This is a genomic window from Rodentibacter genomosp. 1 (assembly GCF_001999285.1).
Classification (GTDB): domain Bacteria; phylum Pseudomonadota; class Gammaproteobacteria; order Enterobacterales; family Pasteurellaceae; genus Rodentibacter.
Map to the genome: position 1 here is coordinate 57,456 of NZ_MLHN01000018.1, position 57,671 is coordinate 115,126.

Annotated in this window: 58 protein-coding genes and 1 pseudogene (2 of these 59 cut by a window edge); 28 read left to right on the forward strand and 31 right to left on the reverse strand. The window is 40.5% G+C overall.

All coding sequences use genetic code 11. The features are described from left to right. The 4 genes in view from nrfE to BKK54_RS09680 are tightly spaced (each overlapping or abutting the next) and all read left to right on the forward strand, a layout consistent with a single transcriptional unit that may run on beyond the window. Nucleotides 1-303: the end of a heme lyase NrfEFG subunit NrfE gene (nrfE, locus tag BKK54_RS09665; protein WP_077542927.1), read on the forward strand. The gene continues 1,602 nt to the left of window position 1, outside the view; only the last 303 of its 1,905 coding nucleotides appear in the window; its start codon lies beyond the left edge, outside the window; the stop codon is at nucleotides 301-303. Beyond that, nucleotides 303-833, forward strand: a complete 531-nt coding sequence (locus BKK54_RS09670; RefSeq protein WP_077542869.1) for a DsbE family thiol:disulfide interchange protein — start codon at nucleotides 303-305, stop codon at nucleotides 831-833. The genes nrfE and BKK54_RS09670 overlap by 1 nt, the downstream gene beginning before the upstream one ends. Next, complete coding sequence (gene nrfF, locus BKK54_RS09675) at nucleotides 830-1,885, forward strand: heme lyase NrfEFG subunit NrfF (protein WP_077542870.1); 1,056 nt, start codon at nucleotides 830-832, stop codon at nucleotides 1,883-1,885. The genes BKK54_RS09670 and nrfF overlap by 4 nt, the downstream gene beginning before the upstream one ends. Next, nucleotides 1,882-3,090 (forward strand): NAD(P)/FAD-dependent oxidoreductase, encoded by a 1,209-nt coding sequence (locus tag BKK54_RS09680; protein WP_077542871.1) that lies wholly within the window; start codon nucleotides 1,882-1,884, stop codon nucleotides 3,088-3,090. The genes nrfF and BKK54_RS09680 overlap by 4 nt, the downstream gene beginning before the upstream one ends. Before the next feature lie 163 nt (nucleotides 3,091-3,253). Here BKK54_RS09680 and era read toward each other — a convergent pair whose 3' ends face one another. From era to BKK54_RS09715, 7 genes are all read right to left on the reverse strand, one after another. Further along, on the reverse strand, nucleotides 3,254-4,162 hold the full coding sequence (gene era / locus BKK54_RS09685) for a GTPase Era (protein ID WP_077542872.1): 909 nt from the start codon (nucleotides 4,160-4,162) through the stop codon (nucleotides 3,254-3,256). Then, nucleotides 4,159-4,842, reverse strand: coding sequence for a ribonuclease III (rnc, locus tag BKK54_RS09690; RefSeq protein ID WP_077542928.1), 684 nt, complete (start codon nucleotides 4,840-4,842; stop codon nucleotides 4,159-4,161). The genes era and rnc overlap by 4 nt, the downstream gene beginning before the upstream one ends. Nucleotide 4,843: 1 nt before the next feature. Further along, a complete protein-coding gene (lepB, locus tag BKK54_RS09695; RefSeq protein ID WP_077542873.1) occupies nucleotides 4,844-5,893 on the reverse strand; it encodes a signal peptidase I in 1,050 nt (349 codons plus the stop codon). Between the two features lie 8 nt (nucleotides 5,894-5,901). Continuing rightward, nucleotides 5,902-7,698, reverse strand: coding sequence for a translation elongation factor 4 (lepA, locus tag BKK54_RS09700; RefSeq protein WP_077542874.1), 1,797 nt, complete (start codon nucleotides 7,696-7,698; stop codon nucleotides 5,902-5,904). 234 nt (nucleotides 7,699-7,932) lie between these two features. Beyond that, a complete protein-coding gene (locus tag BKK54_RS09705) occupies nucleotides 7,933-8,220 on the reverse strand; it encodes a hypothetical protein (protein WP_077542875.1) in 288 nt (95 codons plus the stop codon). Further along, nucleotides 8,220-8,453, reverse strand: a complete 234-nt coding sequence (locus BKK54_RS09710; protein ID WP_077542876.1) for a hypothetical protein — start codon at nucleotides 8,451-8,453, stop codon at nucleotides 8,220-8,222. The genes BKK54_RS09705 and BKK54_RS09710 overlap by 1 nt, the downstream gene beginning before the upstream one ends. Before the next feature lie 3 nt (nucleotides 8,454-8,456). Further along, nucleotides 8,457-8,957: a DUF805 domain-containing protein gene (locus BKK54_RS09715; RefSeq protein ID WP_077542877.1), complete on the reverse strand. Its 501-nt coding sequence runs from the start codon at nucleotides 8,955-8,957 to the stop codon at nucleotides 8,457-8,459. Nucleotides 8,958-9,087: 130 nt separating this feature from the next. On the opposite strand from BKK54_RS09715, the gene BKK54_RS09720 reads away from it, so the two are divergent. After that, on the forward strand, nucleotides 9,088-9,429 hold the full coding sequence (locus tag BKK54_RS09720) for a helix-turn-helix domain-containing protein (RefSeq protein ID WP_077542878.1): 342 nt from the start codon (nucleotides 9,088-9,090) through the stop codon (nucleotides 9,427-9,429). 48 nt (nucleotides 9,430-9,477) lie between these two features. Here the strand turns inward: BKK54_RS09720 and grcA are convergent, their stop codons facing one another. Then, on the reverse strand, nucleotides 9,478-9,861 hold the full coding sequence (gene grcA, locus BKK54_RS09725) for an autonomous glycyl radical cofactor GrcA (RefSeq protein WP_077542879.1): 384 nt from the start codon (nucleotides 9,859-9,861) through the stop codon (nucleotides 9,478-9,480). A gap of 266 nt (nucleotides 9,862-10,127) precedes the next feature. Between grcA and ung the strand changes: the two genes are divergently transcribed. Continuing rightward, nucleotides 10,128-10,787, forward strand: a complete 660-nt coding sequence (ung, locus tag BKK54_RS09730) for a uracil-DNA glycosylase (protein ID WP_077542880.1) — start codon at nucleotides 10,128-10,130, stop codon at nucleotides 10,785-10,787. A 46-nt stretch (nucleotides 10,788-10,833) separates the two neighbouring features. Here ung and tadA read toward each other — a convergent pair whose 3' ends face one another. The 6 genes and pseudogenes from tadA to ampD all read right to left on the reverse strand — a co-directional run bounded on the left by tadA (nucleotide 10,834) and on the right by ampD (nucleotide 15,484). Beyond that, nucleotides 10,834-11,337, reverse strand: coding sequence for a tRNA adenosine(34) deaminase TadA (gene tadA, locus BKK54_RS09735; protein WP_347876294.1), 504 nt, complete (start codon nucleotides 11,335-11,337; stop codon nucleotides 10,834-10,836). An 8-nt stretch (nucleotides 11,338-11,345) separates the two neighbouring features. Then, nucleotides 11,346-12,197: a thymidylate synthase gene (locus BKK54_RS09740; RefSeq protein ID WP_077542882.1), complete on the reverse strand. Its 852-nt coding sequence runs from the start codon at nucleotides 12,195-12,197 to the stop codon at nucleotides 11,346-11,348. 9 nt (nucleotides 12,198-12,206) lie between these two features. Continuing rightward, complete coding sequence (gene lgt, locus BKK54_RS09745) at nucleotides 12,207-13,010, reverse strand: prolipoprotein diacylglyceryl transferase (RefSeq protein WP_432213698.1); 804 nt, start codon at nucleotides 13,008-13,010, stop codon at nucleotides 12,207-12,209. 8 nt (nucleotides 13,011-13,018) lie between these two features. After that, complete coding sequence (locus BKK54_RS09750) at nucleotides 13,019-13,816, reverse strand: sulfite exporter TauE/SafE family protein (protein ID WP_077542884.1); 798 nt, start codon at nucleotides 13,814-13,816, stop codon at nucleotides 13,019-13,021. Between the two features lie 119 nt (nucleotides 13,817-13,935). After that, a pseudogene (gene rppH, locus BKK54_RS09755) lies at nucleotides 13,936-14,404 on the reverse strand (RNA pyrophosphohydrolase); the annotation flags it as partial. 510 nt (nucleotides 14,405-14,914) lie between these two features. Beyond that, a complete protein-coding gene (gene ampD, locus BKK54_RS09760; protein ID WP_077542886.1) occupies nucleotides 14,915-15,484 on the reverse strand; it encodes a 1,6-anhydro-N-acetylmuramyl-L-alanine amidase AmpD in 570 nt (189 codons plus the stop codon). A gap of 122 nt (nucleotides 15,485-15,606) precedes the next feature. On the opposite strand from ampD, the gene BKK54_RS09765 reads away from it, so the two are divergent. Genes BKK54_RS09765 through BKK54_RS09795 form a run of 7 tightly spaced genes read left to right on the forward strand, consistent with a single transcriptional unit; the run spans nucleotide 15,607 to nucleotide 20,435 of the window. Continuing rightward, nucleotides 15,607-16,044, forward strand: coding sequence for a prepilin-type N-terminal cleavage/methylation domain-containing protein (locus tag BKK54_RS09765; RefSeq protein WP_077542887.1), 438 nt, complete (start codon nucleotides 15,607-15,609; stop codon nucleotides 16,042-16,044). Then, a complete protein-coding gene (locus tag BKK54_RS09770) occupies nucleotides 16,041-17,432 on the forward strand; it encodes a GspE/PulE family protein (RefSeq protein ID WP_077542888.1) in 1,392 nt (463 codons plus the stop codon). Before BKK54_RS09765 ends, BKK54_RS09770 begins: the two co-directional genes overlap by 4 nt. 1 nt (nucleotide 17,433) lies before the next feature. Then, nucleotides 17,434-18,657: a type II secretion system F family protein gene (locus BKK54_RS09775; protein ID WP_077542889.1), complete on the forward strand. Its 1,224-nt coding sequence runs from the start codon at nucleotides 17,434-17,436 to the stop codon at nucleotides 18,655-18,657. Beyond that, nucleotides 18,654-19,343 (forward strand): prepilin peptidase, encoded by a 690-nt coding sequence (locus BKK54_RS09780; protein ID WP_077542890.1) that lies wholly within the window; start codon nucleotides 18,654-18,656, stop codon nucleotides 19,341-19,343. The genes BKK54_RS09775 and BKK54_RS09780 overlap by 4 nt, the downstream gene beginning before the upstream one ends. Nucleotides 19,344-19,352: 9 nt before the next feature. Next, nucleotides 19,353-19,973, forward strand: a complete 621-nt coding sequence (coaE, locus tag BKK54_RS09785) for a dephospho-CoA kinase (RefSeq protein ID WP_077542891.1) — start codon at nucleotides 19,353-19,355, stop codon at nucleotides 19,971-19,973. Continuing rightward, a complete protein-coding gene (gene yacG / locus BKK54_RS09790; RefSeq protein ID WP_077542892.1) occupies nucleotides 19,966-20,172 on the forward strand; it encodes a DNA gyrase inhibitor YacG in 207 nt (68 codons plus the stop codon). The genes coaE and yacG overlap by 8 nt, the downstream gene beginning before the upstream one ends. Beyond that, nucleotides 20,169-20,435 (forward strand): GNAT family N-acetyltransferase, encoded by a 267-nt coding sequence (locus BKK54_RS09795; protein ID WP_077542893.1) that lies wholly within the window; start codon nucleotides 20,169-20,171, stop codon nucleotides 20,433-20,435. The genes yacG and BKK54_RS09795 overlap by 4 nt, the downstream gene beginning before the upstream one ends. Before the next feature lie 25 nt (nucleotides 20,436-20,460). Here BKK54_RS09795 and pyrG read toward each other — a convergent pair whose 3' ends face one another. The 7 genes from pyrG to BKK54_RS09830 all read right to left on the reverse strand — a co-directional run bounded on the left by pyrG (nucleotide 20,461) and on the right by BKK54_RS09830 (nucleotide 29,192). Further along, entirely contained in the window at nucleotides 20,461-22,095 is a 1,635-nt protein-coding gene (gene pyrG, locus BKK54_RS09800; protein ID WP_077542894.1) for a glutamine hydrolyzing CTP synthase, read from the reverse strand. Between the two features lie 348 nt (nucleotides 22,096-22,443). After that, the gene (gene fucP / locus BKK54_RS09805; RefSeq protein WP_077542895.1) at nucleotides 22,444-23,733 is read right to left on the reverse strand and encodes an L-fucose:H+ symporter permease; all 1,290 of its coding nucleotides are present in this window, start codon (nucleotides 23,731-23,733) and stop codon (nucleotides 22,444-22,446) included. A gap of 43 nt (nucleotides 23,734-23,776) precedes the next feature. After that, complete coding sequence (fucA, locus tag BKK54_RS09810) at nucleotides 23,777-24,424, reverse strand: L-fuculose-phosphate aldolase (protein WP_077542896.1); 648 nt, start codon at nucleotides 24,422-24,424, stop codon at nucleotides 23,777-23,779. 20 nt (nucleotides 24,425-24,444) lie between these two features. Further along, the gene (fucU, locus tag BKK54_RS09815) at nucleotides 24,445-24,879 is read right to left on the reverse strand and encodes an L-fucose mutarotase (RefSeq protein ID WP_077542897.1); all 435 of its coding nucleotides are present in this window, start codon (nucleotides 24,877-24,879) and stop codon (nucleotides 24,445-24,447) included. A 31-nt stretch (nucleotides 24,880-24,910) separates the two neighbouring features. Further along, nucleotides 24,911-26,323: an L-fuculokinase gene (fucK, locus tag BKK54_RS09820; protein WP_077542898.1), complete on the reverse strand. Its 1,413-nt coding sequence runs from the start codon at nucleotides 26,321-26,323 to the stop codon at nucleotides 24,911-24,913. Nucleotides 26,324-26,444: 121 nt separating this feature from the next. Continuing rightward, a complete protein-coding gene (gene fucI / locus BKK54_RS09825) occupies nucleotides 26,445-28,214 on the reverse strand; it encodes an L-fucose isomerase (RefSeq protein WP_077542899.1) in 1,770 nt (589 codons plus the stop codon). A 228-nt stretch (nucleotides 28,215-28,442) separates the two neighbouring features. After that, entirely contained in the window at nucleotides 28,443-29,192 is a 750-nt protein-coding gene (locus tag BKK54_RS09830; RefSeq protein ID WP_077542929.1) for a DeoR/GlpR family DNA-binding transcription regulator, read from the reverse strand. Nucleotides 29,193-29,313: 121 nt separating this feature from the next. Here BKK54_RS09830 and glmU point away from each other — a divergent pair, with 121 nt between their 5' ends. Next, nucleotides 29,314-30,684 carry a bifunctional UDP-N-acetylglucosamine diphosphorylase/glucosamine-1-phosphate N-acetyltransferase GlmU gene (gene glmU, locus BKK54_RS09835; RefSeq protein WP_077542900.1) on the forward strand — a complete coding sequence of 457 codons (1,371 nt, stop codon included), beginning with the start codon at nucleotides 29,314-29,316 and terminating at the stop codon, nucleotides 30,682-30,684. Between the two features lie 32 nt (nucleotides 30,685-30,716). On the opposite strand, the gene accC is transcribed toward glmU, so the two are convergent. The 5 genes from accC to menB all read right to left on the reverse strand — a co-directional run bounded on the left by accC (nucleotide 30,717) and on the right by menB (nucleotide 35,301). After that, nucleotides 30,717-32,063 (reverse strand): acetyl-CoA carboxylase biotin carboxylase subunit, encoded by a 1,347-nt coding sequence (gene accC / locus BKK54_RS09840; protein WP_077542901.1) that lies wholly within the window; start codon nucleotides 32,061-32,063, stop codon nucleotides 30,717-30,719. A gap of 59 nt (nucleotides 32,064-32,122) precedes the next feature. Beyond that, a complete protein-coding gene (gene accB / locus BKK54_RS09845) occupies nucleotides 32,123-32,596 on the reverse strand; it encodes an acetyl-CoA carboxylase biotin carboxyl carrier protein (RefSeq protein WP_077542902.1) in 474 nt (157 codons plus the stop codon). A gap of 290 nt (nucleotides 32,597-32,886) precedes the next feature. Beyond that, nucleotides 32,887-33,339 (reverse strand): type II 3-dehydroquinate dehydratase, encoded by a 453-nt coding sequence (aroQ, locus tag BKK54_RS09850; protein ID WP_077542903.1) that lies wholly within the window; start codon nucleotides 33,337-33,339, stop codon nucleotides 32,887-32,889. Nucleotides 33,340-33,396: 57 nt separating this feature from the next. After that, nucleotides 33,397-34,389 carry an o-succinylbenzoate synthase gene (menC, locus tag BKK54_RS09855; RefSeq protein WP_077542904.1) on the reverse strand — a complete coding sequence of 331 codons (993 nt, stop codon included), beginning with the start codon at nucleotides 34,387-34,389 and terminating at the stop codon, nucleotides 33,397-33,399. Nucleotides 34,390-34,443: 54 nt separating this feature from the next. After that, a complete protein-coding gene (gene menB / locus BKK54_RS09860) occupies nucleotides 34,444-35,301 on the reverse strand; it encodes a 1,4-dihydroxy-2-naphthoyl-CoA synthase (protein ID WP_077542905.1) in 858 nt (285 codons plus the stop codon). A gap of 145 nt (nucleotides 35,302-35,446) precedes the next feature. Here menB and BKK54_RS09865 point away from each other — a divergent pair, with 145 nt between their 5' ends. From BKK54_RS09865 to BKK54_RS09875, 3 genes are all read left to right on the forward strand, one after another. Further along, nucleotides 35,447-36,010, forward strand: a complete 564-nt coding sequence (locus BKK54_RS09865) for a DUF5358 domain-containing protein (protein WP_077542906.1) — start codon at nucleotides 35,447-35,449, stop codon at nucleotides 36,008-36,010. Nucleotides 36,011-36,191: 181 nt separating this feature from the next. Then, complete coding sequence (locus BKK54_RS09870) at nucleotides 36,192-37,850, forward strand: phospho-sugar mutase (RefSeq protein ID WP_077542907.1); 1,659 nt, start codon at nucleotides 36,192-36,194, stop codon at nucleotides 37,848-37,850. A 106-nt stretch (nucleotides 37,851-37,956) separates the two neighbouring features. Further along, nucleotides 37,957-38,286, forward strand: coding sequence for a DMT family transporter (locus tag BKK54_RS09875; protein WP_077542908.1), 330 nt, complete (start codon nucleotides 37,957-37,959; stop codon nucleotides 38,284-38,286). A gap of 360 nt (nucleotides 38,287-38,646) precedes the next feature. Here BKK54_RS09875 and BKK54_RS09880 read toward each other — a convergent pair whose 3' ends face one another. Beyond that, nucleotides 38,647-39,699, reverse strand: a complete 1,053-nt coding sequence (locus BKK54_RS09880) for a TrmH family RNA methyltransferase (RefSeq protein ID WP_077542909.1) — start codon at nucleotides 39,697-39,699, stop codon at nucleotides 38,647-38,649. Between the two features lie 147 nt (nucleotides 39,700-39,846). Between BKK54_RS09880 and pssA the strand changes: the two genes are divergently transcribed. The 8 genes from pssA (at nucleotide 39,847) to BKK54_RS09920 (ending at nucleotide 50,373) form a co-directional block, all read left to right on the forward strand. Beyond that, a complete protein-coding gene (gene pssA, locus BKK54_RS09885) occupies nucleotides 39,847-41,214 on the forward strand; it encodes a CDP-diacylglycerol--serine O-phosphatidyltransferase (protein ID WP_077542910.1) in 1,368 nt (455 codons plus the stop codon). A gap of 90 nt (nucleotides 41,215-41,304) precedes the next feature. Beyond that, nucleotides 41,305-42,396 (forward strand): tRNA preQ1(34) S-adenosylmethionine ribosyltransferase-isomerase QueA, encoded by a 1,092-nt coding sequence (gene queA, locus BKK54_RS09890; RefSeq protein WP_077542930.1) that lies wholly within the window; start codon nucleotides 41,305-41,307, stop codon nucleotides 42,394-42,396. A gap of 122 nt (nucleotides 42,397-42,518) precedes the next feature. Then, nucleotides 42,519-43,658 carry a tRNA guanosine(34) transglycosylase Tgt gene (gene tgt, locus BKK54_RS09895; RefSeq protein ID WP_077542911.1) on the forward strand — a complete coding sequence of 380 codons (1,140 nt, stop codon included), beginning with the start codon at nucleotides 42,519-42,521 and terminating at the stop codon, nucleotides 43,656-43,658. A gap of 221 nt (nucleotides 43,659-43,879) precedes the next feature. Continuing rightward, nucleotides 43,880-44,887, forward strand: a complete 1,008-nt coding sequence (locus BKK54_RS09900) for a YeiH family putative sulfate export transporter (protein WP_077542931.1) — start codon at nucleotides 43,880-43,882, stop codon at nucleotides 44,885-44,887. A 342-nt stretch (nucleotides 44,888-45,229) separates the two neighbouring features. Further along, on the forward strand, nucleotides 45,230-45,523 hold the full coding sequence (gene yajC, locus BKK54_RS09905) for a preprotein translocase subunit YajC (RefSeq protein WP_077417880.1): 294 nt from the start codon (nucleotides 45,230-45,232) through the stop codon (nucleotides 45,521-45,523). A 24-nt stretch (nucleotides 45,524-45,547) separates the two neighbouring features. After that, nucleotides 45,548-47,398 carry a protein translocase subunit SecD gene (secD, locus tag BKK54_RS09910; RefSeq protein ID WP_077542912.1) on the forward strand — a complete coding sequence of 617 codons (1,851 nt, stop codon included), beginning with the start codon at nucleotides 45,548-45,550 and terminating at the stop codon, nucleotides 47,396-47,398. Between the two features lie 11 nt (nucleotides 47,399-47,409). Beyond that, nucleotides 47,410-48,384 carry a protein translocase subunit SecF gene (gene secF / locus BKK54_RS09915; RefSeq protein WP_077542913.1) on the forward strand — a complete coding sequence of 325 codons (975 nt, stop codon included), beginning with the start codon at nucleotides 47,410-47,412 and terminating at the stop codon, nucleotides 48,382-48,384. 168 nt (nucleotides 48,385-48,552) lie between these two features. Then, nucleotides 48,553-50,373 (forward strand): monovalent cation:proton antiporter-2 (CPA2) family protein, encoded by a 1,821-nt coding sequence (locus BKK54_RS09920; protein ID WP_077542914.1) that lies wholly within the window; start codon nucleotides 48,553-48,555, stop codon nucleotides 50,371-50,373. 196 nt (nucleotides 50,374-50,569) lie between these two features. On the opposite strand, the gene rdgB is transcribed toward BKK54_RS09920, so the two are convergent. Both rdgB and BKK54_RS09930 read right to left on the reverse strand, forming a co-directional pair. Continuing rightward, the gene (rdgB, locus tag BKK54_RS09925) at nucleotides 50,570-51,163 is read right to left on the reverse strand and encodes an RdgB/HAM1 family non-canonical purine NTP pyrophosphatase (RefSeq protein WP_077542915.1); all 594 of its coding nucleotides are present in this window, start codon (nucleotides 51,161-51,163) and stop codon (nucleotides 50,570-50,572) included. After that, the gene (locus tag BKK54_RS09930; protein ID WP_077542916.1) at nucleotides 51,163-51,909 is read right to left on the reverse strand and encodes a 3-deoxy-D-manno-octulosonic acid kinase; all 747 of its coding nucleotides are present in this window, start codon (nucleotides 51,907-51,909) and stop codon (nucleotides 51,163-51,165) included. Before BKK54_RS09930 ends, rdgB begins: the two co-directional genes overlap by 1 nt. A 77-nt stretch (nucleotides 51,910-51,986) precedes the next feature. On the opposite strand from BKK54_RS09930, the gene BKK54_RS09935 reads away from it, so the two are divergent. Continuing rightward, nucleotides 51,987-53,030 (forward strand): glycosyltransferase family 9 protein, encoded by a 1,044-nt coding sequence (locus tag BKK54_RS09935; protein WP_077542917.1) that lies wholly within the window; start codon nucleotides 51,987-51,989, stop codon nucleotides 53,028-53,030. Between the two features lie 50 nt (nucleotides 53,031-53,080). Here BKK54_RS09935 and BKK54_RS09940 read toward each other — a convergent pair whose 3' ends face one another. Further along, the gene (locus BKK54_RS09940) at nucleotides 53,081-53,425 is read right to left on the reverse strand and encodes a carboxymuconolactone decarboxylase family protein (protein ID WP_077542918.1); all 345 of its coding nucleotides are present in this window, start codon (nucleotides 53,423-53,425) and stop codon (nucleotides 53,081-53,083) included. A 116-nt stretch (nucleotides 53,426-53,541) separates the two neighbouring features. On the opposite strand from BKK54_RS09940, the gene BKK54_RS09945 reads away from it, so the two are divergent. Next, the gene (locus BKK54_RS09945) at nucleotides 53,542-54,429 is read left to right on the forward strand and encodes a cupin domain-containing protein (RefSeq protein WP_077542932.1); all 888 of its coding nucleotides are present in this window, start codon (nucleotides 53,542-53,544) and stop codon (nucleotides 54,427-54,429) included. A 93-nt stretch (nucleotides 54,430-54,522) separates the two neighbouring features. Next, the gene (locus tag BKK54_RS09950; protein WP_077542919.1) at nucleotides 54,523-56,373 is read left to right on the forward strand and encodes an ABC transporter ATP-binding protein; all 1,851 of its coding nucleotides are present in this window, start codon (nucleotides 54,523-54,525) and stop codon (nucleotides 56,371-56,373) included. 60 nt (nucleotides 56,374-56,433) lie between these two features. Here BKK54_RS09950 and BKK54_RS09955 read toward each other — a convergent pair whose 3' ends face one another. Continuing rightward, nucleotides 56,434-57,671, reverse strand: partial view of a DASS family sodium-coupled anion symporter gene (locus BKK54_RS09955; protein ID WP_077542920.1) — the 3' portion only. Its footprint extends 148 nt past the window's final position; the window shows 1,238 of its 1,386 coding nt (coding positions 149-1,386); its start codon lies beyond the right edge, outside the window — the gene reads right to left on this strand; its stop codon occupies nucleotides 56,434-56,436.

Genomic DNA, 57,671 nt, shown 5'->3' on the forward strand with positions numbered 1-57,671 from the left:
GGGCCAAATTTCACCACAGAAGTCGCATTTTTTGATGTCACAGAAAAAGGTGAAGCTTACGCTAATATCATACCTGAACGCCGTTATTATGACGTCCGCACCATGACGATGAGCGAAGTCGGTTTAAGTGGCGGATTTTGGGGTGATCTCTATATTGTGATGGGCGATGCTCTCGGAAAAGGGGAATTTACTTTCCGTCTGCATTACAAGCCGCTTATTCGTTGGCTTTGGGCAGGGGGAATTTTAATGGCATTAGGTGCCCTTTGTAGCACATTTGCTTTACGCCGAAAACAGGAAAGATAATGAAGAAAAAATGGCTCTTTTTTACACCGCTCTTGATGCTTTTAGGTGTATGTATCCTATTAATTGCCGGGTTGAACCAAGATCCGAAAAAGATTGCTTCTGCACTAATAGATAAACCCATACCGGAGTTTTATCAGGCAAATTTGCTTGATCCTTCGCAAACGATCAGTCCGAAAAATTTCCCCAAACAACCATTTTTATTGAATGTCTGGGGTAGTTGGTGTGGCTACTGCAAAGAAGAACATCCGCTATTAATGGATATCGCCAAAACCATTCCGATCATCGGCATTGATTATCGGGATAACCCACAAAACGGACGTGAAATGCTCAAAAGAATGGGCAATCCTTTCCTTTTGACTATTGATGACAGCCAAGGTGAGCTTGCCATGAAACTCGGCGTAGATGGTGCACCGGAAACCTATTTAGTCGATGCTCACGGTATTATTCGTTATCGTCATTCCGGGCTACTTGATCGAGAAACTTGGAAAAATGTTTTTATTCCCCAAATTCAACAATTAATGAAAAAATGAAAATCTTTTTAACCGCACTTTTATTCGCTTTTAGCTTGTTTTCACAAGCAGAAATGGTGGATACGTATCAATTTAACAGCTCGGCGGATCGCACCCGTGCCGTAGAGCTGGCAAAATCTTTGCGTTGCCCTCAGTGTCAAAATCAAAACTTGGTAGAATCCAATTCCCCCATTGCCTATGACCTACGCATTGAAGTTTATAATATGGTGAACGAAGGCAAAAGCAATCAGCAAATTATTGATACAATGACCGCACGTTTCGGTGATTTTGTGAATTATAAGCCGCCTTTTCAGTGGAATACCGCATTATTGTGGCTATTACCCATTGGGTTACTCATTTTAGCTGCCGGATTAGTTTGGCATTCTCACCAAAAAATACTTCAGCTCAAGGATAAGGCCTCCCTTTCCACATTCAACGATCTTGAGCCAAACGAGCCACTCACACATACTTCCCAAAAGAGCAATAGAAAAATCGCTCTCAGTATTTTTGCGTTACTCATTGCCATTCCACTTGGTTATTATTTATCTCTTGACCGCTTTTCACGCCTACAAGAAGGCGAGCAAGCGATGATTTCCCAACATAACAAGCAAATTGAAATGGCAGATTTCCACAAAAAAGAAGATGTAATTACGAAAATTCAGGATAAATTGCGGGCAGATCCGAATAATACCGAAGCTTGGATTCAACTGGGCGAGGCTTATGTACAAAACAACGAATTTGATCATGCTCTCATTGCCTACTCCAACGCAGAAAAATTATCGGGCAGCAAGCCGAACATTTTAGGCTTAAAAGCAACCGCACTTTATTATCAAGCGGGACAACAACTTACCTCAGAAGTCCAACAACTTTTGAACCAAGCTCTCACCCAAGATCCCAAAGAAATTTCCAGTCTCTCTTTGCTTGCGACGATTGAGCTTGAACAGCGTAATTATTCTCAAGCAAAAAATTATTTACAACAATTGCTAGATAGTGGTAATGCGGCGGTTGATCGCCGTATGGTAATTCAACGAATGAAAATGTTAGAATTTTTAGACAAAGGGCAAGCACAGTGAAGCATTATTTTGAAACGCTCATTATCGGTGCAGGTGCAGCCGGCTTATTTTGTGCCTCACAATTAGGAAAATTAGGCAAAGAAGTCGCTATACTGGATAACGGTAAAAAAATCGGACGAAAAATCTTAATGTCCGGCGGTGGTTTTTGCAATTTTACCAATCTTGATGTCACCCCGGCTCACTATCTCTCGCAAAATCCTCATTTTGTCAAATCAGCCCTTGCTCGTTATACCAACTGGGATTTTATTTCGCTCGTGGCTGAATATGGCATTGCCTATCACGAAAAAGAACTCGGGCAACTTTTTTGTGATGAAGGGGCGGAAAAAATCGTAGAGATGTTGGCAACGGAATGTAAAAAACACCAAGTAAAGATACACTTACGCAATGAAATATCGCAGATTGAACAGGTTGAGAATAATGAAACAGTACGCTTTCAGGTGATAGCAAATGCTATCCAATGGGAATGCAAAAACTTAATCATTGCCACGGGAGGGCTTTCAATGCCCGGACTTGGCGCGACCCCTTTAGGCTATCAGATTGCTGAACAATTTGGCATTCCTGTCATTCCACCACGCGCAAGCCTTGTCCCCTTCACTTATCGAGAAACTGACAAATTTTTGACCGCACTTTCAGGCATTAGCCTACCTGTAACCCTCACGGCAAAGAGTGGAAAATCCTTTCACAATCAGTTACTTTTCACCCATAGGGGGATTTCAGGCCCTGCAGTATTACAAATATCTAATTATTGGCAGCCTAATGAAAGCGTAGAAATTGATTTGTTACCAACACATAATTTGGAAGATGAAATCCACCAAATGAAACAAGACTCACCAAAACTGATGTTAAAAACCGTGCTGACACGTTTACTTCCCAAAAAATTAGTGGAACTTTGGATCGAACAAGGTTTTATTCAAGATGAAGTAATTGCTAACCTCAGTAAAGTGCGGCTAAAAAATCTATTAGATTTAGTTCATCATTGGCAATTTATACCTAATGGCACAGAGGGGTATCGCACAGCTGAAGTCACTATGGGTGGAGTGGACACACATCATATTTCTTCTAAAACCATGGAAAGTCAGCAAATAAAAGGCTTATATTTTATTGGAGAAGTATTAGATGTTACCGGCTGGCTTGGCGGTTACAATTTCCAATGGGCGTGGAGTTCGGCTTATGCTTGTGCCTCTGGAATAGGGGAAAAAATGTAGGGACACACTGCGTGTGTCCGGTATAAAATCAAAATCATCTCAATATGTTATAAACGGACACACACAGTGTGTCCCTACAAATAACGCCTAAATCATGTTTCAGTCACTGCGACATAATACCGGCTTTCTACATCATAAAACTGGCTGAAAATAAACCGCACTTTTATTCGTCCATATAGCCTAGGCTACGCAATGCACGTTCATCATCCGCCCAGCCGGATTTCACTTTCACCCATAATTCAAGATGAACTTTGTTATCAAATAGGCGCTCCATATCCGCACGGGCTTCCATACCGATGGTTTTGATTTTTTGTCCTCGTGCGCCAATCACCATTTTCTTTTGTCCTTCACGTTCCACCAAAATCAAACCATTGATTTCATAAGTGCCACGTTCATTCACTTTAAACTGTTCAATTTCAACGGTGACCGAATAAGGTAGTTCTTCTCCGGTAAAACGCATTAATTTCTCACGGATAATTTCCGATGCCATAAAACGTTGTGAACGATCTGTGACATAATCTTCAGGAAAATGGTGAACGCCTTCACGTAAAGCTGAACGTACAATTTTTTCCAGTTCGTGAACATTATTACCACGTTGTGCAGAAATCGGTACGATATGGGCAAAATCAAATTTACCGCTTAATTCAGTGATAAACGGCAATAAATCATCTTTATTTTTGATGTTATCTACCTTATTAATTGCCAATACTACCGGTGCTTTCGCGTTGCGAAGTTTGTTTAACACCATTTCATCATCAGCATTCCAATGGGTGCCGTCCACCACAAAAATAATAAGATCCACATCGCCGATAGCACTACTTGCCGCACGGTTCATTAAACGATTGATAGCACGTTTTTCTTCAATATGAAGCCCCGGGGTATCCACATAAATTTCTTGATAAGCCCCTTCTGTTTTGATCCCCACAATACGGTGACGGGTAGTTTGGGCTTTACGTGAGGTAATGGAGATTTTCTGCCCTAAAATTTTATTTAAGAGCGTTGATTTCCCGACATTCGGGCGACCTACAATGGCAATAAAGCCGCAATAGGTTTTGTCAGATTGTTCTGTCATTTGATGTCCAGTTCTTTTAAAATTTGTTCTGCTGCGGCCTGTTCTGCTTTACGGCGACTTGAGCCTTTCGCCACAAAAGTGCGGTCAATTTTAGCCACATTTTTCACTTTGCATTCAACGGTGAAAGTTTGGCAATGGGGTTCACCTTGAATGTTAATGACTTCATAACTTGGTAATGCCAGCCCTTTACCTTGTAAATATTCTTGTAGGCGGGTTTTGGCATCTTTTTGATTATCACCCGGTTTGATTTCTGCCAACAGAGTTTTATACCAAGTTTGGATCACTTGTGTTGTGAGAACAATGCCTTGATCCAACGACATGGCACCAATAATTGCTTCCACGCAGTCCGCAAGGATTGATTCACGGCGAAAACCACCACTTTTCAACTCACCGGAACCAAGCGACATATATTCCCCCAGTTCAAACTGACGGGCTAGCACTGCTAATGTTTTTTCTCTCACTAAAGTCGCACGCATACGGCTCAATTCACCTTCATTACAACGGGGAAATTGATGAAATAAGGCTTCTGCAATGGTGAAATTGAGGATGGAATCACCCAGAAACTCTAGGCGTTCATTGTGTTTTGTCGCAGCACTCCGATGGGTGAGTGCCAATTTTAAGAGCGAACTATCCTTAAATTGGTAACCGATTTTTCGCTCTAATCTCTCTAAATGATTCATCTTATTTAATTGCTGTAAAGAAACGTTCAAAACGCAAGCCTGTCGGCCATTCGTTTGGTTCTTTTTCCAGACTCATCCAAATATAAGTGGCTTTACCGACAATATTTTTTTCCGGTACAAATCCCCAAAAACGACTGTCATCACTGTGATCGCGATTATCACCCATGACAAAATACTGTCCTTCCGGCACGACCCACTCCGCCGTTGGATTACCTTCTTGTGGGAAAAATTCCGGCCCAGCATAACGGCGATATGGGCTGATCAACACGTTGTGTACCGCATCACCTTTTTCTGTCAATTCCAATTCATTCGGAAATGCCGGATTCGTTGGATTTTGGCTATATTCAAATGTTTTGGTTTCACAATTTACATCGCAAGGTTTGCCTTCTTTACCATACACAATCTTCAATGTTTTTTGATCCATATCGAAAATGACACGGTCTCCGCCTTGCCCGACAATACGCTTTATGTAATCGACACCGGACATATTATTTTTTGAGGTTAAGGCTAAATTTTCCGCATAGGCGGCTCGGGTAGCCCCTAATCCTGTGCGGAGTAAGGCTTGTTCCGGTGCTTTAAATACGATGACATCACCACGTTGTGGTTTCTCCCCTTCAATAATCGTATTTTGGAAAATCGGGTCTTTGACACCATAGGCATATTTATTCACCACGAGAAAATCGCCAACACGTAATGTGGATTCCATCGAGCCTGAAGGAATTTGGAAGGGTTCAAACAAAAAAGAACGCACAAGGAAAACAACGGCTAATACAGGAAACAGTGAAGACAAAAACTCCGCACCTTCCGAAATGGGTTCGATTTTGGCTTTTTCCTCATCACTCAGAGCTTGACCTGAACGTTGTTCCGCACGGAGGATTTGACGATAGCGTTTAGGCACAACAACAAAACGATGATAGCACCATAACACACCGGAAAGTACGGTCAAAATCAACAATAAAATGCTAAACGTATTGGGCAATTGGAAATAATCCAACGCCTTCCAAAGACCAAATCCTACGGCTAAAAAAATCACGAAAAATAAATTAGACATACTGTTCCTTATTTATCCTTACCCACATGTAAAATCGCCAAAAATGCCTCTTGCGGTACTTCTACATTACCCAGGGATTTCATTCGTTTTTTCCCTTCTTTTTGCTTCTGTAAAAGTTTTTTCTTACGGCTCACATCACCACCATAACATTTCGCCAACACGTTTTTACGTAATTGTTTCACCGTTGAGCGTGCAATAATGTGGTTACCAATAGCAGCTTGAATGGCAATATCAAATTGTTGACGAGGGATCAACTCACGCATTTTTTCCACTAATTCACGACCACGATACTGGGCGTTATCTTTATGCACAATTAAGGCTAAGGCATCCACTCGTTCACCATTGATCATAATATCGACACGCACCATATCCGCCGCTTGGAAACGTTTAAACCCATAATCCAGCGAGGCATAACCGCGAGAGGTGGATTTTAGACGATCGAAGAAATCCAGTACCACTTCACCCATTGGAATTTCATAAGTCAATGCAATTTGATTCCCGTGATAGACCATATTGGTTTGTACGCCACGTTTTTCCACACAGAGCGTAATCACATTTCCTAAGTATTCCTGCGGCACGAGCATATTACATTCTGCAATCGGTTCACGAATTTCGGAAATATTATTAAGCGGCGGTAGTTTAGCCGGACTATCCACATACACTACTTCGCCATTAGTCATTTCAACTTCATAAATTACTGTTGGTGCGGTGGTGATTAAATCAAGATCATACTCCCGTTCTAAGCGTTCTTGAATGATCTCCATATGGAGAAGTCCCAAGAAACCACAACGGAAACCGAAACCAAGTGCGGTTGAATTTTCCGGTTCATAGAATAATGAGGCATCATTGAGGCTTAATTTACCTAAGGCATCACGAAATGCCTCATAATCGTCCGAACTAACGGGGAACAAGCCCGCATAAACTTGTGGTTTAACTTTCTTAAAGCCCGGTAAAACATGGCTTGCCGGATGGTGTTGATGGGTTAAGGTATCGCCTACCGGTGCCCCTAAAATATCTTTAATCGCACAAACGACCCAGCCTACTTCACCACAGTTTAATACCGTGGTATCCTCTTGCTTTGGCGTGAAAATACCAAGGCGATCTACGTTATAAGCCTGCCCTGTAGACATCACTTTAATTTTATCGCCTTTGCGTAGCGTACCGTTTTTAATCCGCACAAGGGAAACCACGCCCAGATAATTATCGAACCAAGAATCAATGATTAAGGCTTGTAATGGTGCGTCAGGATCGCCTTCCGGTGCAGGAATTTTTGCCACAATTTCTTCTAACACATCTTCAATGCCCTGTCCGGTTTTCGCCGAGCAACGCACCGCATCCATCGCATCAATACCCACAATATCTTCGATTTCTTCTGCTACACGTTCAGGATCTGCCGCAGGCAAGTCAATTTTGTTTAAAATTGGTACGACTTCAAGATCCATTTCAATTGCCGTGTAACAATTTGCTAAAGTTTGTGCCTCAACACCTTGCCCCGCATCCACCACCAATAATGCCCCTTCACAAGCGGCGAGGGAACGTGATACTTCATAGGAAAAATCCACATGTCCCGGTGTATCAATAAAGTTTAATTGATAGGTTTCGCCATCTTTGGCTTTGTAATTTAAGGTGACACTTTGAGCCTTAATAGTGATGCCACGTTCACGTTCAAGATCCATTGAATCCAACACCTGTGCTTCCATTTCACGATCGGAAAGCCCGCCACAAGTTTGAATCAAACGGTCTGACAGCGTTGATTTACCATGGTCAATGTGAGCAATAATAGAAAAGTTACGAATATTCTTCATAAAAGATAATGTTCTCAAAAATCAACAAATTTAACTGGCGGATTGTACCTGAAAAGCGAAGGAATCGCTAGGAAAGAAAGGAAAGTGCGGTGGATTTTTCGCGATTTTTCTTGATGAATGCGGTCTATCTGGGGATAAAAATGAAATGAGCCAAATTTTAATTATTTGGCTCAACATACATTGCAAATGTAAAAATCAGATCGCTATTTTGGTGAAATATTTTTCAAACAAAACTTAACTAAGTTTGATAGCTTTCCCTTCAAAATCAACATATTCAATCGTTAGTTCTGTAAATTGACCTGAAACTAGTGCTTCTAACTCTTGCTTTATTGCCATTTCATATTGAGAATGATCGGCTAACTCAATAACTCTTGAAAAAAATAGATCTTTTTCATTTTGAGCTTCTAAGTATTTATAGCCATTCTCAACTAACTTATTTACAAAAGCCCCAATATCCACACCTTTATTTGGACGAATGATAATTTTAGTTTCTGTTATGTGAGATGATGTAAATCTACTCATTAGTTTCTTCTCCACTTATTTCTTTCCGGATCAACCTCAATAGACATAGGACAAAACCCTTTTACAACAATAGAAACTTTAAAACCACCTAAAGTTTCATAATAACAGCGAGTATAGAACACATCCCCCGTGTCTGACTCTCCAATATTAGTGGCATACTCCCAATCTGCTAGAGCTACGCTAGAAGCTACGACCCCAAATACTAAAAGCATTAATTTTCCTAACTTACGCATATGTTACTCCTGTTTTTGTGTGATGTTGTGTTTTTTCCAAAACGGAATAGGCTCTGCTCCAAATTGATTTTCTCCTTTTGTTCCTTTTATAAAAACAAGTGAAGTAAGACAAATGAGCGAAATGAATCCTAAAAGTAACGTATATTCGATTCTAGCAAAAGAGAGGAACACTACGATAATCTCAAGGAGAGCAATAGTTATCCCTAATCCACTATTTCCAAAAGATTTATCATAATCATGTATACGTCTTACAATATGCGAATATTTAAAAATTGTGACCAAAACAACTAAAACTAGCACAATAGCAGCGAAAAAAATAATCTCATACACACTAAAATTTTTTATAGTAGAAGGAGAATTCAATACTTGTAGAAAAACATAAGCTAATGTGTTGAACACGAAGAGTGAAATTATGAAAAAAAGTAAAAAAATCGCAAAGTGCAATCTTCCAATACGTCCTTTAAAGCCAAATAAAAAATTCCAAGTTTTTTTCAATTTATTCATTTTTAACCTCTAGAGCAGAAAATATAACATAAACGAATTTTCAATTGGCATTATATTCATTTATAAACCTTCTTACAAGCATAAAAATCACTATAAATATGCAGTTATTGAATATTTATAGTGTAAAGATATGGCAAAATTTGTTCCAAGCAAGATAGATCAATTAGTTGGTCAGCGAATCCAGAAAAAACGTAAGGAGCTTGGTCTTACCGCTGAAAAACTTTCTGAATATGTGGATATTTCTCAACCCCAACTTTCTCGCTATGAACGTGGTACAAACAAAATCAATTTGACACATCTCGTTGCGATTGCTGCTTTTTTAAAAACACCAATGAGCTATTTCTTTGCCGATTGTATGGATAACTTAGAATGGAATCAGGATGAATTAGATAGGACTTGGTTAGGATTAAGCCACTCTCAGAAAAGTATTGTGGTTCAGTTAGTAAAAGAGTTTAATAAAACATCAAGCTAAAAGAACAAAACCCCGATAAAATCGGGGCTTTTCTTATTTGATATAAAATTATAAACTTTCAGTGAAAGTACGGGTGATTACATCACGCTGTTGTTCAGGCGTTAAAGAGTTAAAACGTACGGCATAACCGGAAACACGGATGGTTAATTGTGGATATTTATCCGGATTGTTTACCGCATCTTCTAGAGTTTCACGACGTAGCACGTTTACGTTTAAATGTTGACCACCTTCAACTTTTACGGTTGGTGCGACATTTACCGGTAATTCACGATATTCGATTTGACCAAGTTCGCTCACTGCAACCACTTGGTCTTCGGAAAATTCACCTTTCGCACATAAGCAACGTGCTTCATTGGTTTCGCTGTCTAATAACCAGAATGAGTTAAGTAAATTGTCATTCGCTGCTTGAGTAATTTGAATACCTTTAATCATAATAGCCTCCTAATTGGCATCTGTATAATCATAAAAACTGTGCAAATTTTATCAAAAATTTTGAATACTTCAAATTCTTTTGATAAAGAACAAGTTATTTTTTATAGCTATTTTTAAAATTTTGATGTAAATCAAAATATCAATCAATCAATCCTCTAATATTATATTTTTATTAACAAAAATATTACATTTCAAATAAATCAATCCTACCTAGGCAATCATATTTCATTTATAATATTACCAATTAACTTTTAATAGGATTCATTATGAAAACTTGGACTGATGTTATCGGTAAAGAAAAAGAGCAACCCTATTTTCAGCACACATTAAAACAAGTTCACCTTGCTAGACAAAATGGAAAAACGATTTATCCACCGCAGGAAGATGTATTTAATGCCTTTAAATACACGGCATTTGAAGATGTCAAAGTGGTGATTTTAGGACAAGATCCTTATCACGGACCAAATCAAGCACATGGACTTGCCTTTTCAGTGAAACCTGACGTCCCCATTCCTCCTTCCTTATTAAATATCTACAAAGAATTAAGCCAAGATATCCCTGATTTTCAAATACCTGACAATGGCTATTTAGTGAAATGGGCGGAACAAGGTGTATTATTACTCAATACTGTTTTGACCGTTGAGCGTGGATACGCCCATTCGCACGCTAATTTAGGCTGGGAAACCTTTACTGACCGTGTCATCGCTGCACTCAATGAGCAGCGTGAAAATTTAGTTTTTTTACTTTGGGGAAGCCATGCGCAGAAAAAAGGCAGCATAATTGACCGCTCCCGCCATTGTGTTTTAACCGCTCCCCACCCTTCTCCTCTCTCTGCCCACCGTGGTTTTTTCGGATGTAAACATTTTTCCAAAACTAATCAATATTTAAGTGATAAAGGCATGACAGAGATCAATTGGCAACTTTAAATTTTGACTAACTAGAAATCCATCCTTGGCTGGAGACTATTTATTTTTAGTACAGATCTTTAGAGGAGTTTATTTTCTCTTGTTTCTTTTGCTGACGACGTTTTTTAAAAAAAGCGCTCAACTTTTCACTACATTCTTGTGCAAGTATGCCACCAGTGATTTCGACCTTATGGTTCATCTGATAATCATCAAAAAAGTGAAAACGGGAACCCACCGCACCGGTTTTATAATCAGACGCACCAAACACCAAACGCTGAATTCGGCTGTGTAAAATCGCACCGGCACACATGGTGCAGGGTTCGAGAGTAACATAAAGAGTGGTATTAAGTAGGCGATAGTTTTGTACTTTTTTTGCAGCATTACGTAATGCCACAATTTCAGCATGGGCAGTCGGGTCATTCTCGGTAATAGAAAAATTCCAACCTTCTCCAAGAATATTTCCCTCGCTATCGACAAGGACTGCACCAACAGGAATTTCACCCAAGCATTCGGCTTTATCCGCCAAACTCAGGGCATAGCGCATAAATTTCTCATCAAAATCTGACCGCACTTTCCCCCCTACACTGAGAAAGGATATTTAATCGGCTCATGAGATTGATAGCCACTCACCCTAAAATCGTCCATCGTGACCCAAGTTTCCAAATCTTCAAGAGTTTTGATATCAGGGTTAATTTCCAATTTCGGCAGTGGTAAAGGTTCGCGTTTTAATTGTACATCACGCATTAATTCCAGTTGATCTTCATAAATATGTGCATTAATAATTTTATGAAAGGCTTTGCCTGCTTTTTTTCCGGTAATTTGTGCCATTAACGCAAGAAAAGTAAAAACTTGAATCTGATTGAAATTTAATCCTAAAGGAACATCGCAAGAGCGTTGGTAACTAGTGAGATGCAAAGTCTCCCCCACAAGGGAGAAGGTATGCGTGTGCATACAAGGACGTAAACAGCCAAGATCAATTTCACCGGGGTTAAAAAAGGTCATGATTTCACCACGGTCATCAATGCCTTGAGTGAGATTGTTTACTATTTTACGAAGTTGATCCACCGTTTCGCCATTCGGTTTACGCCATGCTCTGCCTTGAACACCATAAACACGTCCCATATCGTCTGTGCCTTTACGATGTGGATTAGCAAGCCATGCGGTATTTTCATTGGCATTGGCATCCCAAGTTTTGGTGCCGAGTTTACGAAAATCTGCCGCATTATCATAACCACGAATATAGCCTAAAAACTCTGCAATGGCAGCCTTCCAATAGCTTTTTCTCGTGGTGATAAGGGGAAATTGGTTATTTGCTACATCATATTCCAAATCAGCGTTAATCACCGTTAAGCAACGCTTGCCCGTGCGCTCATTAGCAATCCATTCCCCTTCCTTAATAATACGGCGGCAAAGATCGAGATATTGTTTCATAAAAATTCCTTAATTTTTTACCGCACTTTTGCGTGTGTAAGCCCAACACATAATCAATGCGCCACCGATAATCATCGGTAAACACAAGGCTTGACCACGGGTCATAATGCCAAGGAAAGATTCCACTTCCGGCTCACGCACATATTCCACAATAAAGCGGAATACACCGTAACCCACTAAGAATAAACCGGCGACAGCCCCCATAGGACGTGTTTTTTTAATAAAAAGATTTAGCAATGTGAAGAGAACAAAACCTTCTAAAAATGCCTCATAAAGTTGCGAAGGATGACGAGGTAATAAAAGAGGATCGTTTGGAAAAATCATCGCCCAAGGTACATCGGTTTCACGCCCCCAAAGTTCAAGGTTAATAAAGTTGCCAATACGGCCTAATCCTAAACCAAAGGGAATTAATGGTGCCATAAAATCTGCTGTTTGCCAGAAATGACGTTTTTGTGAATAGGATGTCCAAATCATCGCAATAATTACACCAATTAATCCACCATGGAAAGACATTCCCCCTTCCCATACGCGGAATAAATAGGTCGGTTCCTGTAAGAATCGGTCAAAATTATAGAAAAATACGTCACCAATACGCCCTCCTAAAAATACCCCCATAAAACTATTAAAAAGTAGGGTATCCACTTGTTCAACCGTCCAACCGCTATTGGGTTGATTGGCACGCCGCACAGCAAGCCAGCGTGCAAAGACGAAACCAAGTAGATACATTAAACCATACCAGCGTAAACCGATATTGCTGTCACCAAAGGTAAAAATGCTCGGATCAAAATGGGGAAGGTGCAAATACTGATTCATAATTTTCCTTATTTGAGAAACATATTAATAGCAATCACAATTAATAATAATGCAAAACCTTTTTTTAGGGTTGATACAGGCAATTTCGCTGTGGCAGTTGCCCCTAATTTAGATGTAAAAAATGATGTTGCAGTAATACTAAAAACGGCAGGCAAATAAATATAACCGAGAGAATAGTCCGGCATGGCGGTATTTCCCCAGCCACTCACCATAAAACTCAACATACCAGATATACCAAGCAACATTCCACAAAAGGCTGAAGAACCGATTGCTTTTTTAATATCAATTCCACGTGAATTTAGAAATGGCACAATAAAACCGCCTCCCCCAATACCCGCAACACTGGATGCCATACCAATTAAAATTCCCCCAATAACGGATGATTTTGTGGTCAATGTTTTTGTCGCTTCAACAGGTTGAGGCTTAATGGAAACGATCATTTTCACGGCTAAATAAACAACAAGACAGGCAAATAGCTTTGCCGTAATATCACGATCTAACTTGCCAATAAATAAACCGGAGATAAAGACCGTCATCATAATCACAGGAGCTAAAATTTTTACGGCATCCCACACAATATTACCTAATTGATGATGGCGTTGTACAGAAGAAAACCCTGTAATCACAATCGTGGCAAAGGATGTCCCTAATGCGGTTGACATTAATAAGGGTTCTGGCACACCAACTATAGGTAACAAATAAACTAATGCAGGTACCACAATTAAACCGCCCCCAATGCCAAATAGCCCGGCGAGAAATCCGACAACACTGCCAACCAGCAAACTAATGATAATAAAAGTCAGCATAGCTTATCCCCTTTTATGGAATGGACGTTTTAGAGGTTTTGAATAATTCAACTTATGAGAGGAGGTGAATTTTAGATCCCGTTCCTGAAAATGTTCAGACGACCTATCTTTATCGTGAGAAAATAGAAAGGAAGAAAATTCTTTCATGGCCCGACGATAGACTTCTTTTTTAAAAGACACAACTTGGCGTACCGGATACCAAAAACTCACCCAACGCCAACCATCAAACTCTGGCGATTTTGTGGCTTTCATATTGATCTTTTTTTCATCAGAAACCAATTGTAATAAAAACCAACGCTGTTTTTGCCCTATACACATGGGTTTACTATCATAACGTAATAAACGTTTTGGCAATTTATAACGCAGCCAATGTTTTGAGACGTATAAAATGCGTACATCTTTCGGCTGCAATCCCACTTCTTCATACAATTCTCGATACATTGCTTGCTCGGCACTTTCGTTATCATTAATGCCACCTTGGGGAAATTGCCAAGAATTTTGCCCACAGCGTTTCGCCCAAAGAACTTGATTTTTTTGGTTACAAATCACAATCCCTACATTTGGACGATAGCCATCAAAATCGACCACTCTACGCTCTACCTTAAATTTTATGTATAAAAATAATCTGCGGATTGTTTCACAAATTGCCGTTTTTATCAACCGAAGGGGCGGAGATTTGAGACGGTTCGCGAACAAGGATCTGTGGATAAAGTTGTGACTAACCAAGGAATAATCCTTAATAAAATTGTGTAAAAACATATAAGGATCCTTTTTCTCCTTTATTTCATCAAATATTGATGATTTTTCACCCGACTTGATCTTTACCAAAAAGAAACCGCACTTTATTTCGACAAAGTGCGGTTAAAAAATCTTCATTATGAAAAGAACATCATAAAAAATGCTAAATCTCGATCAACCTTATGAGTTATTCAATATTTCTGTGGATAAAATTGTGGTTGGAAAAACCAATAATATTGGATAACTTCACCCACATTGACAATTAAAATCTCATAAAGATATTAAATCCTTATAATTCAATAAGTTAAATAAAAACCAGCGCAATAATTATTATATGTATCACATCACAAAATGGCGTGTCTATTTTTTAAGCGAAGATTTAACCTCCTTTAAATAACGATCCCAATCAAAATATTGACCGGGATCGATCTTCCTCCCCGGTGAAATATCTGAATGTCCAACAATACGTTCTTGAGTAATCTTTGGATAAGCCGCCATAATACATTTTGTCAGTGCTATCAACGCTTGATATTGCACTTCAGTAAAAGGCTGTTCATTACTCCCCTCAAGCTCAATACCAATGGAAAAATCATTACATCTTTCTCGCCCTTCAAAGCAGGAAACACCGGCATGCCATGCCCGATCATTAAAATTCACATATTGTGTAATCACGCCATGACGATCGATCAAACAGTGGGACGATACCCGCATTTGATGAATTTCCTCAAAATAGGGATGAAGTTTGGGATCTAACTTACCTTGAAAAAAATCGTCAATATATCCTCCCCCAAACTGTTCCGGCGGTAAGCTAATATAATGAATGACCAACAACGAAATATCATCTGAATCCAAACGTTCATCAAAATGAGGAGAAGATATTTGCCGGCAATCAGTCAGCCAACCTTGCTCAATACATTTCTGTTTTTTCATGATTTTTTCCTATTTTTACGATCAGGCTCGCACAAAAAGAGCGGTCAAATTTACAAAGTTTTTTTCCTTCCACACAATGCTCTAGCCAATATTGGCTTAACCTACATTTATAAGGAAAACCAATGAAAATCATCTCTCAATCTAAACTGAAAAAAGGATTCACACTCATTGAATTAATGATCGTGATTGCGATCATTGCCATTCTTGCAACTATCGCCATTCCTTCTTACCAGAATTATACCAAAAAGGCGGCAATGTCCGAATTACTGCAAGCCTCCGCACCTTTTAAATCTGACGTAGAACTTTGTGTTTATGGAACAGGAGCAACCAGCAATTGCAGTGGAGGCTCAAATGGTGTTGCCGCTAACATCACCACGGCAAAGGGCTACGTAAAAAGTATTAATACAAATGCCGGTGCCATTACTGTTATCGGTAACGGGACATTAGATGGGGTAGAATATACGCTCACAGCAAGTGGCGATAGTACCAGAGGCGTAACTTGGTCAACCACCTGTACAGGCGATGCAACTTTATTTCCAGCCGGATTTTGTTCAAGATGATGGACTATGCCTCTCTTCATGCGCATCGAGCAATGGCACAAAATGGCGAGATTTTTATCATCTCGCCCGATTTATGGGAACGTAATCAACAGCAACAATCCCTTTTCTTACGCTACTTTGCTCTTCCTCTAAAGGAAGATAACAACCGATTATGGCTTGGTGTTGATTCACTTTCCAATCTTTCTGCTTGTGAAACTATTGCCTTTATCAGTGGAAAATTGGTAGAACCCATTTTGCTTGATAGCGCCCAACTCAAGGATCTTTTACAAAAACTTGCCCCACAAACCATGCAAGTGGAAGAGCAAGTGACTTTCTATCATCAGGAACAAGAGAATCACGAAAAAAATGATGATGAACCTGTTATTCAGCTACTAAATCGAATTTTTGAATCAGCATTAGAAAAAAATGCGTCCGATATTCACTTAGAAACCTTACAGAATTATTTCCAAGTGCGATTTAGAATTGACGGTGTTTTACAACCTCAATCCCCACTTAGCAAAAATTTAGCGAATCGATTAATTTCCCGATTAAAACTTCTTGCGAAACTAGATATCAGTGAAACCCGCTTACCACAGGACGGACGCTTTCAATTTAAAACGACCTTTTCTGATATTCTTGACTTTCGCCTTTCAACACTACCAACACATTGGGGCGAAAAAGTAGTGCTTCGAGCACAGCAAAATAAACCGGTAGAATTAAGTTTTGCACAACTGGGAATGACGAAGTCACAACAACAGGCATTTCAGCAGGCACTCTGTCAGCCTCAAGGTTTGATTCTGGTTACAGGTCCAACAGGTAGTGGAAAAAGTATCTCGCTTTATACCGCACTTCAATGGCTCAACACGCCTGATAAGCACATTATGACTGCAGAGGACCCCATCGAAATAGAATTAGAGGGGATTATCCAAAGCCAAATAAACCCTCAAATCGGATTGGATTTTAGTCGCCTACTACGTTCATTTTTACGACAAGATCCCGACATTATTATGCTTGGTGAAATTCGAGATGAAGAAAGTGCGGCAATGGCACTACGTGCTGCTCAAACCGGCCATTTAGTGCTTTCAACATTGCATACCAATGATGCCTTTTCAGCAATTTCACGTTTGCAACAACTGGGAATCCAACAACATGAAATCGAAAGTTCTTTATTGTTGGTGATTGCGCAGCGGCTTGTACGAAAATGTTGCCAAAAGTGCGGTCAATTTCGCACAGATTCCTGTGATTGTCATCAAGGTTATCGTGGTCGAATTGGTGTTTATCAATTCTTACATCGACAACAAAATGGCTATCAAACGGATTTTGATAACCTTCATCAAAGTGGGCTGGAAAAAGTCAAGCAAGGAATTACCGATAAAGAAGAAATTTATCGTGTTTTAGGTATAGAATAATATGACAAAGAAACTTTTTTACTTCCAAGGACAAAATGCCTTAAATCAAATACAAAAAGGCTCGATCATTGCTGAGTCTGCCCAACAAGCCCAATTCCAATTAATGAATCGTGGCCTCACCAATATTAAATTAAAACGGAATTGGCAACTCAATAGTAAACCGAAAAATACGGAAATTAGTACATTATTGAATCAACTTGCCACTCTTCTACAATCGGCTATTCCTCTCAAAAATAGTTTACAAATTTTACAGCAGAATTGTACTCAACTTTCATTAAATTCTTGGCTAGAAAAACTTTTACACGCCATTGAATCAGGATTATCCTTTTCTCAAAGTATTGAGCAACAAGGAAAATATCTTACTCAGCAAGAAATTCAACTAATTCAAGTGGGTGAAATGACAGGAAAACTGGCAATTGTCTGTGGAAAAATTGCCACACATCGTCAAAAATCCCTCGCATTACAACGTAAATTACAAAAAATTATGCTTTATCCTTCCATGGTATTAGGAATTTCTTTGTTGCTTACCCTTGCACTTTTACTTTTTATCGTGCCACAATTTGCCGAAATGTATCAAGGTAATCACGCCGAGTTACCACCTTTAACGTCTCTGTTGCTTAGTACATCTCATTTTCTTAAAGAAGACATGGGGATCGTTATATGTCTTACGCTAATCTCCGTTCTGCTTTATCAACTAAAATTAAAACATTTAGTATGGTTTCAGCAGCAAAAAGCACGAATAATCTCTACCCTACCTATTTTTGGCAACATTCAGTATCTCTCCCGTTTGGTAAATTTTAGCCAAAGTTTGAATATTATGCTGCACGCCGGTGTACCACTTAACCAAGCGTTAAATAGTTTTCTACCGCACATACACACTTGGCAAAAAAGCTCAAAAACCACCATAAATGATCACATTCTTGATACCGAAGTGCGCTCAATTTTACAATGGGTTTCACAGGGCTATCGCTTTTCAGAGAGCGTCAGTAGCCACATTTTTCCAATGGAAGCCCAACAAATGCTCCAAATTGGTGAAAAAAGTGGCAAACTTGCCTTGATGCTACAATATATTTCCGAAAGCTATCAAGAAAAACTCAACCATCAAATTGATCTCCTTTCCCAAATGCTAGAGCCCTTAATGATGGTGATTATTGGTAGCCTCATCGGTATCATTATGATGGGAATGTATTTACCCATTTTTAATATGGGCTCAGTTGTACAATGATTTTATTTTCTTCCTTTTTACTTGGTGGAATATTCGGTATTCTCTTATGGTTTTATATTTCAGGTTTTATTGAACGTTTACAAACGGATATTTACAACACATATATTGAATTATTCCCTCAACATCCTCCTGTATTCCGGCCAAGTTCTGCCACTATTCAAGGTAAAAAGTGCGGCCATATTTCCAAGTATTTTTTCTTTTGTGGGATACTCTTCACTTGTTTAATCAAATTGACCGAAAATCCCCTTTTGGCTTTATGGCTTGGTTGCACAATCATTTTGCTTTGGGCAATAGCCTATCTCGATTGGCAATATCAACTCATTTCTCCCTCGCCTTGCCTCTGGTTAACCGCCCTAGGGTTAATCGGTGCATCTCAATCTCTTTCTCCCTTAACATTAGAAGAAAGCCTACAAAGTGCGGTCGGTTTTTTCCTTATTTTTTATGGCATTTATTGGATTTCTAAATGGTATTATAAAAAAGAAGCTTTCGGACAAGGGGATTATTGGCTTGCCCTTGCACTTGGTACTTACCTACCTTTAGTATATCTACCATTTTTTCTGCTAACTGCCTGCTCATTAGGTATTCTATTTGCCCTCATTTACCAAAAAAGAAACGCATTTTTACCTTTTGCACCTTTCCTCTGTTTCTCAACTTTTGTAGTATGGGTATTCAATTATTATTCATAAAGGATTGCCATGACTTATATTGTAGGTCTCACCGGTGGTATCGGTAGCGGAAAAAGTACCATTACCCATTTATTCTCAGATCTTGGCGTTCCCATCGTAGATGCCGATATCATCGCACGCGAAGTGGTGGAAAAAGGCTCGCCTTTACTTGAACAAATTGTCGGGCATTTTGGCGAGGCTGTTTTACTAGAAAATGGAGAGCTCAACCGAGCCGCATTACGTCAACAGGTATTTGCTAACGAAGCGGAAAAAAATTGGCTCGATGGCTTACTTCACCCTGCGATTAGAGAAGCGATGTTGGAACAACTTTCCGCCCAAACCGCCCCCTATACGCTTTTCGTTGTACCGCTTCTTATTGAAAATAACCTTACTGAGCTTTGCCAGAGAATACTCGTCATTGATGTCCCCCCTCAAACACAGCTGACTCGTGCGATGAAAAGAGATCAAAATAATCTTGAGCAAATTCAACGGATTATGAATGCACAAGTAAGCAGAACAGAACGTTTAAAATGGGCTACGGAGATTATTAACAATGATAAAGATCTCGCTGAAAATCTACCGCACTTAAAACAAAAAGTGCTAGAATTGCACCGTTTTTATTTACAACAAGCGGAAGCAATTCATGTCTGAAGAAATCATTGAAGTACCTTGTCCAATTTGTCGAAAATCGGTTATTTGGACCACTCAAAGTCCGTTTCGTCCTTTTTGCAGCAAGCGTTGCCAACTCATCGATCTTGGTGAATGGGCAGCAGAAGAAAAAGCTATTCCAAGTGATACTGCTGATTTTGCCACAGCCCCTAATTTAAGCGAAGAATGGAGATCAAAATGAAAATTCATCACCAAGAATCTCATCAACAAGGTGAGTTTTTTATTTTAAATGAACAGGGTGAAAAAATTGCCAAGCTCACTTACTTCTACGAAACAGAAAATAAAATTAACGCCAATCACACCTTTGTATCAAACCAGCTTCGAGGGCAAGGGATCGCAGATAAACTTTATCAAGCCTTAGTCACCTTTATCACTGAAAAACAGCTAGAACTCCATCCAACCTGTAGCTATATCGAAAAAAAATGGGCTAGGCGCTCATCCTAACCCAATATGATCCTCAGAATACTATTTAAGCTGATTTTTTGTGATTTTCGTAAGCCGCTTTAACAAAACCGGCAAATAGTGGGTGTCCATCACGTGGTGTGGAGGTAAATTCCGGATGGAACTGGCATGCCACAAACCAAGGGTGATTTGGCACTTCAATGATTTCCACTAGTTTTTTATCCGCAGATAAACCGGTTACCTTCAATCCCGCCTTTTCAATTTGTGGAAGTAAGACGTTATTCACTTCATAGCGGTGACGATGACGTTCTTCAATGGTTTCTGCACCATATAATTCACGCGCACGGCTTCCCTCTACTAAATGACACTGTTGTGCCCCTAAACGCATAGTACCACCAAGATCAGATTTGTCGGAACGCACTTCCGTATTGCCCTCGGCATCTTGCCATTCTGTAATTAATGCCACAACAGGCTGTTCACAATGACGGTCAAACTCGGAAGAGTTTGCTTTGGTTAGCCCAGCTACGTTGCGTGCATACTCAATCAATGCTGTTTGCATCCCTAAACAAATGCCTAAATAAGGCACATTGTTCTCACGTGCATATTGTGCGGTACGAATTTTACCTTCCACCCCACGATAACCAAAACCACCCGGTACAAGAATACCATTCACACCTTGAAGTACCTCTACACCTTTGGTTTCTACATCTTGTGAATCAATATATTTAATATTCACCGATAGGCGATTGGTTAATCCGGCGTGTTTTAATGCTTCATTCACGGATTTATAGGCATCCGGCAATTCCGTATATTTGCCCACCATACCAATGGTTACTTCCCCGACAGGATTAGCTTGTTTATAAAGCACCTGTTCCCATTCGGAAAGGTCAGCCTCTTGGCAGTTTAATCGGAAACGATCACAAACAAAATCATCCAATCCTTGAGATTTCAATAATGCCGGAATTTGATAGATCGAATTCACATCTTTTAATGAAATTACTGCACGCTCCGGAACATTACAAAACAGTGCGATTTTCGCCCGTTCATTTGGCGGGATCATACGATCAGAGCGGCAAATTAATACATCCGGCTGAATCCCGATGGACAATAATTCTTTTACCGAATGTTGGGTTGGTTTAGTTTTTACTTCACCTGCTGTCGGGATATAAGGAACAAGGGTTAAATGCATAAACAACGTATGCTCACGACCCACTTGTACCGCAAGCTGGCGTAGCGCCTCTAAAAATGGTAAGGATTCAATGTCCCCGACTGTTCCGCCCACTTCCACGATAACCACATCATAACCCTGCGCACCGGCAATTACGCGATCTTTAATTTCATTGGTAATATGCGGAATCACTTGAATGGTCGCACCAAGATAATCACCACGGCGTTCTTTGCGTAGCACTTCCGAATAAATTTTACCGGTAGTGAAATTATTGCGTTTCGTCATTTTCGTGCGGATAAAACGCTCATAATGACCTAAATCCAAATCCGTTTCCGCCCCGTCTTGTGTCACAAAGACTTCACCATGCTGAGTAGGGCTCATCGTTCCCGGATCCACATTAATATAGGGATCAAGTTTCATAATTGTCACGTTTAAACCACGCGCTTCTAAAATTGCCGCCAATGATGCTGCCGCAATGCCTTTACCTAACGATGATACAACACCGCCGGTGACGAAAATATAATTTGTAGCCATAGGGAACCTAATTCTTTGTTGGGATATAAATGATTATAGCTAATCATCTTACTAGACATTTCACAAAAGTGCGGTCGGAAATTGAAGAAGATTAGCTATCAAAGACGGGACGATAGTTTACCCGATTTATTGATCTAACTCAACGGGAATACCTTAATTAAACGCAAGGCTTATCCACCAAACTTACGATATTATGTAGCAAATGCACAAAAACAGAAATTTCAACGACATGTAGGGACACACGCAGTGTGTCCCTACAAGCCAACCCAAAAACAGATTTGTGTAACTGCTACATAATACCCCAAACTTATAAAAATGACCGCACTTTAAGTGCGGTCAAATTTACGATTAGCTAAGAATTTTCCAAGATCTAAATCCGTAGATAGCAATGACGACAAAGCAGACAAGCGGTAGAATAAAGGAGAAGTTCACTGCAGGTAGTCCCATGACTTCACCTTGGTCGATAATCATACCTTGCAATGGAGGCATTAATGCGCCACCGACAATCGCCATCACTAAGCCTGCCGCCCCGATTGTGGATTCTTCTTTTAAGCCATTAAGTGCAATACCATAAATGGTTGGGAACATCAGTGACATAAAACCGGAGGTTAAAATTAAGCAATACAATCCCCAGATACCATCAATAAAAATCACACCGAGAATACTAAAGAAACCACCGATAGCAAAGAGCATTAACATAAATTCGGATCTGAGATATTTCATTAAACTGGTACTAATGAAACGACTAGCGATAAAAATCCCCATCGCAATAATATTGAAATTTTGCCCTTCCGCTTTAGTAAAACCTAAACGTTCCGCATATTGAACAATAAACGTCCAACACATAATTTGCACACCGACATAAAAGACTTGCGCAATAACGCCCTCACGATATTTTGCTTTTTGTACCAAGCGACTAACGGCTTCTTTAAAGGTAATACGACAATCGCCCTCTTCAACTCTTACTTTCGGCATTTTATAGAGACTGATAATAACCAGCACCGCAATCACCACAAAGCCTAACACAATGTATGGGTTACGAATTTCAGCGAGATCATGTGTACGAATCCCCATTTTTTCCGCTTCTGACAACGTATGGAAAATCAAATTACCGGCAGCATCGCGTTTATCAGACTCAAGATTAGTTAACACCAATTGAGAAGCCACAAACATACCGGTGATTGAACCTAACGGATTAAAAGATTGAGCAAAATTCAAGCGACGAGTTGCCGTTTGCGGATCGCCCATCGCGAGAATATAAGGGTTTGCCGTCGTTTCCAAGAAAGCCAGACCAAAGGTTAAAATATAAAGTGAGATCAAGAAAAAATTAAACTCTTCATATTTTGCCGCTGGCCAGAATAAAAAAGCACCGATAGCATAGAGAATAAGTCCTAGCATAATTCCTGCTTTGTAGCTGTAACGACTGGCGAATATCGCTGCAGGAATCGCCATTGTGCCGTAACCGCCATAGAAAGCGAACTGTACTAAAGCCGCTTCTGAAGCCGGAATTTCCATCACGGTTTGAAATACCGCTACCATGGGATTGGTAATATCATTCGCAAATCCCCATAGTGCAAATAAGCTCGTAATTAAAATAAACGGGATAACAAATTTCTTTTCTAATACTTTGGCACTCATAATACCTTCCTTATATTAATTAGTAGAGAGGAGTAAAGAACTGCTATTCTTCAATGCGTAATCCATACGTATGGAATTTTCCTAATACCACCTGCATTTGCTCACGGCTCAAAAGTGGAATCTCTAACCCGGTTGCAAGTAATTTCAAATACCAAGAAGCCAATACCTCCACTTCTTGTGCAAGCCACAACGCTTTGTCAAGATTTTCACCACAAGCAATTAAGCCATGGTGAGCCAACAAAATTGCCTTACTTTTTTTGATTCCCTCCGACACGTAAGAGGCAAGTTCCTGCGTACCAAATGTTGCGTAAGGTACGCAAGGAATATGATCGGTTCCCCCTACAGCAACCATATAGTGAATAGCCGGAATCGGTTTTTGGAGAATGGACAATCCGGCGCAATGAAGAGAATGATTATGTACGACCGCATTCGCTTCGGCGCGTACTTGATAGACAGCTAAATGAAATTGCCATTCGCTGGAAGGCAGTTTTCCCTCCTCGTGTGTACCGTTGTTATCGACATACACGATGTTTTCCGGTGTGATTAAATGATATGGCATACCGGTGGGAGTAATCAGCATACCGTCTTTATAGCGTACACTTACATTCCCTGCGGTACCTTGGTTTAAACCTAATCGGGTCATCTCAAGGCAGGTGTCGATAATTTTTTGCGAAAGTTCTTTTCTATTCATTTTTAAGTACCTCTAACTTGTTATAAAACGGGCGTAACCCCTTTTTTGATAATAATGTTGCCGTATTTGGCGGTTTCTCCGGTGATAACGATGGCATAGGCTTGTTTTGCACGCTGATAGAAATCAAAGCGATCAATACGGGTGAGATTAGGCACGAAACCGACCGCACTTTGAATCGCATTGAGATAGCGTTTTTCAACTTCGGGATCGAGCATATCGCCTTGCACCGCTTGCATCATTACCAATGGAGCTTCGACATAAGAGTCAAATTCAAATAATGGCGAGATGCCTGCTAATAGCGTTTCGACAGAAATGCCGTCTGCCCGAACCACGTTTTGATGCAACGAATGCGCCGGAAAATGTGCGTCAGCAAGTACGAGTTCATCGCCATGCCCCATTTCGGCAAGAATTTTGAGTAACGCGGGGGAAATTGCCGGATGAATACCTTTTAACATGAGATTGCTCCTATTCGTTTGCAAAATTAAACTAAGGATAAATACGTTTGCGTTGTGGCTGCATGGCTTTTTGAGCGGCTTCCGGACTATCGTAAATACCAACTCCCACAAAGGTAAACATCGCTGCGCCTAGCACTGTGCTTTCCGTAACATCAACCACCTCAATGGGTAAACCCAAAACATCAGCACGGATTTGGTTCCAAAGTGGATTTTTAGAACCGCCCCCGACACAGATCAAACTTTCGGCTTTGAAATGACTGACTTGCTGTAATACGTTCAATCCCTGTTTGAGTTGATTTGCCATGTAGTGGAGTGCGGCACGATAGATTTCGCCACGCGTAGCAAACATGGAAAGTCCTGCAATGTTGCCTTTACCTGATTGGCTAAAAACGCCTTGAAAATCGACCGCACTTTTGATGTCGTTTTCACCTGCCTCATAACCTTCTTGAATCATCTTGGCGTAATATTGGTCTGTGCCATATACATCGGCGAACAATAATTTACCCAACCACTCCATAATGCCCGAGCCGACCCATTGCACCGCCGGATTAAAGCAATTCGGTTGAACGTCAAATTCCGTCGTTAATCCTTGCGAAATAAAATTAAATTGCGGTTTTGCATATGGCGTACGCACCATTAAAATTTCCCACGTACCGGAACTCAGCACGGGTTGATTTAATGCTGCTCCGGAACCGAATACGGCAAATTGAGTATCATGTCCGCAAGCAATCACCGGAATGCAATTTATCCCCCAACGGGCAGCAAGTGTGTGGGTGAGTTCTCCCACTTTTTCACCGGCATGACGCATGGGTGGAAAATGATTTGGGGTTAATCCAAGCAACTGCAAAATGCCTTCGTCCCAATCACCGCTAGCAAGATTAGTCATCATAGAGGTGCCCGCCATGCTGTGATCGGTTGTCCATTCGCCGGTTAAACGTTGGGTTATCATGGAAGAAATGAACACAAACTTATCCATTTTTTGGAAAATCTCCGGTTCATATTCTTTCAACCAAAGCAATTTAAATAAGGTATTAAAACTGTATTGCCCAATACCATTGCGTTGATAGAGATCCTCAATGTCAAGCAACCTTGGTAAGGATTCCATCGTTGGAAGCGTACGTGGGCATTTCCAAGAAATAATCGGATAAAGCTGTTGCCCCTCATGATCAAATGGCGCGCCATCCACACCAAATGTGGTAACGGAAATGCCAACAATATCGTTTAGATCAATATGTTGTTGTTTTAATTGATTAATCGTGTGATCGACACAATCGGATAACTTTTGCCAAATTTCTGCAAAATCCCAAATATGGTAATCCGCGAATTTGGCATCAGGTTGGGTATTGTTCGCAATATGATGGGATGCCAGAATTTCGCCTTTATCACTCATTGCAATAGTACGTAAATTGGTCGCACCGCAATCAAAAATCAGTACGATAGGCATAAGCCCTCCCTAAAATTGAGAAAAAAGTGCGGTTGAAAAAATAAATGAATTTTTAACCGCACTTCAATGTGGGTTCTGATGGAATGGCAGCACGCACTGAAAAGCACGTGCCAATCATCACTTATTTATAAAGCGGCCCGAAGTTTTCACAAGCGCGATAATCCTGACCTTCTTTATCTTGGCCAAAACCATTCCAAGCACTTGGACGGAATATATTGCGTTCATCAACGTTATGCATACAAACCGGAATGCGTAACATTGAGGCAAGGGTGATGAGATCTGAACCAATATGTCCATAAGTGGCGACACAATGGTTTGCTCCCCAATTTGCCATAACGGAATACACATCGGTGAATGCGCCTTTGCCTGTTAGGCGAGGAACAAACCACGTTGTCGGCCAAGTTTCATTCGTGCGTTTGTTAAGGATATCGTGGACTTGTTCCGGTAAATCAATTGACCAACCTTCGGCAATTTGCAATACCGGCCCTAATCCTTTGATAAGGTTGATACGATGCATGGTGAACGGCATACCGCCTTTAGTTAAAAATTGGGAAGATAAACCGCCACCACGGAAATATTCATGTACCGCCGGACACCAACGGGTATTCTCCAAACAACGTTTGCCGTCTTCTTCGGTTACTTCCCAAGCCGGTTTAATCGTGGGTTTGCCATTCTCATCTTGATGTTGCCCCGTTCCATCAAGTGCGGCAGAACCGGAGTTAATTAAATGAATAAAACCGCTTTCCGGTTTCCAACCGGTCACACGTTCAACGGATTCCGGACTCCAGTAAGTACGTACGTCAGCAAAAATTTGTGCTTGACCGGTTAGTTGATGTCCGAACAGCATACATACCGCATTCAAACTGTCATTTTCAGTCGCAAGAATATAGGGTGGACGAACCCCATTCCAATCATAAGTAGAGTTCAACATTGCTTCCATAAAGTCGCCGTTTGGTAAATGATCCGTCCAATGACGTTGACCTTGGAAACCGGCTGCAATCGCGTTATGACCCAATGCTTCTTCAGCGTAATTTAATTTCGCTAATTTCGGATTCCCTACCATCAAATCACGAGTAATGATGGTCATTTTCACCACATTTTCCCAAAGTTCGGCACGTTCTTCTGCGCTGCGTTGGTTTTCAGGGCTGTTTACATCAATGCCCTCTTTGCAATATTGTTTTACCCAATAAAGTGCTAAGTCCACTTCTTCTTGATCATAAATTTTGCGATCTAAACGCCGTTTGATTTCTGTCATATCAACATATTCATTACGCATACCGAGGTATTCTTGGAAAAATTGCTGGTTCACAATGGCTCCGGCGATCCCCATAGAGACAGAACCAATAGACAAATAAGATTTACCACGAATGGTTGCTACGGTGAGACCGGCACGGACAAAACGTAAGAGTTTTTCTTTTACATCCTCCGGAATTTCGGTGTCATCTGCTTCCTGAACTTCTGTACCATAAATTGAGAATGCCGGTAAACCTAATTGGGAATGACCTGCAAGTGCAGCAGCAAGATAAACCGCCCCCGGGCGTTCAGTGCCATTAAATCCCCAAATGGCTTTTGGCATATGCGGATCCATATCAATAGTCTCTGAACCGTAGCACCAGCAAGGGGTGACAGTAATGGTTAATCCCACATTTTCACGTTTAAATTTATCCGCACAAGCCGCGGCTTCAGCAACGCCACCGATACAAGTATCGGCAATCACACAACTAACAAAAGAACCATCTGTATGGCGAATATGTGTTTGTAACAAGTCTGCAACAGATGTTGCCATACGCATGGTTTGATCTTCTAACGATTCACGTACGCCCATACGACGACCGTCAATGGTTGGACGAATACCGATTTTAATACGATTGGTTTGGGTGAAAGATGTCATAATAGTGTCTCTCCTATCATTTTTAACATTCATATTGAAATCTCGGATAAGCGGTTTATCTGCTTAACTTGAAATTATTTTTGAATAAAAAAATGAAAGAAAATAGGAGAAACATGAAGTTGATTTCAAATTTGTGAAAGGGATCACAATAATCGGGTATTTTTTTAGGAAAATAATGACCGATTATTGCTTATATTTTTAGCAAACGGTAAATTCGGTCATTATTTATTACAAAACGGTCAAAATATCGTTTTTTTCACAATATGTCTGAAGTGTTTCGGATAAATCGGAATCAGTAAAAAGAGTATTAATTTCTCTCAATTCAGTTAATTGGATAAGGCTTTTTTTCTCAAATTTGGAATGATCCGCCAAAAGATAAGCATGCTCTGATGCTTCCATCATTTTACGCTTTACAGACGCATTTAACTCGTTGGACTCCCAAATGTTTCCTTGATTATCAATCCCGGAACAAGAAAAAATAGAAAAGTTAATATGGAGGCGTTGTAATAAATATTCTGATAACGGCCCATAAAATGCTTCATATTTTGATGAATAAACCCCACCGGTTACAATGGTTTTAATGTTGGGCTTATTAACCAATGCGTTGATATTCAGCATAGAATTAGTTACCACCGTGCAAGGAATATCCGGCATTAAATGCGCAAAATACCAACTTGTAGAACTTGCATCTAATCCAATCACCGCATTTTCATAAAGTAATTCAAGCGCATTTTTAGCAATATAGCGTTTTTCGGTTGCATTAATATATCGCCGAGTCTGAAAAAAAGAGCCCAGATCTGTCGTTTTATTACTTATCGCCCCGCCATGGGTACGATAAAGCAATCCTTGTTTTTCAAGCCGATTAAGATCACGTCGGATGGTTTCAACAGATATGTCGCACTTTTCAGCCAGTTCAATCACACTCGCCTTTCCTTGCTGATTAATCCATTGCAAAATCATGTCATCTCTATTACGCATATTCACCCCAAATCGCTCAAAAATTGTCTCATTATAGAGTTTTTTAGAAAAAATAAACAACTTATCATCTTTTCCTTTCTACGCTAAAATATTTCGACTTTTTGATCACAAGAGAGAATTTATGACAAACAAAACATTAAGTGCGGTCATTTTGGCGGCAGGAAAAGGTACGCGTATGTATTCCGATTTACCAAAGGTGTTACACTGCGTGGCGGGTAAACCGATGGTCAAACACGTGATTGATACGGCAAATTCATTAGGGGCTGAAAACGTACATTTAATTTACGGACATGGCGGTGAATTAATGCTTGAACGCCTTGCCAATGAAAACGTCAATTGGGTATTACAAACCGAGCAGCTCGGTACCGCTCATGCGGTTCAACAGGCTGCTCCTTTTTTTAAGGATAATGAGGATATTGTAGTACTTTACGGCGATGCACCGCTCATTACAAAAGAAACCCTAGAAAAACTTATTGCAGCAAAACCTGAAAACGGCATTGCCTTATTAACCGTGAAATTGGACAACCCAACAGGTTACGGGCGTATTATTCGTGAAAATGGGAATGTGGTTGCCATTGTGGAACAAAAAGATGCCAATGCCGAACAATTAAACATTCAGGAAGTGAATACCGGTGTAATGGTTTCCGATGGGGCAAGTTTCAAAAAATGGCTCGCACGCGTGGGTAATAATAATGCTCAGGGCGAATATTATTTAACGGATTTAATCGCTCTTGCCAATCAAGACGCTTGCCAAGTTGCCGCTGTTCAAGCCACGGATAAAATGGAAGTGGAAGGGGCAAATAACCGCCTACAATTAGCCGCACTGGAACGTTACTATCAACATAAGCAAGCCGAACGCTTATTGTTAGAAGGTGTGATGTTATTTGATCCGACACGTTTCGATTTACGAGGTTCGCTAGAACACGGTAAAGATGTTGAAATTGATGTGAATGTGATTATTGAAGGCAAAGTGCGGTTAGGAAATCGGGTGAAAATCGGTGCAGGTTGCGTGCTGAAAAACGTGGTAATTGGTGATGATGTAGAAGTGAAGCCTTACTCCGTTTTAGAAGATGCCACCATTGGTGAAAAAGCAGCGATTGGCCCGTTCTCCCGTTTACGCCCGGGTACAGAGCTTGCCGCTGAAACTCATGTCGGCAACTTTGTGGAAATCAAAAAATCCCTTGTTGGTAAAGGTTCAAAAGTGAACCATTTAACCTATGTGGGAGACAGTGAAATCGGCTCAAATTGTAATATTGGCGCCGGTGTGATCACCTGTAATTATGACGGTGCCAATAAATTTAAAACCATTATCGGTGATAATGTCTTCGTGGGTTCCGATACACAATTAGTCGCACCGGTAACCGTTGAAGACGGCGCAACCATCGGCGCAGGTTCAACCATCACTCGCAATGTCGAAAAAGATGAGTTAGTGATTACCCGCGTACCACAGCGTCATATTCAGAACTGGCAACGCCCAGTGAAAAAGAAATAACAAAAAGGCTCACTTTCGTGAGCCTTTTTTAATTAATCATGTAACCCTAATTTTTTCTCAAGGTAATGAATATTTGTTCCACCTTTTTGGAAGTTTTCATCTTCCAAAATCATCTCATGTAATGGAATGTTGGTTTTAATACCTTCAATAATCGTTTCAGATAGTGCATTTTGCATACGGCGAATCGCCACATCTCTCGTATCGCCATAGGTAATGAGTTTTGCGATCATGGAATCATAATGCGGAGGCACTGTATAACCGCCATACACATGGGAATCCCAACGCACGCCAAAACCACCCGGTGAATGTAAATGGTTGACTTTGCCCGGTGATGGCAAGAAAGATTTTGGATCTTCCGCATTAATACGGCACTCAATGGCATGACCTTTCACTTTAATATCTTCTTGTTTGAAAGAAAGTGGTAAGCCTGCTGCAATGCGTAGCTGTTCTTTAACCAAATCCACACCGGTAATCATTTCTGTTACCGGATGTTCTACTTGGATACGGGTATTCATTTCAATGAAATAAAATTCCCCATTTTCATATAAGAACTCAAATGTACCCGCACCACGATAACCAATTTCTACACAAGCATTGGCACAACGGGAACCAATATCACGGCGAAGTTCTTCAGTGATTCCCGGAGCCGGTGCCTCTTCCACGACTTTTTGATGACGACGTTGCATTGAACAATCACGTTCTGCCAAATATACTGCATTACCATGCGTATCCGCCAATACTTGAATTTCCACATGACGTGGATTTTCTAAGTATTTCTCCATATAAACCATATCATTATTAAAGGCAGCTTTTGCTTCCGCCTTTGTCATCGCGATAGATTCTTCTAATGCGTCTTCACTACGGACTACACGCATACCACGACCGCCACCACCGCCTGATGCTTTGATAATAATTGGATAGCCAATACGTTTTGCGATTTCTTTATTTTTCTTAATATCGTTACCAACAGGCCCATCGGAACCCGGTACACAAGGCACGCCGGCTTTTTTCATCGCTTTAATCGCAGAAACTTTGTCGCCCATTAAACGAATCACGTCCGCAGTCGGTCCAATAAAAGTGAAGCCGGAACGCTCTACTTGCTCGGCAAAATCTGCATTTTCAGATAAAAAACCATATCCGGGATGAATAGCATCAGCACCTGTTACCTCTGCTGCTGCAATAATTGCGGGAATATTTAGATAACTTTTGGCTGAAGGCGCAGGACCAATACAGACGGTTTCATCAGCCAGTAAAACATGTTTTAGCTCACGATCTGCGGTGGAATGTACCGCAACAGTCTTAATCCCTAATTCTTTACACGCACGTAAAATGCGTAATGCAATTTCACCACGGTTGGCAATAACAACTTTTTCTAACATAAGACATTCCATTTGTTAAAAAATGGCGAGTAAACCCGCCATTTGGATAATTGAGAAGATTATTCGATAACGATTAATGGTTCGTCAAATTCAACCGGTTCGCCATCATTGACTAAGATTGCTTTTACCACACCTGCTTTATCTGCTTCAATACGGTTCATCATCTTCATCGCTTCAACGATACAAAGGGCATCACCCACTTTTACGGTTTGTCCCACTTCAACAAAGGCTTTCGCATCCGGACTTGGGCTGCGATAGAATGTGCCTACCATTGGAGAACGAACCTGATGTCCGCTTACTTCTTCTGTTGCAGATGGAGCAGCCGGTGTCGGAGTAACTGCTTGTGTCGTAATCGGAGTTGGAGTAACAGGCGGAACAGGCACAACAGGTGCGATATGTTGCGTAGCTATCGGAGCAACCGCTGGAGCAGCACGGCTAATGCGAACTGTGCCTTCCTCTTCCTGAACTTCTAATTCGGTGATACCGGATTCCTCAACTAATTCGATAAGTTTTTTGATTTTACGAATGTCCATACGTTCTTCCTAAAATAATGAAATTTTTAACTGCACTTTCATTACAATGCTGGGTATTATGTCGCACATGCACAAAAACAGAAATTTCAATATGTTATAAGCGGGTACACTCAGTATATCCCTACAAGCCTACAAGTATCTGAAAAATGAGCCTTATGCAACTGCCATATAATATTGGAAACATATAAAAGTGCGGTCAGTTATAAACCGATTTTTAATCGCGCAAAGGTTACCTTAAATTGATCTAAATTGCGATAAAATTCTATTAATTTCGGTAAAAATACCGCATTTTATGACTTTCTTGCTAAAAAATCTAAGGCGAATAAAAAGGCAAACTCATAACCTTTGGCTCCTAATCCACAAATCACGCCCTCTGCTACATCGCTGAAATAAGAATGATGACGAAATGATTCACGCTTGTGTACGTTAGATAAATGAATTTCAACAAAAGGAATTGAAACCGATAATAATGCATCACGTAACGCCACACTGGTATGGGTATAGGCAGCCGGATTGATTAAGATAAAATCCACTTTTTGAAAACTTTGGTGGATTTTATCAATCAACTTTTCTTCACTATTGGCTTGGAAACAGGTTAATTCAACATTATGCTGCTCTGCCAATACCTTTAGATTCGATTCAATCGCTGCAAGTGATAAACGACCATAGTGCTTTGGCTCACGGGCGCCTAACATATTTAAGTTCGGGCCGTTTAGTAACAAAATTCGGGATTTTTGCGACATTTTCTCTTCCTTTTAAGGTTGTGCATTATACGGATTTTTCGACAATCTCTGGTCGAATCAGATAATCTTTGTAATCAACTCAGAATCCAAATCAAGAAGCGGTAATGTTGAGCCTTTCCATGGGCGCAACACTTGATAATCCATTAAGTCCAACGTATCTAACCCCGGTGTCATATTCGGTGTGTATTGTCGGGCAATACGGGCAAGTTGGGTTAAACCAAGGCTACTTTCAATACTGGAACTGAGCACCGCTTTTATCCCTAAAGCATGGGCTTGTTCAATTAATTCAATACAATGTTCAAGGGAACCAATTAATGTCGGTTTAATCACAATAGCTGACAAATTAGGTTCTTTTTTAAACTGAAAATTTGGTTCCCGTAAAGATTCATCCCAAGCAATCGCAATCCCAGTTTGGGCAGCAAATTCACGACTTAATTCAGGTGTTTTGCAAGGCTCTTCCAAAAATTGAATTCGGGAACGATGTGGCGGTTTAACTTTCGCCGCAAACAATAAGGCTTTTTCAAGCGACCAACGGCGATTAGCATCAAGGCGTAATTGTAGATCAGGAATCGCCTCTAAAAACATATCCGCAATCAATCCGTCCCGGTTGGCTTCATACATACCCACTTTGATTTTTGCCACCTTCTCGCCGGAAAGATGAGCTAATGACTCATAAAGCTCATCGGGATCACCATAACACAGGGGGGCAGTATGATAGTTTCCTTCCGTATTGAGTTTGCCCTTGAGTTCAGCCAATGCACAGCTCAAGCCAAACGCCACGGAGGGATAAAGCCCATCAAACGATAACTTTTCATCACGACTACGTGCCATATCCCAATCGGCAAGCCATTGTATTGCTTGGTTTTCCGCCATTTCTAAGGATTCCGCACTAAACCCCGGCAACGGCGCAATTTCTCCCCAGCCTTCATTATCTTGACACTGGATATGCACGAGTAAACCTTCACGGCGTTTTAGAAAGCGATCCCGCAAAATAAGTTGGCTATCAACGGGAATGGAATAACGATAAAGATGATATTGTCGGATTGTCATAAATTTTACTTACAAAAAGTGCGGTTGAAATTAACCGCACTTTTGGTTGAATAATTAAGGATTACGTCTGAATTTGCTGAAATCCGGCGCACGTTTTTCATTGAAAGCATTGCGACCTTCTTGACCTTCTTCCGTCATATAGAACAACATGGTCGCATTCCCCGCCAATTCTTGAAGGCCGGCTTGACCATCACAATCCGCATTTAATGCCGCTTTCAGACAACGCAATGCAATCGGGCTGTTACGTAACATCTCACGACACCAACGCACGGTTTCTTTTTCAAGTTCAGCATAAGGCACAACGGTGTTCACTAATCCCATATCCAAGGCTTCTTGCGCATTATACTGACGACATAAGAACCAAATCTCACGGGCTTTTTTCTGACCGACTAAACGCGCCATATAACTTGCGCCCCAACCACCATCAAAAGATCCCACTTTCGGCCCTGTTTGACCAAAAATAGCATTATCTGCAGCAATGGTTAAATCACATAACATATGTAATACATGACCGCCGCCAATGGCATAACCTGCCACCATTGCCACCACCGGTTTTGGACAAGTACGAATATCCCGTTGGAAATCCAACACATTTAAATGATGTACACCACTCTCATCTTTGTAGCCGCCGTAATCCCCACGAATTTTTTGATCGCCCCCCGAGCAGAAAGCTTTTTCGCCTTCACCGGTTAATACAATCACACCGATTTTTTCATCAAAACGGGCATTAGAAAACGCATGAATCATTTCTTTAACGGTTTGCGGACGGAAGGCATTACGCACTTCAGGGCGGTTAATGGTGATTTTTGCGATACCGTCAGTGGATTTGTGATAACGAATATCAGTATAGCCTTCACTATGATCGACCCACTCAACGGGCGCATAAAGTACATCATCTTTTGGATTTTGCATGAATATTCCTTTTAATTAACGAAAAGTGCGGTCATTATAGCGGAAGTTTTTCCAATCGGGAAAATGAAAATTTATTTCAATCTTTATCTATTCTATGCTTATTGCTAAAATTTCGACCATATCAATTCATCTCAGGCAACCCAATATGAAACGTATTTTTACACTCGGTATAACACTATTGCTCTGTGCTTGCAGCCTCTCCGATTCATCTCAATCAGCTATTCCGGCAGAATTTGCCGGCGCAGATTATCAACTTTCAGATAAAAATGCGAAACAATGGGCAATTGCCAGTAAACAAGCGGAACAATGTATTTATCCGAATCTCACCCGTATTCAGCAACAACATTTTGCAAAAGAGGATAGCTATATCCACTCTCAATATGTCTTTTTCTATCCATTGGAAAACATTATTGGTGAAGATTATGTGAAGATCATTCAAAATGATGAAAAATCAATGAATTACGCCACTTATCAATTCAAAAAATTCCGTACAATCGTTGGGAATGCAGAACCAATGGATAATCAACAATGTCGGATTTTACGCACCCAAGCACGTGACGATTTAGATGTGGTGAAGGGGCAATATAAAAACGGTATGGTGGATAATTCAAAGATTGAAGAAAACACGACAAATGGCGATGGTGTGGCCACCAATCAAAATAAATTCTTTTTTGACATCATAAAATGGGGTTCAGCACTGTTACTATAATCTCAACCCGAGCAATCTAAATCTATTTCACCCTAAGTAAGAATCACATACTGTTTTGATGCAATCGATTATATGAATAAAAAATGTTACACAGATCAAATTTTCAATAAATAAGCCTTGAACTTTAATCGTTTTCCGCTAGTCTATCTGCGTATTTCTTTAAACTTAAGAAGGTGAAATTATGGCAACTCTTTTTGATGTAGCACAAAATTGGTTAAACCAAGATCCTGATACAGAAACTCGTGCAGAATTGACCGCACTTTTAGAGGCAGCAAAAGCTGGCGACACAAAAGCAGAAACAGAATTACGGGCTCGTTTTGACGGTCGTTTACAATTTGGTACTGCCGGTTTACGTGGTCCTTTACAAGCCGGCTCTATGGGGATGAACCGCGTTTTAGTGGCTCAAGCTGCCGGTGGTTTAGCGGACTTTCTGAAAGGCTATGACAAACAACCTTCTATTGTGATTGGTTATGATGGTCGCAAGAATTCCGATGTTTTCGCACGCGATACAGCAGAAATTATGGCTGGTGCGGGGATAAAAGCCTACTTATTACCACGCAAATTACCAACCCCCGTGTTAGCCTATGCCATTCAATATTTTGACACCACTGCAGGTGTAATGGTTACTGCAAGTCACAACCCACCTGAAGATAACGGTTACAAAGTCTATTTAGGCAAGGCCAACGGTGGCGGTCAAATCGTCTCCCCTGCCGATCAACAAATTGCCGTATTAATCGACAAAGTCGCCGCCGGTAATATTCAAGATTTACCGCGTAGCAATGATTATGTCGTGTTAAATGATGAAGTGGTGGACGCTTATATCGCTAAAACGGCCTCACTTGCTAAAGAGCCACAATGTGACATCAACTATGTTTATACCGCCATGCACGGCGTGGGTTATGAAGTATTAAGCAAAACCTTAGCTAAAGCCGGTTTACCACAGCCTCACATCGTCGCCGAACAAGTATGGCCGGACGGTACTTTTCCAACGGTGAATTTCCCAAATCCTGAAGAGAAAGGTGCATTGGATCTTGCGATTAAAGTAGCGAAAGAAAATAATGCAGAATTTATTATTGCAAACGACCCTGATGCCGACCGTTTAGCCGTTGCCGTACCGGATACACAAGGAAATTGGAAAGCCTTACACGGCAATGTAGTAGGCTGTTTCTTAGGCTGGTATTTAGCCAAACAATATCATGCACAGGGCAAACAAGGCATATTGGCATGCTCTTTGGTCTCTTCCCCTGCACTTGCCGAAATCGCCAAAAAATATGGTTTCCAATCGGAAGAAACCCTAACCGGTTTCAAATATATCGGCAAAGTTCAAGGCTTACTGTTCGGTTTTGAAGAAGCGCTCGGTTATTTAGTAGATCCTGATAAAGTCCGTGATAAAGACGGCATTTCAGCAGCAATTATGTTCTTAGATCTTGTCCGTAACTTGAAAAAACAAGGTAAAACCTTAGCGGATTATGCTGATGAATTCACCAAAGAATTTGGTGCTTATGTGAGCGGACAAATTTCTATTCGCGTCAGTGATCTTAGTGAAATCAGCAAATTAATGACCGCACTTCGCAATACCCCACCAAGCGTTATCGGCGGCGTGAACGTGGAGCAATTTATCGACCACACCAAAACAGATCGACAAAGTGATATTCTCGTATTTGTGCTGGAAAACGGATCACGTTTAATTGCCCGTCCTTCAGGTACCGAACCAAAAATTAAGTTCTACTTAGACGCACGTGGCACAGATCCGAAAAATGCAGAACAAGTGCTTGCTGATTTTGATGAAGGTGTACGAAACATTCTTCGTCAAGATGCTTATGGCAAACAAGATTGCTAGGTTATAAACATTAACCAAGTGAAGGAGACGCGTATTTGCGTCTCTTTTTATTTTTAACTCCCCCCTTCTATGAAGGTAGATTTTTACTCGGAATAAGGAATCATCAATGAACCCTTGGATTTTACTCACCATTTCCATCTGCTTAGAAATTGCTGCAACAAATTTATTAAAAGTGAGTGATGGTTTTACTAAACCGCTTCCAACCATTTGCTCGCTCACCCTCTATGGCATTTCTTTTTATTTTGTTTCAATTATTTTTCGATCTTTGCCCGTAGGTTTGGTTTATGCCATTTGGTCTGGTGTTGGGATTGTCCTTACCGCGGTCGTTGCTTATTTTGCATTCGGACAAAAAATAGATATGGCGGGGATGATTGGAATCGGGCTAATTATTGCTGGTGTATTGGTCATTAATCTCTTCTCAGCAATTTCCCATTAGAAAAAATGAGGGAATATTTCGGTATTATGTAACAGTTGCACAAATCTGGGGGGGAGCTTGTAGGGACACACTCTGCGTGTGTCCGCTTATAACATATTGAAATAACCTGATTTTATAACGGACACACGCAGTGTGTCCCTACATGTCGTTGAAATTTCTATTTTTGTGCATTGGCTACATAATACCACGCCATTCCTTGGGGCTTTCGTTGAAGAATAACCACATCACCTCACTACCTTCAAAGTTGATATAAAAGATAGGGAATCCTTTAATAGCGATATTTATTTAATTGTTCAAAAGAAAAGCCAGTAGTTCTATTAGGTTTGAAAACAATTAGAGAAACAACCGCACTTTGCTTCTCTATTTTGCAAAATACCATTTCGCTAACAAAATTCCACTATTGACAGCAATATTTAATCCGTTTTTCAAGGGACTATTTAAAGATAAACGAACATGAATATCTTTCTTCTCATACAAGTCTGTTGTGCTTGTTTCACTGAGTAAAAATACCACTTTCCGATTAAATTGCACCTGATCTAGGGGAATCCCTTCTTTTCCTTGTGCAATGTGCACCACTTGATAACCTGCTTGACGAAGTTGTTGCAATGCAGATTCGGTATCCAAACATTCCAATAAACGGATATGTTCCGCGCCGCCTTCTGCAACACGCATAGCCGCCGCAGAATATAGCTTGTCTGCATTATTAGTTACCACATTTTTCACACCATAAAATGCACAGGTACGCAATACGCCACCAATATTTTGCGCATTATTTACTTTATCCAACAATACTAAAACATCCTCTGTATGAGGAATATCCAAATAGCCTTGTAAAGTAAAAGGACGTTGTTTTTTTACCAACATACAAATACCACCGTGATGTTCGGTGCCACTCACAAGGGATAATTCTTCATGCTCTACAATATGATAAACCTTTTTATTTGTCGCTAAATAGCTCAATATTTCACCCATTTTATGGGACATTTGTACGGTTGCCCAAATACGTACAATGTTTTCCGGACGATGTGCAAACAATTCTAGGCAGGCATTTTCACCATAGACTTTCATTTCTTCCGCACGATTTTTCTTAATTTTTTCCGGGGCCCGTGGTGAAAGGGCACCGCTTTTCTTTTCTTTGGGTTTATAGGCTACACCGGTGCTTTTTACTAATACCTTTACACAGCCTTTCGCTCCGCCACTTTTATTTAAAGAAAGCTCGGCAATCTTTGGTTCACGCACGGCCTGTTGAAAACGAGGTTCGTTTTTTCCTTCACTATGTTTTTTCTCAAAGTGCGGTCGATTTTCACGATATTTTTGCTCATGAAAACGTGGAGAAACATCCCGTTCAGAATGTTGTTCTTGAAAAGATTTACGGGAATTTGTTTGAAAAGTCGGTTTGCGGGAATTGTTCATAAGGAGATTCTCAAGAAAAATTGGGTAATAATTCGCCAAAAAAAGCGAAAATTTGTGAGCATTATAGCGAAAAAAAACCTTTTTTCTATTAATCCTCAAAGGAAATATTGTAAACTAGCCCATCCCTAGAAATTGCAGAGACAGATTATGTTAATCAATAAATTAAAACGTACTGAGCAAACTCTCCAAAATTTGCCCTTTTTGTCTTTAGAAAAAGCACAGGTTGAGTTTTTGTTTAGTCCGATTGAATTTAAAACTCAACTTATTGAATTAATTAGAAATGCAAGAAAACGCATTTATGTAACCGCACTTTACTGGCAAAAAGATGAAGCAGGGCAAGAAATTCTTGATGAAATTTATCGTATAAAACAGGAACACCCTGAATTAGATGTCAAAATCCTTGTAGATTGGCATCGGGGGCAACGTAATTTATTGGGGGCAGAGAAATCTGCCACGAATGCTGATTGGTATGTGGAACAGCGTCAAACTTATCAGCTTTCGGATGACCCGAATATGTTTTTTGGTGTGCCGATTAATACCCGTGAAGTGTTCGGTGTTTTGCATATCAAAGGGTTTATTTTTGATGATACGGTGCTTTACAGTGGTGCGAGTATCAACAACGTGTATTTACAACAAGACGATAAATATCGCTACGATCGCTATCAAAAAATTACAAATACCGCATTAGCTGACTCAATGGTCAATTTTATTAATGATTATTTACTGGACATGAGTGCCGTTCATCCTCTTGATATCGCAAACCGCCCTCGTACCAAAGAAATTCGTTCGGCTATTCGTGCTTATCGTAAAAATTTAGCCAATCATGCGGAATACAGTTTAGAGAGTGCAGTTGGTTTTTCCGATGTTTTAAGTGTTTCGCCATTATTTGGTTTAGGCGCGTCAGGCAATGAATTAAACCAAATCATTGAAGATTTATTTTCACAAGTGCAGGAAAATTTAGTGGTTTGTACACCTTATTTTAATTTTCCCCGTACTTTACAAAATAAAATTACTACATTATTGGAAACAGGGAAGAAAATCGAAATTATCGTAGGCGACAAAGTGGCAAACGATTTTTATATTCCACCGGAACAACCTTTCAAAATGGCGGGTGCCTTACCTTACTTATACGAAAGCAATCTCCGCCATTTTTGTGAAAAATTCCAACAAGATATTGAACAGGGGCGATTAACGATTCGTTTATGGAAAGACGGTGATAACACATACCACTTAAAAGGAGTGTGGGTGGATAATCGCTACATTTTGCTGACCGGTAATAACTTAAATCCGCGCGCTTGGCGTTTAGATGCGGAAAATGGGTTGTTGATTCACGATCCGAAACAAGAATTACGTGATCAAGTTGAGAAAGAATTAAATCATATTCGTCAGCATACCACCGTATTGAGCCATTATGCCGAATTGGAGGAACTGTCTCAGTACCCGGATCCGGTTCAAAAATTACTGAAAAAGTTTGCCCGAGTTAAAGCGGATAAATTAGTAAAAATGATTCTTTAGTAGGAAAAGGGGAAATCGTGAATATTTCCCCTTGAGCTTCCCAATTATTCTAACTAGACTACCCCATCTTTTTATCAACCCAATATGATTATGCGTGTTTCTGATTTCCATTTTGATTTACCCGATGAACTTATCGCCCGTTATCCTAAAGCAGATCGTTCTTCCTGCCGTCTTCTCACATTAAATGGTGAAAATGGTGAAATATCTCACCGCACTTTCACCGATGTATTAGATCTCATTGATGAAGGTGATTTGTTAATTTTTAACAACACCCGTGTTATCCCTGCACGAATGTTCGGTCGCAAAGCCAGTGGCGGAAAAATTGAAGTGCTGGTTGAACGTATGCTAGATGAACACCGCTTTCTCGCTCACATTCGCTCCTCAAAATCGCCTAAAGAAGGCACCGAATTATTTTTAGGGGAAGATAAACTGGGCGAAAATAAAGGTATTCAAGCGGTGATGATTGAACGTCACGATACACTTTTTGAAGTCGAATTAACCGATAAATCCACCTCACTTTTAACGGTGTTGCAACAAATAGGTCATATGCCGTTACCGACTTATATTGATCGCCCCGATGAGGAGGCGGATCAAGAATGTTATCAAACGGTTTATAACAAAGTTCCCGGCGCGGTGGCAGCACCGACAGCCGGTTTGCATTTTGATGATGAACTATTGGCAAAGCTTCAAGCCAAAGGCGTCAATTTTGAATTTGTCACTCTCCATGTGGGCGCAGGCACATTCCAACCAGTTCGAGTGGAAAATATTGAAGAGCACATTATGCATGCGGAATATGTAGAGCTTTCACAGGAAGTCTGCAATGCCATTATTGACACCAAAAAAGCCGGAAAACGTGTGATTGCAGTAGGAACAACCTCCGTTCGTTCCATTGAAACCGCCGCTTTATCCGCAGAGGAAAACGGCAATCCGGATTTGATCGAGCCTTATTTTTCCGATACCTCAATTTTTATCTATCCTGGTAAAAAATTCCGTGTAGTAGATGCGTTAATCACCAATTTCCATTTACCGGAAAGTACATTAATTATGCTGGTTTCCGCCTTTGCCGGTTTTAATCACACGATGAATGCTTACAAAAGTGCGGTCGAAAATCGCTACCGTTTTTTTAGTTATGGCGATGCGATGTTTATTACGAAAAATACCCGGGTGAGGGGATTGGAATAAGTGGTTTGACTTAAATAAAGGCAGCACCTACAATACCCGACTACCCAAAGAATGAAGCCTGTTTGCGCAAACAGGCTTTTTTACTGATATCTTCGAACTGTTTATTCGTTGAGGAAATAAAAATGAAATATGAATTAGACAAAACAAGCGGTAACGCACGCCGTGGTCGGTTAGTATTTGAACGCCCACAGGGGACGTTTAAAGTAGAAACACCTGCATTTATGCCAGTGGGCACCTATGGCACGGTAAAAGGCATGACGCCCGAAGAAGTACGGGCAACTGGTGCGGAAATCTTACTCGGTAATACCTTTCATTTATCGTTGCGACCGGGACAAGAAATTATGCGTAAACACGGTGATTTGCACGATTTTATGCAATGGCATCGTCCTATTTTGACGGATAGCGGTGGTTTCCAAGTATTTAGCCTTGGTAAATTACGCAAAATCACAGAGGAAGGCGTAAAATTCCAAAACCCGATTAATGGTGAACGAATCTTCCTTTCACCGGAAAAATCTATGGAAATTCAATACGATCTTGGTTCGGATATTGTGATGATTTTCGATGAATGTACCCCTTATCCGGCAACCTTTGACTATGCCAAAAAATCCATGGAAATGTCTCTTCGCTGGGCAAAACGCAGTCGTGATCGCTTTGATGAGCTTGGCAATAAAAATGCGCTTTTCGGTATCATTCAAGGGGGCGTATTTGAAGAATTGCGTAAAATATCTTTGGAAGGCTTAGTTAATATCGGCTTTGATGGTTATGCGGTAGGCGGCTTGGCCGTTGGCGAACCAAAAGAAGATATGCACCGCATTTTGGAATACATCTGCCCACAAATTCCTGCCGACAAACCGCGTTATTTAATGGGCGTGGGCAAACCTGAAGATTTGGTTGAAGGCGTGCGCCGTGGCATTGATATGTTTGATTGCGTCATGCCAACCCGCAATGCCCGTAACGGTCACCTATTCGTCACAGACGGTATTGTAAAAATTCGTAATGCGAAGTACCGTGATGACACCAGCCCACTCGATCCTCATTGTGATTGTTACACCTGTAAAAATTACACCAAAGCCTATTTATATCATCTAGATAAATGCGGCGAGATTTTAGGCGCACGTTTAAATACCATTCATAATTTGCGTTATTACCAACACCTCATGGCAGAAATTCGTCAGGCTATTGAAGAAGATCGCTTTGATGATTTTGTGGTCGAGTTCTATGCGAGAATAGGGAAACCTGTGCCACCCTTGCAAAAGGGATAATGGGCGAAAAATGAGTAAAAAAGTGCGGTTGATTTTTAAAAAGTTTTCTAAAAAATGAAAAAAATCAGACCGCACTTTTTATCTTGTGAGTCGAGGGAGGCATTTATCGCTCTAAAGACTGCGATTATCTTCTTTTGAATATCTTCTCTATACAATAGCTCCCCCTGACCAAAATCACTATAATATCCGGTGTATGCTTTTAATCTAAAGAGAAAAGAATGATGAAAAATTTAAACGTGATTTTCGGTTTACTTTTGATATCGGTGATTACGGCAATTGCTGTTTTAATTGGAAATAATTCGTTAGTAGAGAGACTTAATATCAGCGCATTAACGTTAGCGATTGTCATTGGTATTCTATGCGGCAATACGTTTTATCCTAAAATCGAACACGTTTCCCATCTCGGCGTGGCTTTTGCTAAAGGAAAATTGCTACGCCTCGGTATTATTTTGTACGGTTTTAGAATTACTTTACAAGATATCGGGCAAGTGGGAGTGAATGCCGTATTAGCCGATGCTATTATGTTGATATCGACATTTTTGATCACCTGCTGGATTGGCATTAAGATCTTAAAACTTGATAAACAAATTGTTTTTCTTACCGGTGCCGGATGTAGCATTTGTGGTGCGGCGGCAATCATTGCGAGTGAACCTGTTGTAAAAGCCCCTTCTTATAAAGTGTCTGTTGCTGTTGCTTTAATCGTGATTTTCGGCACGATTTCTATGTTTTTATACCCCTTTCTTTACCCTCTTTTAATTGACTACATTAACCCACATCAATTTGGTATTTATATTGGCTCTTCCGTGCACGAAGTTGCCCAAGTTTATGCGGCAGGGAGCAATGTTAATCCCGTTGTCGCTGATATTGCGGTGGTGTCAAAAATGATACGGGTGATGATGCTTGCGCCTTTCTTACTCATCTTATCTTATTTTTTACACAAAGATGAGAAACAAAAACACGCTATTTCTATACCTTATTTTGCCTTAATATTTATTCTCGTTGCTGTGTTTAACTCTTTTAATTTATTACCGGCTGAATGGGTGAATCTACTGGTTCAAATTGATACCATTCTATTAATGGCGGCTATGGCAGGGCTCGGATTAACTACGAATATAAGCACAGTGAAACAAGCCGGGTTAAAGCCACTTTTATTGGGGGCATTCGTCTTTATATGGCTAGTTATTGGGGGATTTGGAATAAACTTACTGCTTTATCATTTATTGGGCTGATTTTTCCAAGATTATGTAGTAGCTGCATAAAGTCAGTTTTTCTTCGCTTATTAGTGATACACTCAGTGTATCCGACATTTTATTGAAATTTCGTTTTTTTACATCAGCGACATAATACTGGATTTTTCTCTCTAAAAAGTAGTGAAAGTGTTGATATTAAGCGGATTTGAGATAGCCTTTCAGATCTAAGCATGAAAGATATTGAAATGTACAAATAAGGTAATTGAGAAGGACGATATTTAGTAAATTACATAAGGGGTTTAATATACTTTTCACATTTTGTGCGATTTATGATATTTTATCGCCCAATTTTCAACTTTAATTTTATAAGGAAAACATCAAATGGAAGCTCAAAGTCCAATGTCCACGTTAGTCATTTTCGTGATTTTCGGTTTAATTTTTTACTTTATGATTTATCGTCCACAAGCGAAACGTAATAAAGAACATAAAAAATTAATGTCTGAATTAACCAAAGGCTCAGAAGTATTAACTGCCGGTGGTCTAATGGGGAAAATTACTAAAGTGATTGAAGACAATAACAGCGTGGTAATTGCGTTAAATGAAACAACAGAAATCACGATTAACCGCAACTATATTGTAACTATTCTTCCAAAAGGCTCTGTTAAAACGCTTTAATCTTTTATTCCTAAAGGGACAACTATGCTAAATCGTTACCCATTGTGGAAGAATCTAATGGTGATCCTTGTGGTCGCCATTGGTATTTTATACTCTCTTCCAAATATTTATGGTGAAGATCCTGCGGTACAAATTTCAGGTACTCGAGGACAACAAGCCTCAACTGTGACATTAGGACAAGTTCAAGAAGTCTTAAAGGTCAATAATCTTTCAACAAAATCTATTGTTCTTGAACAAGGCTCTATTTTAGCCCGTTTCAACAATACGGATGATCAGCTCCTTGCTAAAGATAAAATTGCCGAAAAACTCGGTAATAATTACACTACAGCATTAAACCTTGCACCGGCAACACCTACTTGGTTAAGCAGTGTTGGAGCAAACCCGATGAAATGGGGCTTGGATTTGCGTGGTGGGGTACGTTTTTTAATGGAAGTAGATATGAATTCTGCACTTGCAAAACGTCAAGAGCAATTGCAAGACACGCTACGCAATGAACTTCGTAAGGAAAAAATTCAATACACTGGGATTAGAAATGCTGAAAATTTTGGTACAACCGTAACCCTTGCTAATCCGGAACAACTTTCAAAAGCGTCACGTATTATTCGTCAATCTCATCCGACATTAGAAGTCACAAATGCGGAGAGTGATACGTTAAATTTATCGCTTTCCACAACCGCACTTAATGAAGCTCGTGATTTAGCGATTGAGCAAAACTTAACAATTCTGCGTAAACGTGTTTCAGAATTAGGGGTGGCAGAAGCTGTAATACAACGTCAAGGTGCAGAGCGTATCGTAATTGAATTGCCGGGGGTTCAAGATACCGCTCGTGCTAAAGAAATTCTTGGGGCGACAGCGACCTTGGAATTTCGTATGGTGAATCAAGCCGTCAATGCTGAAGCTGCGGTACGTGGCATTTTACCGGCAGATTCTGAAGTGAAATATAATCGCGATGGTCGTCCGGTGGTGCTTTTTAAACGTCCGTCTTTAGGTGGTGAACATATTATCAATTCAAGTGCTGCTTTGGATCAGCAATCAGGTACACCACAAGTGAGTGTGACATTGGATAGTGAGGGGGGAGAACAAATGTCTCAACTCACTAAAAAGTACTATAAAAAACCAATGGCAACTCTTTATGTTGAGTATAAAGATAATGGTAAGAAAGACGAGAACGGTAAAACCATTCTTGAGAAAAGTGAAGAAGTGATTAATGTGGCGACTATTCAGGCCCGCTTTGGCGCAAACTTCCAAATTACCGGGGTAGATAGTATGGCAGAAGCACATAATCTTTCGACCTTGTTGAAATCCGGCGCATTAATTGCACCGGTACAAATTGTGGAAGAGCGTACAATCGGTCCGTCATTAGGTGCGCAAAATGTCGAACAGGGCTTGAATGCAAGTTTCTGGGGGCTTATTGCCGTCATCTTATTTATGCTGTTCTATTATAAGCTTTTCGGCATTATTGCAAGCCTTGCAATGGTCATTAATATTGTCTTGCTGGTTGGTTTGATGTCTATTCTTCCGGGGGCCACCTTATCCATGCCGGGGATTGCCGGTATCGTTCTCACATTGGGAATGTCAGTAGATGCCAACGTACTGATCTTTGAACGTATTAAAGAAGAAATTCGCAACGGTCGTCCGGTTCAACAAGCCATTAATGAAGGTTATAACGGTGCATTTACTTCTATTTTTGATGCGAATTTAACCACGATTCTCACGGCAATTATTCTTTATGCGGTGGGAACCGGCCCGATTCAAGGTTTCGCAATTACCCTTTCATTAGGTGTTGCAATTTCCATGTTTACTGCCATTACCGGAACACGTGCGCTTGTGAACGCAATTTATGGTGGCAAACGTGTTGAAAAACTTTCTATTTAATTGAGGTGACTATGGCACTTTTTGCAAGAGATAAAAACGGACATCTCATCAAAGAAATTAACGGAATTAAACTCCCGTTCCCGTTGACCGAATTTATGAAAGTTCGCAAATGGGGATATATTGTTTCAGCACTACTGATGGCGATTTCACTATTTTTTATCGTCACAAAAGGCTTTAACTGGGGGCTAGATTTTACCGGTGGGGTCGTCTTTGATACCCGTTTTTCACAAACGGCGAATCTTGAACAAATCCGTGGTAAGTTAAAAGAAAACGGTATTGAAAGCCCTATTGTGCAAACAACGGGTTCTGTTCAAGATGTGATGATTCGTTTACCTGCAGCGGATAATGATTCTGGAATTGGTGATCGTATTAAATCCATGTTGGTTGAATTGGATTCGGCTATTCAAATTAAAAGTATAGAGTTCGTAGGCCCCAATGTTGGTGAAGAATTGGCTCAAGGTGCGGTGTATGCGACTTTAGCAACCTTGGCGATGATGTTAATTTACATCGGTTCCCGTTTTGAATGGCGTTTGGGCCTGGGAGGAATTGTTTCCCTTGCCCACGATGTTGTGATTACCCTTGGGGTTTTCTCAGCGTTACAAGTAGAAATGGATTTAACATTTGTTGCCGCTATTCTTTCAGTGGTGGGATACTCCATTAACGATAGTATCGTTGTGTTTGACCGGGTTCGTGAAAATTTTCGCAAGATCAGACGATTGGATACCATTGATATTATTGATATTTCCCTCACACAAACGTTATCAAGAACCATCATGACCTCTGCGACAACATTGATCGTTGTGATTGCGCTCTTTTTCTTTGGTGGATCGTCTATTCACAATTTCTCCCTTGCTTTATTGGTAGGGATTGGCTTCGGTACTTATTCTTCCATCTTTGTGGCCATTGCCGTCGCTTATGACGTAGGTTTAAGACGTGAACATATGATCCCGCCTAAGGTAGAGAAAGATGGGGATGAACTTCCTTAAAGTACCGGCATTGTGTCGCAGTTACACAAATCTAATTTAAGCTTTATATAAAAAGTGCGGTTAATATTGACCGCACTTTTTTATTGCTACAAATATGCTGAATCCCTATAAATTCAGCACAAAACCCAGTAAAATACGCCGGTTTTTTATATTGTTTTAGGAGTGACTATGGCAGCGGAAAGTTCAGGTGATTTAATTCGAGTGGTGGCATTGCTGGGGGCCGCAGTGGTGGCGGTGCCATTATTTAAACGCATAGGATTGGGATCGGTGTTGGGGTATCTCGCTGCCGGATTGGCTATTGGCCCCTATGGTTTACAGGTGATTGGTGATCCTCACGCAATTATTCATCTGGCTGAATTTGGTGTCGTGATGTTCTTATTTGTGATCGGGCTTGAAATGAAGCCTTCACACCTTTGGGGATTACGTCGTCAAATTTTTGGACTAGGCAGTATGCAAGTGATCATTTCTGCCATTTTAATGACCATTGTTGGTGTACAGTTTGGCGTATCATGGGAAGTGGCGTTTGTCTCTTCCGCAGGTTTTGTATTGACATCCACCGCAATTGTGATGCAAGTATTAGGTGAACGCAAAGAACTTTCTACAAAACGCGGTCAAAAAATCGTCTCAATTTTATTATTTGAAGATCTTCTGATTGTCCCATTACTTGCTATTGTCGCCTCCCTCTCTCCTTTTGAAAAAACTGAAGCTTCCATGCCTTGGTGGCAATCTGCGGGTATTGCTATGCTCGCCTTAGCGGTATTAGTGTTTATTGGCCGTTTCATTTTAAATCCGGTTTTCCGTATTTTGGCGAATGCTAAAGCCCGTGAAGTCATGACTGCTGCTGCACTTTTTGTGGTATTGGGGGCCGCATTATTAATGGAAGAAGCCGGCTTATCCATGGCAATGGGCGCTTTTGTAGCAGGTGTAATGCTTTCCGAATCTGCCTTCCGCCATCAATTGGAGGCGGATATTGAGCCTTTCCGTGGTTTATTGCTGGGGCTTTTCTTCCTTGGCGTGGGAATGGCGTTAGATCTAAAAGTCGTTGCAGAAAACTGGCAATTAATCCTTTTAGGTGTGATTGTATTAATGCTCACCAAAGGTGTCTGTATTTATGTTGTAGCACGAGTTGCTAAAAGTACTCATAAAACAGCATTAGAACGAGCACTCTTAATGGCACAAGGTGGGGAATTTGCTTTTGTGCTTTTTGCGGCAGCCCTGTCAAAAGGAGTGATTGATGAAACGGTAAATGCCAATATGACGGCAATTGTTGTGCTTTCTATGGTGATGACACCGCTCATTCTTGTGCTTTATGAAAAATATGGCTCGAAAGAAATTGCAGAAGAAATTGAACCTGATGAAATTGATGAACAGCATCCGATACTTATTATCGGTATGGGACGTTTTGGACAAATCGTAAATGACTTGCTCCGTTTAAGTGGTTATGCCACAACAGTGGTAGATCTTAATCCAACGATGATTAAAGGTTTTAATGAATATGGCATTAAATCTTATTTTGGCGACGCTTCCCGCCGTGAGTTTTTAATTGCAGCAGGATTGGAGCAGGCTGAAATGCTTGTTGTGGCAATTGATAATAAAGCACAAGCCTCCGATATAGTGCACTTTGCCCGTGAAGTGAACCCGAATATTAAAATTATCGCCCGTGCTTATGACCGTTTTCATACTTTTGATTTATATAATGCAGGGGCTGATGACATCGTGCGGGAAACTTTTGATTCAGCGGTACGCACCGGTCGATTGGCATTAGAAAGCTTAGGTATGGAAACTGAGGTTGCAAAAGAAATTGCGGAATATTATTTCCATGCCGATCGTCACGAAGTGGAATTAATGTCTCAAGTGTATGATCCACAGGCACAATTCTTTAAAAATCCGGCATTACAAGATATTGCTCGAGAATGCGACCAAAAAATGGCAGCAGAGATTCAAGAAATCTTGCTAAGAGCGAAAGAAAAAGAACAAGAAGAAAATTAAAAAATTTGATAAAAACGACCGCACTTTTAAGCATTAAAGTGCGGTCATTTCTTTTCATTTTTTTGCATTAATAGCAGATCCAATTTGAGGGGCATTTGTAGGGACACACTGCGTGTATCCGTTTAAAATCAAATTATTTCAATACTATAGGACACACGCAGTGTGTCCCTACCTTTCGTTGAAATACCGGTTTTTATTATACGCTCAATTTTGCCTTTAATTCTTGCAACGCACGTGCACGGTGAGAGATTTTTTTCTTTTCTGTTGTTTCCAGTTCTGCAAAGGTACAACCTTGTTCCGGGCTGAAGAATAAGCTGTCGTAACCAAACCCATTTTCCCCTTTTTCCTCAAAACCAATCATACCGTGGCATTCCCCTTCTGCAATGATAGGGGAAGGATCGGTTGGGTGACGTAATAACACTATACAGCTCACAAATTTTGCGTGGCGTTTTTCCTTTGGTACATCGGCAAGTTCTGCCAATAATTTTTGACGATTTTTCGCATCATCGCCTTCTTCGCTGGCATAACGGGCGGAATACAAACCCGGTGCACCATTGAGGGCGTTGACGACCAAACCGGAATCGTCTGCAATTGCGGGTAATCCTGATTTTTCTGCCGCATAACGCGCTTTCAATAAAGCATTTTCCACAAAAGTTAATCCTGTTTCTTCGGGGCTTTCAATGCTTAAATCCGTTTGAGCGATCACGTCGAATCCAAATGTTGCCAACACATCTGCCATTTCTTTCACTTTTCCAGGGTTACCGGTAGCCAGTACAATTTTTTGCATGATTATTTATCCTTTTTGTTGAAATTTTGATGATAACCGAGCATTAATTCCGCCCAGTTTTGTTCCGTAAATTGGATTTTCATTCTTTCGGTTTCTTTTATAAAAGAGCGGTGTAAACGGGTTAAGTTTTCTTCTTTCCAAAAATCTCCTGATTTTTCACCGCACTTATCAAAATCAAGTAGCCAACATTTTTGTTCCGATTCAGTGTATTGAACAAGAATATTGTGAGCATTGAGATCCGTATGGCAAATTTGCAAATCGTGTAATTGACGAATTAGCCCACCGATTTGTTGCCAAACTTCATCCGCTAGTCTCTGGGTTTGTAAAAGTGCGGTCAGATCCTGTGCATTTTCGATTTTTTCTGTGAGGATATCCGCTTGATAACAAAAACCGAATTGCCCTTTTTTTACCCGTGCGCCGATAGGTTTTGGAACGGGCAAACCCGCATCATACAAGCGTTGTAATAAAAAAAATTCTGCGAAACTACGAGTTTGGGAAAGAGATGAAAAATAATAACGATCTTTATTGAATTTTCCCCATAAACCACCCCGATAATAATGACGAAGTGCACAATTGACCCCAAACCAATCTTGTGTTGCCAAAAAATAAGTCGTTCCTCGTCCTTGTGCTGAACCAAGAATACGCTGTTGTGTTTGCCAATATTGCGGATCGAAAAACTGATGTGGTTGGTCAAAAGTGCGGTCAAAATTAAAGAGAAAAAATTGGTTATCCTGTTGGAACTCAAACATTTTATGTGGATTGAATGATAGAAAATGCCCTCATTCTACTTTAAAATAATGCCAATTTAAACGAGAAAGGAATCGCTATGCTGCTTTTTACCGACACGCCAACCACGCTTTGTATTCTTCGCCTTTCTGCGGTGGGGGATGTGTGTCATGCCCTTGCTGTGGTGCAACGCATTCAGACGTATTATCCACAAACCAAAATCACTTGGATTGTGGGGAAAACGGAAGCCACATTGTTAGAGGGAATACCTAATGTTAGGCTGATTCCTTATGATAAGAAAACGGGTTGGAAAGGGATTTTTTCTTTATGGCAGCAGCTTAAAAATACCCATTTTGATGCATTATTAAATATGCAAACGGCATTTCGAACTTCCATCCTTTCTTTAGGTATTAAGGCAAAATATAAAATCGGTTTTGGTCAAAAACGTTCCCGTGAGGGACAGTGGCTTTTTGTGAATCGCCGTGTGAACGATCCCATATCACCTCATGTATTAGACGGTTTTATGGCGTTCGCCGAATATATTGGTGTACCAAAAAGCGAACTCAATTGGCAGTTTGTGATTTCTGAAGAAGATAAACAATTTGCACAACAATTTATTGCTCCGACCCGTAAAAATTTATTAATTTCCCCTTGTTCCAGCAAAGCTGAAAAAGATTGGTTGGTGGCACGTTATGCAGAAGTGGCAAATATTGCGAACCAACATAATGTGAACGTGATTTTTTGTAGTTCACCGGCAAAACGGGAGGTGGAAATGGTGGAGAAAATCACCGCACTCTGTGACTTCACGCCTACCAACGTCGCTGGAAAAACGAGTTTAAAACAACTTACCGCATTGATTGCTAAGGTTGATCTTGTGCTTTCGCCGGATTCCGGTCCTGCTCATATTGCCACAACGCAAGGCACACCGGTCATCGGATTATATGCCTATCACAATCCATTGCGTACTGCGCCTTATAATAATAGAGAAAATGTGGTATCGGTGTATGAAGAAAATGTGCAAAAGGAATTTGGCCGACCTTCCTCTGAATTGCCTTGGGCAACTAAATTGAAGGGGAAAAATTTAATGGCGGAAATTCAAGTGAAAGAGGTGATTGCCCAGATGGAAAAATTGAATTTGTGGTAATAAAAAGGCGTTCATTGAACGCCGATATAGTATGAATAATTTTAGAAAAATTATTCTCCTTTTTGTACATTAAACGCTTCTAATGCACGCAAGGAATAGGTATAAGCCGCACCGGCATTGAGTGCGATAGACATTGCCAATGCAGCAGAAACTTCGGCTTCGGTCGCACCGGCTTTTACCGCTTCTTCCGCATGAACGCTAATGCAGCTTTCACAACGAGTGGTAACTGCCACCGCAAGGGCGATTAATTCACGGGTTTTGGCATCAAGTATATTACCTTCAGCCGCTGCGGCACCTAATGCTTGATAGGCTTGCAACATTTTAGGGTGTTTTTTGCCAAGCTCGCCAAATGATTTTTTTACATGTGAAGTGTGTTCTTTCCAATCGGTAAACATAATGTTTTCTCCTAAAATAGGATTGTGTAATGATGATTAATTTCGGGGCAAATTATAGACCGTTTGTGCAAACATACTTGCCAATTTGTCTCAACTTATATGGTTGGAGTCTCATCATGGATTACTTAGATAAACTGGTTCACTTCGCTCAAGTTAGGGGCGAAATTAACATTCGTTGCGAATTTCAGGGCGAGTGGCAAGTGGAACATAATGAACATTCAAATAGTAAAGGGATTTTTCATTTGATCGAAGAAGGGGAATGTTGGCTTACTCTTGAGGATCAACGATTTCATTTAACACAAGGCGATATCTTTTTTCTTCCACAAGAACGACCGCACTTAATGGGAAATCTGCCGGAAAACAAGGAAAACACACCCTCTCATAAAAGCAAGTATGGAGTGTTTGAAGTACAAAAAATTGGGCATGGGGCTGCAGATTTAAAAATGTTTTGCGGGGCATTTTATTATCAGAAAAATGCACTACTCACAACATCCTTACCTGATTATTTACATCTGAACTTGCGTAATACCTCAATCCAACCTCTTGTGCAATTATTTTTGCAAGAAGCAATGAAACAAGAAAACGGTAATCAATCCGTGATTGATGCATTGGCCAATGTGTTATTTATTTATATTATCCGTCACGTCATCAGTTTTGGGATGATGGGGCAGGGTGTACTGTATGCGCTTCAAGATAAACGACTCAATCCTGTGATCCTTCGGCTTTTACAAGCACCGGCACAAGATTGGCGCATTGAGCAACTGGCAGAGTTGGCGTCAATGTCTCGTGCTAATTTTATCCGTGTATTTCAGCAGCAGATTGGTATGTCCCCCGGTCGATTTCTTACCAAAGTGCGGTTAGATTTGGCGGCATTTTTATTAAAACAGTCGCAGAAAACCGTCTTGGCAATTGCCTTAGAAGTTGGTTATCAATCAGAGGCTCATTTCAGCAAGGCTTTTAAAAATACCTATCAAGTTTCCCCAAGTCTTTATCGTAAAGTGTAAATTTCGCTCACTGTAATTTGAGGGATTTTTACGCTATAATGCGCCACTTCAAAGGCAGCCTTATGTTGCCTTTTGCTTTTTTAAGGAAATCTTATGTTCGATAAAATTTTTTCATGGTTTGAAAACCGTTTAAATCCTTATCCGGAAAGCAATCCAACAACGCCGGAAAAAGGACTGTTCCGTTTTATATGGTCGAGTATTGACGGGATGAAAGGCTGGATTTTCTTACTGGCGATTTTAACGGTTGGAACCGGCATAATGGAAGCATTACTATTCCAATTTATGGGGTTGCTCGTGGATTGGCTTGGCGCTTATACACCGACAACCTTATGGCAAGAAAAAGGGCATTTATTGATCGGGATGGCCGCACTGCTTTTATTGAGTATTGTGTGGTCTTTTATTGGTGTGAATGTTCGGTTACAAACCTTGCAGGGGGTATTTCCGATGCGGCTGCGTTGGAATTTCCACCGTCTGATGCTTGGGCAAAGTTTGAGTTTCTACCAAGATGAATTTGCCGGTCGTGTTTCTGCAAAAGTGATGCAAACTGCCCTTGCTGTGCGTGATACGGTGATGACAATTGCGGATATGTTGGTTTATGTGGCGGTGTATTTTATCACCTCAGGTTTGGTGTTGGCGGCGTTAGATATTTGGTTCTTATTGCCCTTCGCCATTTGGATTTTCCTCTTTATCACAATCTTGAAATTGCTGATTCCTCGTTTAGCGAAAACGGCGGAGCGCCAAGCTGATGCCCGTTCTTTGATGACAGGACGTGTCACCGATGCTTATTCCAATATTGCGACAGTAAAATTATTCTCTCACGGTTCACGTGAAGCGGCATATGCAAAACGATCAATGGAAGAATTTATGGTAACAGTACATGCGCAAATGCGTCTTGCCAGCTCCCTTGATACCTTAACTTATGCCAGCAATATTTTCTTAACCTTAACCACTGCTATATTGGGCGTTATTTTATGGCAACAAGGGCAAGTGGGTGTCGGAGCGATTGCCACTGCGACTGCAATGGCATTGCGTGTGAATGGATTGTCTCGTTGGATTATGTGGGAATCGGCACGTTTATTTGAGAATATTGGTACTGTAAATGATGGAATGGCAACCCTGACAAAACCGCACACGATTGTTGATAAACCGAATTGCCCACCATTACAGGTCAAGCAAGGGGAAATTAAATTTAATAATATTACCTTTGCCTATGATCCGACAAAACCGCTATTAAATCATTTTAATCTCACCATCAAACCGGGCGAAAAAGTCGGGTTAATCGGGCGTTCCGGTGCGGGTAAATCGACCATTGTTAATCTCTTGCTGCGCTTTTATGAGGCACAGCACGGTACAATCACCATTGACGGACAAAATGTCTTGGATGTGCAACAAGAAAGTTTACGTAGTCAAATTGGTTTGGTGACACAAGATACTTCACTATTACATCGTTCTGTCCGTGACAATATTATTTATGGTCGCCCAACTGCCACAGATGAAGAAATGCAATGGGCAGCAGAACGGGCTGAAGCCGCGGATTTCATTCCGTTCTTGACGGATGCACAAGGACGAAAAGGTTATGATGCGCACGTGGGTGAGCGAGGCGTTAAACTGTCCGGTGGTCAGCGCCAGCGTATAGCCATTGCCCGTGTGATGTTGAAAGATGCACCGATTTTGTTACTGGATGAAGCGACCAGTGCGTTGGATTCTGAAGTGGAAGTAGCGATTCAAGAAAGCCTTGATAAAATGATGGAAAATAAAACGGTGATCGCTATTGCCCACCGTTTATCCACCATTGCGGCAATGGACCGTTTGATTGTGTTAGATAAAGGTCAAATTGTGGAGCAGGGCACACATAGTGAATTGCTTGAACAAAATGGCTTGTACGCCAAACTTTGGAAACATCAAAGTGGTGGTTTTTTAAGTAGTCATGAACATTTAGATTAAACGGAAAGAAAAACGACCGCACTTGGATAAAGAGCGGTCGTTTTTTATGGCATTTTTGAACTAGTTAAGCCAGAAAAAATAACCGAATGTTGCAATCACGAAGACACAGACAATATTGAGTACAACACCAGCACGCACCATTTCACTTTGTTTGACTTGACCGCTACCAAACACAATAGCATTTGGCGGTGTTGCCACCGGCAACATAAATGCACAGGATGCACCCAAACCGATAATTAATGCAAGACCAATTTCTGGGATTCCTAGGGACTGGGCGATAGAAATGAAGATTGGTACCAGCAAGGCTGCACTAGCGGTATTGGAGGTAAATTCGGTTAAGAAAATGATAAATGCCGCAACGAGTAAACCAATTAAGTAATAATGTTGCCCTTGAACTAAGAAGACAATGCCATCAGCGAGAATCTTACTTGCACCGGAATCTTTCAATACTGCACTTAAGGTTAAACCGCCACCAAAGAGCATTAACACGCCCCAATCGGTATTGTCTTGGATTTGTTTCCAACTCGCCACGCCGGTTGCACAGATAATAATCGCCGCAAGTAACGCAACTACACTATCAAAGCTCGCAATGTTTTTTGGTAACCCCAATAAGCCTGAAATGAGCGGATTAATTTTGCTACTAAATACCCAACAAAGTGCGATAAATACAAAGATCAGCAAAGTTAAAATCCGTTGTGGATTCATCTCAATTTTATCAAAAGATTGTTCAAAGTGTTTATTGAGTTTAGGTTTGAATACGATGAAAAGCGTACCAATCATTAACGGCAATAAAATTAACATAATCGGTAATCCGTACCATAGCCAATCTGAGAACGTGAGGTGTAAGTTACTCGCTACAATCGCGTTTGGCGGACTACCAACTAAGGTTCCCATTCCGCCAATACTTGCGCTATAGGCAATTCCCAACAAGACAAATACATAAGTATTATGCTCTTTTTCACGATCCATATTGCTTAAAATACCCATTGCGAGTGGTAACATCATTGCCGCAGTCGCAGTATTACTCATCCACATTGAAAGAAAAGCGGTGATCAAGAAGAGATAAATTACTGCGACAAAAAGATTACCTTTAGCGAGTGCCATAATTTTATTGGCAATCATTCTATCCAGTTTTTGCATATGTAATGCTGTTGCTAATGCAAACCCACCGAAAAATAAGAATATTGTGGGGTCAGAAAAGGCTGCAAGAGCCTGTTTTGTTGAAACTAAGTCTAATGAAACGGCAAGCAATGGAACAAGTAATGCCGTAATGGTAACGTGTAATGCTTCGCTTAACC

Coding starts and splice junctions, on each gene's coding strand:
- fucP (WP_077542895.1), bottom strand. CDS start 23,733: ATGAGTGCCAAAGTATTAGAAAAGAAATTTGTTATCCCGTTTATTTTA.
- lgt (WP_432213698.1), bottom strand. CDS start 13,010: ATGAATCAGTATTTGCACCTTCCCCATTTTGATCCGAGCATTTTTACC.
- fucA (WP_077542896.1), bottom strand. CDS start 24,424: ATGAATAGAAAAGAACTTTCGCAAAAAATTATCGACACCTGCCTTGAG.
- rnc (WP_077542928.1), bottom strand. CDS start 4,842: ATGAATCATTTAGAGAGATTAGAGCGAAAAATCGGTTACCAATTTAAG.
- BKK54_RS09795 (WP_077542893.1), top strand. CDS start 20,169: ATGAAAATTCATCACCAAGAATCTCATCAACAAGGTGAGTTTTTTATT.
- BKK54_RS09775 (WP_077542889.1), top strand. CDS start 17,434: ATGACAAAGAAACTTTTTTACTTCCAAGGACAAAATGCCTTAAATCAA.
- BKK54_RS09900 (WP_077542931.1), top strand. CDS start 43,880: ATGAAAAATTTAAACGTGATTTTCGGTTTACTTTTGATATCGGTGATT.
- pssA (WP_077542910.1), top strand. CDS start 39,847: ATGTTAATCAATAAATTAAAACGTACTGAGCAAACTCTCCAAAATTTG.
- fucI (WP_077542899.1), bottom strand. CDS start 28,214: ATGACATCTTTCACCCAAACCAATCGTATTAAAATCGGTATTCGTCCA.
- BKK54_RS09750 (WP_077542884.1), bottom strand. CDS start 13,816: ATGCTGACTTTTATTATCATTAGTTTGCTGGTTGGCAGTGTTGTCGGA.
- menB (WP_077542905.1), bottom strand. CDS start 35,301: ATGCAAAATCCAAAAGATGATGTACTTTATGCGCCCGTTGAGTGGGTC.
- aroQ (WP_077542903.1), bottom strand. CDS start 33,339: ATGTCGCAAAAATCCCGAATTTTGTTACTAAACGGCCCGAACTTAAAT.
- BKK54_RS09865 (WP_077542906.1), top strand. CDS start 35,447: ATGAAACGTATTTTTACACTCGGTATAACACTATTGCTCTGTGCTTGC.
- BKK54_RS09950 (WP_077542919.1), top strand. CDS start 54,523: ATGTTCGATAAAATTTTTTCATGGTTTGAAAACCGTTTAAATCCTTAT.
- ung (WP_077542880.1), top strand. CDS start 10,128: ATGAAAACTTGGACTGATGTTATCGGTAAAGAAAAAGAGCAACCCTAT.
- BKK54_RS09670 (WP_077542869.1), top strand. CDS start 303: ATGAAGAAAAAATGGCTCTTTTTTACACCGCTCTTGATGCTTTTAGGT.
- lepB (WP_077542873.1), bottom strand. CDS start 5,893: ATGTCTAATTTATTTTTCGTGATTTTTTTAGCCGTAGGATTTGGTCTT.
- BKK54_RS09920 (WP_077542914.1), top strand. CDS start 48,553: ATGGCAGCGGAAAGTTCAGGTGATTTAATTCGAGTGGTGGCATTGCTG.
- BKK54_RS09930 (WP_077542916.1), bottom strand. CDS start 51,909: ATGTTTGAGTTCCAACAGGATAACCAATTTTTTCTCTTTAATTTTGAC.
- fucK (WP_077542898.1), bottom strand. CDS start 26,323: ATGCCTATCGTACTGATTTTTGATTGCGGTGCGACCAATTTACGTACT.
- BKK54_RS09705 (WP_077542875.1), bottom strand. CDS start 8,220: ATGAGTAGATTTACATCATCTCACATAACAGAAACTAAAATTATCATT.
- accC (WP_077542901.1), bottom strand. CDS start 32,063: ATGTTAGAAAAAGTTGTTATTGCCAACCGTGGTGAAATTGCATTACGC.
- ampD (WP_077542886.1), bottom strand. CDS start 15,484: ATGAAAAAACAGAAATGTATTGAGCAAGGTTGGCTGACTGATTGCCGG.
- menC (WP_077542904.1), bottom strand. CDS start 34,389: ATGACAATCCGACAATATCATCTTTATCGTTATTCCATTCCCGTTGAT.
- BKK54_RS09740 (WP_077542882.1), bottom strand. CDS start 12,197: ATGAAACAATATCTCGATCTTTGCCGCCGTATTATTAAGGAAGGGGAA.
- BKK54_RS09710 (WP_077542876.1), bottom strand. CDS start 8,453: ATGCGTAAGTTAGGAAAATTAATGCTTTTAGTATTTGGGGTCGTAGCT.
- lepA (WP_077542874.1), bottom strand. CDS start 7,698: ATGAAGAATATTCGTAACTTTTCTATTATTGCTCACATTGACCATGGT.
- nrfF (WP_077542870.1), top strand. CDS start 830: ATGAAAATCTTTTTAACCGCACTTTTATTCGCTTTTAGCTTGTTTTCA.
- BKK54_RS09780 (WP_077542890.1), top strand. CDS start 18,654: ATGATTTTATTTTCTTCCTTTTTACTTGGTGGAATATTCGGTATTCTC.
- BKK54_RS09875 (WP_077542908.1), top strand. CDS start 37,957: ATGAACCCTTGGATTTTACTCACCATTTCCATCTGCTTAGAAATTGCT.
- era (WP_077542872.1), bottom strand. CDS start 4,162: ATGACAGAACAATCTGACAAAACCTATTGCGGCTTTATTGCCATTGTA.
- yajC (WP_077417880.1), top strand. CDS start 45,230: ATGGAAGCTCAAAGTCCAATGTCCACGTTAGTCATTTTCGTGATTTTC.
- yacG (WP_077542892.1), top strand. CDS start 19,966: ATGTCTGAAGAAATCATTGAAGTACCTTGTCCAATTTGTCGAAAATCG.
- BKK54_RS09765 (WP_077542887.1), top strand. CDS start 15,607: ATGAAAATCATCTCTCAATCTAAACTGAAAAAAGGATTCACACTCATT.
- BKK54_RS09935 (WP_077542917.1), top strand. CDS start 51,987: ATGCTGCTTTTTACCGACACGCCAACCACGCTTTGTATTCTTCGCCTT.
- BKK54_RS09880 (WP_077542909.1), bottom strand. CDS start 39,699: ATGAACAATTCCCGCAAACCGACTTTTCAAACAAATTCCCGTAAATCT.
- BKK54_RS09870 (WP_077542907.1), top strand. CDS start 36,192: ATGGCAACTCTTTTTGATGTAGCACAAAATTGGTTAAACCAAGATCCT.
- pyrG (WP_077542894.1), bottom strand. CDS start 22,095: ATGGCTACAAATTATATTTTCGTCACCGGCGGTGTTGTATCATCGTTA.
- tgt (WP_077542911.1), top strand. CDS start 42,519: ATGAAATATGAATTAGACAAAACAAGCGGTAACGCACGCCGTGGTCGG.
- secD (WP_077542912.1), top strand. CDS start 45,548: ATGCTAAATCGTTACCCATTGTGGAAGAATCTAATGGTGATCCTTGTG.
- BKK54_RS09830 (WP_077542929.1), bottom strand. CDS start 29,192: ATGCGTAATAGAGATGACATGATTTTGCAATGGATTAATCAGCAAGGA.
- BKK54_RS09945 (WP_077542932.1), top strand. CDS start 53,542: ATGGATTACTTAGATAAACTGGTTCACTTCGCTCAAGTTAGGGGCGAA.
- glmU (WP_077542900.1), top strand. CDS start 29,314: ATGACAAACAAAACATTAAGTGCGGTCATTTTGGCGGCAGGAAAAGGT.
- BKK54_RS09720 (WP_077542878.1), top strand. CDS start 9,088: ATGGCAAAATTTGTTCCAAGCAAGATAGATCAATTAGTTGGTCAGCGA.
- fucU (WP_077542897.1), bottom strand. CDS start 24,879: ATGTTAAAAGGTATTCATCCGGCAATTTCCCCCGCGTTACTCAAAATT.
- queA (WP_077542930.1), top strand. CDS start 41,305: ATGCGTGTTTCTGATTTCCATTTTGATTTACCCGATGAACTTATCGCC.
- accB (WP_077542902.1), bottom strand. CDS start 32,596: ATGGACATTCGTAAAATCAAAAAACTTATCGAATTAGTTGAGGAATCC.
- grcA (WP_077542879.1), bottom strand. CDS start 9,861: ATGATTAAAGGTATTCAAATTACTCAAGCAGCGAATGACAATTTACTT.
- secF (WP_077542913.1), top strand. CDS start 47,410: ATGGCACTTTTTGCAAGAGATAAAAACGGACATCTCATCAAAGAAATT.
- BKK54_RS09715 (WP_077542877.1), bottom strand. CDS start 8,957: ATGAATAAATTGAAAAAAACTTGGAATTTTTTATTTGGCTTTAAAGGA.
- coaE (WP_077542891.1), top strand. CDS start 19,353: ATGACTTATATTGTAGGTCTCACCGGTGGTATCGGTAGCGGAAAAAGT.
- BKK54_RS09770 (WP_077542888.1), top strand. CDS start 16,041: ATGATGGACTATGCCTCTCTTCATGCGCATCGAGCAATGGCACAAAAT.
- BKK54_RS09940 (WP_077542918.1), bottom strand. CDS start 53,425: ATGTTTACCGATTGGAAAGAACACACTTCACATGTAAAAAAATCATTT.